Here is a 52127-nt window from a genome sequence, read left to right on the forward strand (position 1 = left end):
CGCAGCGTCCGCGAACTGCAACGTGCGATTGCGGAGTTTCTCGACACCCACAATCAAAAGCCGCGCCCGTTCGTGTGGACCAAAACCGCCGCCGACATCCTCGCCAGCTTCGCTCATCGAACAGTCCAAACTCATGGCCCGTCACTTATTAAATGAACCATTGGGACAAGACTAGAGAGGGGCTGAGAATATCAAAGGCGCGGCGCCAGGATCGGTGAGCAAGGATCGGTGAACGAGGATCGGTGAAGCAATGGAGTCGTTGCGATGGAGTCGTTGAAGGACAAGGCATGCATCGTCGGCGTGGGCGAGAGCGCATTCACGCGCGGCTCGGGCAAGACCGAGCTGCAGTTGATGCTCGAAGCGTCGGCGCGGGCGCTCGAAGACGCCGGGCTCAAGCCGCACGACATCGACGGCGTCGTCGGGCCGCCGCTCGGCGCCTCGGCCGAGCATTTCGCAGCCAACCTGGGAATCGAGGACCTGCGCTACTCGACGTACGTGCAGATGGGCGGCGCAAGCCCGGTGGTCGCGCTGCAAAGCGCCGCGATGGCGGTGGCGTTCGGCGTCGCCAATTGCGTGCTGGTGCCGTGCGGATGGAACGGCTACTCGGTGATGCGCGTGAGCTCGGGCGGGCAGGGCGGCAGAGGCTCGGCGCCGCCGGGTCCGCTCGCCGCAACGATCGGCGCATACTATCTGCCCTACGGCGCAATCGCGCCCGTGCAATGGTACGCGTGGCTTGCGACCCGCCACATGAAACTCTACGGCACGCCGTTCGAGACGATGGGCACGATTGCGGTGACTTCGCGCAAGCACGCCCAGCTCAATCCGAATGCCTACATGCGCGGCCGTCCGCTCACGATGGACGAGTACCTGAAGTCGCGATGGGTCTCCTATCCCTTCCGGCTCTACGATTGCTGCCTCGAGACCGACGCCGCCGGCGCAGTGATTGTCACTTCGCCCGAGCGCGCGCGCGATCTCCGCCGCCCGCCGGTTTATATTTCCGGCGTCGCCGAAGGCCATCCCTATCCGGCCGACGATATTCCGGCGCGTCCCGATCCGTTCGTGATCGGACTGACCTTCGCCGCGCCCAAGGCGTTTCGGATGGCGGGCGTCACGCCCAAGGACCTCGACTTTGCCGAAATCTACGACTGCTTCACCTACGTCGTGATGCTGCAGATGGAGGCGCTGGGGCTCTGCAAGCGTGGCGAGATCAAGGACTTCGTCACGCCCGAGCGGATAAGCCTCGGCGGCGAATTGCCGATCAACACGCACGGCGGGCTCCATTCCGAGGCCCACGTCTGGGGTATCAATCATATCGTCGAGGCGGCGCGCCAGTTGCGCCACGAATGCGGCGAGCGTCAGGTCAAGGACGCCGAGGTCGGGTTGGTGACGGGATGGGGCGACTTCGGCGACGGCGGACTGGCGATCCTGAGGAGGTAGCGATGGCGGCCGGGACCGAGAGCGAATACAAACTGCCGCTGCCGAAGATGCGCGGGACGGCGGCCGAGTTCTACAAATTCTGCCAGGCGCACGAATTGCGCTTTCAGCGATGCGTCGATTGCGGCGCGTGGCGTCATATTCCGCGCGACATGTGCGCGAAGTGCGGGTCGTTCAACTTCGAGTGGGCGCGTTCTTCAGGCAAGGGCACGGTGTTTTCGTGGACCGTGGCGGCGCAGCCCTTCGTGCCGCAATTCGCCCCGCTGGTGCCCTATGCGCCGGCCGTGATCGAACTGGAAGAGGGCGTGCGGATGGTTTCGTGGATCATCGACGTCAAGCCCGACGAAATGGCGCTCGGGATGCCGGTGGAAGTCGCGTTCGACGATGTGACGCCCGAGGTGACGCTGCCCAAATTCCGCCGCCGGCGCTGACCTCGTCGGCGCTCGCGTTGATAACCCAGCACGCCGCGTTTCCACGATGCGGCCGCGGTGGAGTATGCTCCGCTGGCCGTGCTCGCCGGAGCCGAAAGACTCGCGGCGCGGCGGTCAAAACCGATTCGGAGGGGCCTCGCATGGCTGGCAAGGGATCGATCGTCTGTGGCTTTATCGCACCGCATCCGCCGCACCTCGTGTACGGCGAAAATCCGCCGCAGAACATCCCGCGCTCGAGCGGCGGATGGGAGGTTCTGCGCTGGGCCTACGACAATTGCCGCGAGAAGATCAAACAGCTCAAGCCTGATGTGATCATCGTCCATACGCCGCATTGGATGACGCTGGTCGGCCATCACGTGACCCGCGTGCCGCGGCTCAAGGGTCTTTCGGTCGATCCGATCTTTCCGCATCTCTTCCGCTACAACTTCGACACCGCGATCGATGTCGAACTGGCCGACGCCGTTTACGACGAGGCGCGCGCCGAGGGCCTCATCGCGCGCAAGATGACGAATCCGAACTTTCGCCTCGACTACGGGACGATCGTCACCTCGCACATGCTCAATCCCGGCTGGGATATTCCGATCTTGAGCCTGTCGGCGAACAATTCGCCCTACTATTTCTCGCTCGGCGTCGGAATCGAGGAGATGTACAAGCTCGGACGGGCGACGCGGCGCGCGATCGAGAAGACCGGCCGGCGCGCCGTGCTGGCCGCGAGCAATACGCTCTCGCATTTTCATTTCGACCGCGAGCCCGACCCCAATCTGCCCGAGGACATGAGCAAGGAGCACGTCTTCAGCCACGCCAACTACCTGTGGGACATGCGGGTGCTGCGTCTGATGCGCGAGGGCAGGATGGACGAGCTGCTGCAGGTGCTGCCCGAGTTCATCGAAAAAACCGGCGCCGAGGTGAAGTCGGGTGGGCTCTTCTGGATGCTCGCGGCGATGGGTTTTCCGAAGGTTCCTGCGCGCGTGCACGGCTACTGGAGCGTGATCGCGACCGGCAACGCGGTGGTCGAATGGGACCTCTCCGCGGAGGCGAACGGCGCCGGAGCGAACCTCCATGCCTGAGCCACGGCCCCAGGGGCGGATCGTCAAAGGCTACATCATGCCGGGCATGCCGCACGTGATGCTGCCGCGGGAGTCGGCGAGCCGCGCCGAATTGCGCAACGCCTGCCACGCCGCGGGCGCGGGTGTGCGCGAGGCGCGGCCCGACGTGCTGGTGATCTTCAGCACGCAGTGGGTTTCCGTGCTCGGCCACCTGGTGCAGGCGCGCGCGAATCCGACGGGATTGCACGTCGATGAGAACTGGTACGATATCGGCAATCTGCCCTATGACTTTCGCACCGACCTCGAACTCGCGCATCGCACGATCGAGCTGGGGACGGCCGCTGGCCTGCAGGTGCGTCCGGTGGATTACGAGGGATTTCCGGTCGACACCGGCACGCTGGTGGCGCTGAGCTTCCTCAATCCGAAAAATGAAATTCCGGTCGTGTGCATCTCATGCAACATCTATTCGGGGCGTGACGAGGAAATGAAACTGGGCAAGGCTGCGGCCGACGCGGTGCGCGCGCTTGGCCGCCGCGCCGTCGCGATCGCCTCGAGCGGGCTCTCCGGCCACTACTTCACCCGCGAGATTACCGACGACGAGGATAGGATCGTGAGCGAGACGGACGACGCGCTAAACCGCAGGCTGCTCGATCTCATCGCCGCCGGCAAATCCGCCGAGGCGATGGATCTGGTTCCCGAGTATGCGGCGAAAACCGGCGCCGACATGCAATTCAAAAGCTACTACTGGCTGATGGGTGCGCTCGGCTCCGACGGGGCAAAGGGCAAGGTGCTGGGTTACGGATCGATCTGGGGCAGCGGCGCCGCGGTGATCGAGTTTTCCGCCTGAACGCCGGAAGTGCCAGGTTCGAATCGCGCCGCACGGGCGCTTGGGCGTGGGGAGAAGAGTCGATGACTGCTGACTATTCCATCTGGGTCCTTGGCTACGCGCGCACCAAGGTGTCGGGCGATTTCATGGGCGGCTCGCCGATCGCCAGCAACACCGGAACCTTCGAAATTCCGATGCTCTATACGCTGGTGGTCTCGGCGCCGGGTGCGCGCGAGCGCCGGGTGATCGCGATTGACACCGGCTTCGGCGAGAGCGGCTTCTCCTCCGCCGAAGACAAGCTTTCCGGGATGTTCACCGATATCGAATGGCCCGACGCCGTGTTCGGCAAAATCGGCTTTCGTCCCGAGGACGTGGACACCGTGATCCTGACCCACATGCATGCCGACCACGCGGGTAACGTGGTCGCTTTTCCCAACGCTAAGGTCTATGTCCAGCGCGAAGAGTACGAGGGATGGACGCGGCTTCGCCGCGGCGAGCTGATCAAGACGGCGGGGCCCGGCTCGTGGGCGGTCTCGTCGATCAACTGGGAGAACTTCGACCGCTTCGCCGAGGCGATCGCCGCGGGCCGCGTCACGCTGCTCGACGGCGATCGCGAAGTCGCGCCGGGCGTCACCTGCCGGCTGGCCTCGCAATCGCACACCTTCGGCTCGCAGTGGGTGGAGATCGAAACGGCCTCGGGCCCGCATATCGCGGCGGGCGATTGCGTGTACTGGTACGCGAATCTCGAGAAGATGTGGCCGCCCGGCTATATCCAGGGAAATCCGTGGAACGTGATGCAGGTGTTCGAGAAGATGAGCGGGATTATCGGCGACAAGCTGCCGCGCGTGGTTCCCGGCCATGACATGGAAGTCTTCAAACGCAACGTCAGCTGGACCGCCGGATTGAATCCGATCGCGGAGCTGCATCTGGCGGCGGGCGAGAAATCGCGCCGCCCGAAGTAAACGAATCGAACAGGCTTGGCCGGATCGGTCTCGGACGTTCTCGAACTCAGCACTTCGCGCAGAGCATCGGCGCTCAGCGGACCGTCCAGAAAGTGTCGGCGATCGCCGACGTTTTTGCCGCGAGCCGCTCGAGGCTGAGTCCCCAGCTCGGCGGCAGGAGCAACATCGAGTTCGCCCGCTTCCACAGCGGCTCGACGAGCTCGCGCACCTGGTCGGGACTGCCGCAGAGCGCGAAGGTCTTCGCCATCTCGTCCGGAACCAGGGGAGCGGCCTCGGCGCAGGTCATCGACTTCGACGCTTCCTGGAGCTTGCGCGCCTCCGCGCAGAAGCCGTGGGCTTCGAAGTACGGATGGTACTGGGCAAAGCCCGCATAGAACGCCACGAACGGTTTGGCCTCGTTGACCGCGATTTTGGGATCTCGATCGATCGACACCGTGACCCAGGGCTGAAAGTGGATTTTCGACGGGTCGCGCCCCGCGCGCGCTGCGCCGACGGCAAGCGACTTCTGCGCCTGACCCAACGACCAAGCGACAGACCACACCGGATGTCCGATGAGCCCGTCGCCCACCTCGCCGGCCAGCTCGCACATCCGCTGGCGCAGGGCGGCGATCCACACCGGAATCCGCTCGCGCAGCGGCGGCGCGGTCGGCGCGTAGGCGTGAAAATCAAGCTGATAGCATTCGCCCTGCCACGGTTTCATCGCGCCGGCGCGCGCGCCGTCTTCGACGTGCCGCAGAATCTGCACGACTTCGCGCAATCGCGAAACCGGCCTGTCGTAGGGCATGCCGTAGTAGCCCTTGGTGAAATGCATCGGGCCGGTGCCGAGGCCCAGGACAAAGCGACCGTGCGAAAGGTGGTCCAGGTCGAGGGCGGCCATCGCCGTCTCGAACGGGCTGCGGACGAGCCCGATCGCGATACCGCTCGCCAGCTGAACGCGCCTGGTGACCGTCGCCGCCGCGGCAAGCGGCACGAACGGAGGACCATAGACCTGCGGGACCTCGATTCCGGCAAGCCCGCGCTCTTCGAACGCGCGCGCCGCGGCGAGGAAATCGTCGCCACCGCTGAAGAAGAGACTCGCCCAGTATTCTCGTTCCAAAATTCCGTTCCTCTCATTGCCGGCGGGTATCACCAGCAATCACGCTCATGCAGACGTCGAATTATCGCCGGTTTGACTCGGGCTCCTTCATCATGGGCGATCCTAGTCTATGCGCGAGCAGGCGCAAGTTGACTCGTGCGGCGTCAGCGGTCAGGCGTGCGCGCAAAGTTGGGGTGGATGTGCCGCCCTGAACTCGTTCGCCACGTCACGCATCGTCCTGAACCTAACGCCGTCGTGGCTTCGAATGTGATCGACCAGCCGCTCGAGCATCAGCAGCCGATGACCACGGCCGATGCATTGCGGATGCAGCGTCAGGATGTAGGTGCCCTCGCCAAGGCGGCCGTGGAGATAGTCGAAATCGCCCGCCCAGACCTCGAGGATGCGCGAGGGCGAGGCGATTCCCGGGTTCACGCCATTGCGGGTCCAGATGTGTTCGAAGGCGACGAAGTCGTCGAGTCCCCAGGTAAACGGCAGTTCAACGACATCGGTCGGGCGGCCGAAGATGAACGCGCTGTCCTTGGGGGCCTGGTCGCCGACCCTGCAATAGTAGGGCGTGAAGTCGTCGCCCATCATGCTGCTGTCGTAAAGCATCCCGTGGCCGACGAGCAGTTCGAGCGTGAGCGGCGTAAGCCCGGCGGCGGGCGAGCGGTAACCGACGGGTGTTTGGCCAGTGACCTTTTTCAGCGACGCGATCGCGAGGTCGAAGTCGCGCCGCTCTTCTTCGGGCGAAGCGAGGCGTTCGTGGCGGTAGCCGTGATGGCCAATCTCGTGACCGGCGGCGGCGATCCGCGCGACGGCGTCGGGATAGGTGTCGGCGGTGTGGCCCGGGACGAACCAGGTCGAAGGAATTTTCCAGTCGCGCAGCATGTCGAGCAGCCGTCGTGCGCCGACCAGGCCAAACTCGCCGCGCGAGATCGCGCTTGGCGAGGTAGCATGGAAGTTGCCTATCCAGACCGAGATCGCGTCGAAATCGAAGGTCAGACAGACGTTGATTTTCTTGGTCATCGGCGTTTCCCTGCGCCATCTCTACTGCGGCGGCGTCGGAAGTGTCCAGCAGACGCGCGCCGGCACGCTGGCGTCGAGCCGGCTCTCGCGTGCGGGTGCGTGGGCAGCTTGCCAAGCCGCGGAAGCTTTGGATACGCTCTCGTCACATGTCCGGATGCTCAAGGCGCGGCGAAATTCTTTTTTCCAGGAGGCTGAACCTTCGATGAGCCGAGCGGTTGCCTGGTTGGCAGCTTTCGCGCTGGCGATAGTTTCGCTTGCGGGTTGCAAATCGGCCGATCTCGGATCGGGCACGAATTACTTTCCGCTGACTCCGAATTCGACCTGGACCTACCAGATATTAGCCAAGAGCCAGGGTACGCAGTATCAGATCACCGACCGCGTGGTCGGCGTGAAGTACGTCCCCGCGCTGAAACTTACCGGTTTGGTAGTCGATGAGTCGTACAGCATCGCGCGCGGCGGAACCCGCCCGCTGGTGTATTACGCCAAGAATGGGTATATAGCGCGGCTCTCCGCGCTCGACTACGACGAGAAAACCATCATGGCGCCGTCGTGGGGACGCTCGGAAGAGGCGCAGTTTCTGCCGCTTCAGCTCGCGCCGAATCTGGTGTGGACTAACGTCATTTTTCCCTACGGAAATCTTTCGGGATCGTTCGACATCAACCAGAGCCATCGCACCTTCGCCGAGACCAAACAGATCGAAACCCCCGCCGGCCGCTTCAGCAACTGTATCCGTATCGAGACCGAAGCGAAGTATGAAGGCGGGATGTACGCGCGCAGGAAGCAGAAGCTTCAGCTTACCTATATGGACTGGTACGCACCGAACGTCGGGCTGGTAAAGACGGTCGCGCTCGAAGGCGGACCGGACGGCTCCGAAATGGACAGGGTCGAGCTGGTCAGATTCAACGTCACGCCGGCACAGGCGCAGTAGGACGTCTGCGCTGAAGCGGGTTGGCCCGGGGCACACGCTGGAGCGCGCCGTCCCGATATCTCGAAATATCAAGGGCTGAAGAACCGCAGCGCCGGACGCGTTGCGTGCGAGGAGATCCTTTCCGCGCTACGCGGGCGAGTCGGAGATTCAGTCACACAAGGAATACACCCTGAAAGGGAGGACCCGAAATGCCCAAAATCAAGACCAAAGACAATACAGAAATTTTTTTCAAAGATTGGGGCAGTGGTCCGGTCGTAACCTTCGCCCATGGTTGGCCGCTTTGCGCCGATGCGTGGGACCCGCAAATGCTTTTTCTCGTCCAGCGCGGTTACCGCTGCATCGCACATGATCGCCGCGGACATGGACGATCCTCCCAAAGCGCCACGGGCAACGATATGGATACGTACGCGGACGATTTCGCCGCAATCATGGAGACCCTCGATCTCAAGGACGCAACTCTTGTCGGTCATTCGACCGGAGGCGGCGAAGTCGCTCGTTACATTGGGAGGCACGGCAGCAAACGAGTGGCAAAAGCCGTACTGCTCTCCGCGGTTCCTCCGCTTATGCTGAAGACCGCCGCGAATCCGGAGGGATTGCCGATGGAAGTATTCGATAAACTTCGCGCTGACCTTGCCGCGGACCGCTCTCAGTTTTACAAGGACCTGGCCGTTCCGTTCTATGGCGCCGACCGGCCCGGAGCCAAAGTCTCTCAAGGAGTTTTGGATTCTTTTTGGCTTTGGAGCATGCAATGCGGCCTGTTGAGCGCTTACGAGTGCATCAAACAATTCTCCGAGACCGATTTCACCGCCGACCTTGAGAAATTCGACGTTCCGACGCTGGTCCTGCATGGCGAGGGAGATCAGATAGTGCCCGTAAAGGACTCGGGGCAGAAGACGGCGCGTCTCGTGAAAGACGCAAAGGCTATCTATTATCCGGGAGCGCCGCATGGCATGTTCGCGACGCATCAAGACAAGGTGAACGCGGACCTTTTGGCGTTTCTGAAATCGTAGCTTGTGAAGTGAGACTCTGCAGACTGATCGTCACCTCGGCCGAGGCCCATGCGCACCGGAACGCTCCGCGCGCCGCAAGGGCTTTACGCCCGCGCGTTCCGTCGCAAGGGGGAGCGGGGCGTTATGGCGTGGGTGGCTGGCCTGTAGCCGCGGTGCTGGGACCCGAGGTGTAATCGATCGCTATCCCGTTGATGTAGTAGCCGGTGTGTCCTTCCTCGCCGACCTTCGGCCGGTATTGCATCTTGTTGACGTAATCGCCGGCCTGGTTGGGACTGCGGTTGGCCGCGGTGACCGCGGTTTCGCTCTCGTTAGGAGTGAAGGTGTAGAGATGCAAGTCGGCGTCCTGCTTCTTGTCGCCGAGAATCAGGAGCGCCTGGGCGCCGGTCCCGCATGCCTTGCGCTTCAGCTCCGGCAGCACGGCGGCCGGGTCTTCGTTGATGTCAGCCCAGGCTTCGACGATCGCGATCTGCTGGTAACCGACCGTCGGCTCGGCGGTGAGCACCGGCATATTGCAGTCAGGCGGTTTGGCGGGATGCATCGTGGGTGCGACCTGCGTGACCATCACCTGGGTCGGACGTCTGGAGTCGAAGCATCCGGCCGCCGCGCCGGAAAAAGCTGCAAGCAGGGCAGCGCCGGCGAGCGCCGAGCCCCCGCGTGTGGATTTCCCCGCCACTCTCATCGCGGAACGCATCCTTCGCGTCGAAGGTTAGCACGGTGCGCGCCGGCCGACCAAGTTCGGGCGATTCGACGGGCGAATCCGGGACGGATTTGGGCCCTGTTTGCGAAATCGGCGCGCGGGAATATGATCGATTGCGTGACACGGATCGCCCAGATCGCCGCAGTGATCCTGTGCTGGCTCGGTGCGATATCGATGTCGGCGTGCATGACCGTGCCCGCTTCGAGCAGCTCGTCGATGCGTGGCTTTACATTCGGGTCGGGGACGCCGCCGACGAGTTTCTCCTCCACCAGCGGCTATTCCTCCAACGGCTCCGCCTCGAACGGTTACAGTTCCGCCAGTGCGAGCGCCAGTTCGAATGACCCGTCCGACGCGGGCGCGGTCCCGCCCGGATACTCCAACAACGCCGGCCAGAGCAGTTCGCTCACGACCTACCTGCAAAGCCATCGCCTGCCGCTCGTCGGCGCACAGGTGCTGAAGAACGACAGCGGCGATCAGCAGGTCATTCTTTACGGCTTCGTGGCGAGCGACTTCGGCAAGCAGGACGCGGCCGACAAGGCGCGTCAGTATCTGCACAACCCCAACGTCCCGGTAGTCAACCGGATCGCCGTGCGGCCCGAGCTCGCCTCCGGCGCCAGCGGCTCTTCGTCGTCGGCCCCGTCGAGCGGCGGCTACGGTGCGGCCGGATCTTCGTCCTCGCCATCCGGATCGGCGGGCGCGTCGGCGGGCGGCGATCTCGGCAACATCCAGAGCTATCAGCAACAGCAGCAGCAGGCGCAACAGCAGCAGCAATACATACAGAACGGGATGCCGAGTGCGAGCGGGCTGAGCGCGATCGTCCCGCTTATCGGGATGATGGGATTGCTGAGCATGGGGAGCGGCGGCTTCGGGACGGGCGGTGGCAGCTACGGCTACAGCTACCCGCCCACCTACGGTTCGCCTTACGGCGCGGCGCCATATGGATCGCCGTACGGCTCGCCCTATGGCTCCCCGTATGGCGCGTCGCCGTATGGATACGGCAGCCCCTACGGCGCGTCGCCTTACGGACCGTCCTACGGATATCCCGGCACCCCGCGAAGCTTTCCCTGAGCGCGGCCTTCGGTACCGTCGCCGATTCAGCTCAGCTCGCGAAAAAACGCTCCGATGTCTTCGGCTAGCAGCGCCGGCTCTTCCATCGCGGCGAAATGACCGCCCGACGGCATCTCCGTCCAGCGCACGATGTTGTAGGCGCGCTCCGCCCAGCTGCGCGGCGGGCGCATCAGTTCGGCGGGAAAATTGGCGACCGCGGTCGGCGTCTCGATTCGGGTGTCGGGCTTGAGACGCCAGGCATGATGGCGTGCCTCGTAGTAGAGCCGCGTCGATGAGTTTATCGTTTCCGTCACCCAGTAAATCATCACGTTGGTCAGCAACTGGTCCTTGCTGAAGCGGCGTTCGACGTCGCCGCGGCAGTCGCTCCAGGTGCGGAACTTCTCGACGATCCACGCCGCCAGACCGGCCGGCGAATCGTTGAGCGCGTAGGCGAGCGTCTGCGGCTTGGTGCCCTGGATCCACTGGTAACCGGTCTCGTCGCGGCGAAAGCGCTCGAGGTCGCCGAGAAAGACCTTTTCGGCGTCGTTCAGCTCCGCCGGCCGGCGTCCCTCGGCCGCTCCCACCGCGACCATGTTGATATGGATTCCATAAAGCTGATCGCGATAGACCTCGCCCAGGCGCGAGGTGATGGCCGCGCCCCAGTCGCCGCCCTGCGCGCCGAAGCGATCGTAGCCGAGCACCTCGTGCATCAGCTTGAACATGATGTCAGCCATCGCCTGGATGTTCATCGCGCGCGTGCGCGGATGGGCCGAAAAGCCGTAGCCCGGAAGCGACGGGGCCACCACCGTGAACGAGTCGCGCGCGTCGCCGCCGTGCGCCGCCGGATCGGTCAGCAGCGGAATCAGCTCCATGAATTCGTACACCGACCCCGGCCATCCGTGCAGCAGCAGGAGCGGCTTCGGATTGGGGCCGCGGCCGCGCTCGTGGATGAAGTGCAGGTCCTCGCCGCCGGCAGCGGCGCGGAAGTGCGCGAAACGATTCAGCGCCCGCTCCTGCGCGCGCCAGTCGTAGCGCGTGCGCCAGTAGTCGATAAGCTCGCGCAGGTAGGCGAGGTTGGTGCCGTAGTCCCACGCCGAGCCCGGGATCTCGCCGGGCAGCCGCGTGCGCTCAAGGCGCGCGCGAAGGTCGCCCAGGACTTCGTCGGACACCTCAATCTTGAACGGTTCGATTTTGCCTTGCGCCATGTCCCGCGCATCCTCCCCGAAAACGCAGCCACCTATAAGCCGGCGGACTGGGTTGGCCGCGATCGCTTCGCGGTCTGCTTCGGCGCGATCGCGTTTACTTCGAGGCGATCGCTTCCTTGACCAGCTGGCTCGCCACCCGTCCGTCGAGCTGCGCGCCGAAGCGATCCTTGAGCGCCTTCATCAGCGGTCCCATCTGTTTGACCCCGGCCGCCACCTGCTCCGCGATCGCCGCGCGCAACTCGTTCTCGTCGAGCGCCGCCGGCAGGTAGGAGTCGAGCACGCGCGCCTCTTCCTCGTTCTGCGCCACCAGGTCGGCGCGCCCGCCGCGGCGCGCGAAATCCAGCGCCTCGTCCCGCCGCGCCCGCTCGCGCTTGATGATCTGAACGATCTCAGCCTCGTTGGCTTCGCGCCGCACGTCCTTTTCGACTCGCGTGATCTCGGCGAGCACGCCGCGCAGCGTCATCGTGCGCAGTTTGTCGGCGCTCTTCATCGACGCCTTGAGGTCATCCTGCAGCTTCTGTTTCACCTCGGTCTCTCCGCGCGGCCCTGGCGGCGGGCTCGATCGCCGGCGTAGCGGCGCAATCGGCGCTCTCTTTGAACTATATATATGTTGATTAGCGTCCAGCCGCGTCCCCACTGTATAATCGGCGCAGCGAGCCGGAAAGCCGCGCGGAATCCCGTCCGAGGAGCGCTCCGATGGCCGATATGTCAGATCGCATCGCACAATACGGCAAGCGGATCGATTTCGGCAAAACCGCCGACGACTACGGACGCTATCGCGCGGGCTTTCCGGATGAGATCCACCGCCGGCTCGAAACCTTGGGCGCGGGAGCCGCAGGCCAGCGCATCCTCGACCTCGGCACGGGTACCGGCTATCTCGGCCGCGGCTTCGCGCGGAGCGGATGCCGCGTTACAGGAGTGGACATCTCGTCGGCGTTGATGCACGAGGCGCGCCGTCTCGACGCCGCCGAGAGTCTCGCGATGAGCTACGTGCGGGCGCGCGCCGAAGCGCTCCCGTTCAAAGGCTCGACCTTCGACGTGGTGGGTGCGGGCCAGTGCTGGCACTGGTTCGATCGCCAGCGCGCGGCGGCTGAGGCGCGCCGGGTGCTTCGGCCGGGCGGCCTCCTGGTGATCGCGAACTACGACTGGATCGCGCTACCCGGCAACGTGGCGGAGGCGACCGAGCAGCTCATCCTCAAGCACAACCCGAAGTGGGCGCTGGCGGGCGGTGCGGGAATCCATCCCGGCTACGCGCGCGACGCCGCCCTCGCGGGTTTCAGCGATATCGAATGTTTCAGCTTCGACGTGATGCAGCCCTACAGCCACGAGGCGTGGCGGGGACGAATTCGCGCGAGCGCCGGGATCGCGGCGAGCCTCGGCCCAGAGGTCGCGCGCTTCGACAACGAGTTGCGCGCAATGCTCGCGCGGCGCTTTCCGGAACGGCCGCCGCCGGACGCTCCGATGCGCGTGCATCATCGCGCCTTTGCCGCGGTTTGCCGCGCTCCGCTTTACGCGCGGCGCGATACGGACTAAAGGGATTGAGTTTGCTTGTGTTTGTGGAAGGAGAATCGCCTACGTGACGACAGAACCGAGAATCAACGGCGCCCGCCTGATCGCGGCCGCCTATGCAGCACCCATTGGAAATCGAAATCGCTCGTGCGCCACGCGCGCCTTGACCTTAGCGCTTGCCCTGGTAGCCGGATATGCCGTGGCCGCGGCCGCGCAGGAGGCCACGGTAACCCGTCAGGGCGTGGCGCAATGGCTCGAGCAGAACGCGAACACCAAGCCCGACTTCAAGCCCGGCGACGTGCTCACGGCGAAAGATATGGCGCGTTTTCGCCCGTTCGTCCCTCCGGTGTACGTTGACCAGCTCAATTTTCCGGGGTTCAGGATGGAAATCGCGCCGACGCGGAGCCACATGCCGCGTAAGGACTACGTCGATTGTACCGAGAAATACCAGGGCCAGGTGAAGCTCAAGCCGGACGGCACGATCGAAAACCACATCTGCGGCCAGCCCTTTTCCGATGCTTCGCTCGATCCCGCCGACCCGCAATCGGGACAGAAGGCGGTGTGGAATTTCGAGTACCGATGGCAGAACTACGGGCCGCTCGATCTGAATTTCATGTTTATCTTTGACCGCTTCGGCGGCGGCCATGAAGGTTCCGCGCCCAACGTGATCGAGTCGCCGCCGGTCACCTGGACCGGCGGGCAACACTTCAAAGGCACCATGCCGACCGATGCGGCGAAGTATTTCGGCGGCGGCGGGACTTACGTCAAGACGCTCAGCTCCTTCTACCAGCGCACATACTACAGCCATCTGGCACAGCGCGCGTCCGAGGGCGGCGTATTGCCGGTGCCGGGCGCCAAGGAATTTTTCTGGAAGGAGTTCGAAGGCTTCTTCGAGCCCTTCGACGTGCGCGGCCAGGTCTTCATCACCTATCGCTACAACGATCCTTACCGCAGCGACGATGCCTGGGCCTACGATCCGCAATCGCGGCGCGTCCGGCGCATCTCGGTCGAGGTCAAGTCCGACTCGCTGGTCGGCACCGAACAGACTGAGGAGGATTTCAACACTTTCTCCGCGCGTCCGGTGCGATGGAACTTCAAGTTCCTCGGCTGGCGCAACCTGCTGTGCGTGATGGATTCGAAGTACGATTACCCGCGCTTCTACGGCCCCAACGGTTTGGTGCCCGACGACGCGTGGACGATGCGCAAGTTCGCGGTGGTCGAGCGCACGCCCAAGGAAGAGCATCATCCCTATAGCAGCGTGCTCATGTTCTGGGACGCCGAGGACTGGCATCCGTGGATGGCGCTGATGTTCGACCATCAGCAGAGACTGTTCAAGACCCTGACCTACACGTTCCGCTGGAGCGAGGATTACAAGGAGTGGGCCGCGATCAACCACGGCGTGCAGGTGGCGGGACTGCAATCGGTGGTTGCGGTTGATTATGTCAACAAGCGCGCGACGATTTTCCCGGCCTTCGGCGGCGGCTATCCCGACGTCGATGTCTCCCAGGTGGACAAGCTGTTCGATATCAGCAAGCTCGAGGAATTCCATCGCTGAGCCCGCGCGATGAGCGCGCGCGGGAACAGCGGCGTCAGAGGATACAGGTGACGACCGCGTTTCCCTGCGCGCTCGCGCCGGCGTAAAAATCGCGGAGCTTGCGGAACTCCTCGAATAGCCAGTCGCTTCCCGTGACATCCCATCCGCCGGGATAGATTTTCGCGCCGTTCATCAGCGCCGGATCGAAGCGGGCTTTTATCTCGGCTTCGAGGTTCGCACGTCCAAGCTCGCGCGCGGTCGCCGCGACCTCGGCCGGCGTGAAGTAGCGCGCTTCGCCGTAGCCGCTGAAATCCTCGCCAATCTCCGTGCCGCCCATCACCACCTGGCCGAGGATGGTCGCGTCGGGCACGGATGCGCCGCAGAGCAGGTAGTGCACGCCGTGCCATCCCTTGTCGAGCGAGATACCCTTGCTCTTCGCGCTTCGCGGCGCGCCGCCCGCCGCGGCCGGCGGTTTCATGCCGCCCATGCGCGACATCATGATATTGGCGAGTGCCTCGCCGCCCTTGCCGCTTTCGAGCACCTCTTTAGTCAGGCCAAGCTGTCCGAGCCGTTCCATCATGGTCTCGCGCATCTTCGGATCCATCCCGGGAAGCGCGCCGGAGAGCAGTCCCGGGCCGCGCGCGGCAAAAAGCTTGCACAGGTTTTCCATCGCTCCGGCGGTTGCAGCCGGCGAGATTCCACCGGCGCCGTCGTCCTCGAATACGCTTTCGATCGACTCGGGATCGTCAAGGAGTGCTTTGAGCTCGGATGGTTTGATTTGCACGAAGCGGGCGATCATCGACATGGCGGTTCTATTCCCCCTTTGGAACCGCGCCAGGCTGGGATCTGGCGCGCCATCGCCAGTTTACGGGCGATGCGTAGTCAGTTCTAGTCTCGCGTAAACTGTTCTCCGCCCGTTGTGCCGGCAGCGCAATCGCGTTGCGAAGTGCCAAGTATGCCGCGACAGAAAGAAGGGGCCGCGCGTCTGGCGACGCGCGGCCCGATGTTCCGAACAGTTTCGCCTAGAGACAATCCGCGAAGCTAAGCGTCGGGTTCACCACGGTTGGGGCACCGCCGATGACCACTATCGGGTTCGTCGGATCGGTCTGCAGCATCGAAGGTGAGCAGGTCGTTGTCACCGCGCCCACGCCATAGGCGACCGGGGTTGGTACCGGCGTCGCATAGCCGTTCGCCTGGCTTCCGACCACCGGGTTGCTCGCCGGGACCGCCAACGTAAAGCATTCGCAGTCAGTGTTCGCCGGGCAGCTCACGCTCGCGATATCCGGACAATTGGCCTGGGTCGGCGTGCCCGAAGTCGTGATCTGCGGGGGGATCGGCGTGGGAAGCGTACCGTCGATGCCTACAAACGGCGGAACCAGCGCCTGCACGGTATCTCCGGCGTCGTTGGTGAAGGGCTGCAACGCCCACACCGTGGCCGTGCCGATGGTCCCCGCTGAAGCCGCGTTCTGCGTGCTCACCAGGCCCTCGATCTGCGCCCAATCGAACGCGGGGGAACCGGCCGGCGCCGCCTCGGCGAGCAGCGGCACCGCCAGATTGTTCACTCCGATTCCGCCTGACACCGCAACATCTTTTGTGATCGTCGCATTGGAGGGCAAGTTCGGAGTCGGCAGGCTGGGCGCATCGACGACGACTTCATAATTTCCGTCGCTGGCCGGACAGAACTCGAAGCGGCCGTTGGCGTCGGCCTGAGTCATCGCGAGGAAATTCTCGACCGGTCCCGGCGTCGGCGAGGCGGTCGGGCCCGGATTGCCTACCGTGAAGGTGCTCGATTGCTGTTCGAGCCAGACCTCGGCAAAGGGAACGACGGTCGGATTGGGCGACGGCACGATCACCGCATCGTCGCTCTCCGCGCCTTCGTATACTGTACCCGCGATAAGAGCGCTGGTCCCGATCTCATTCGCATGGAGCACCGGCTTCAGCAGAAATTTGGGACCGGCGCCATGATGCGAGTGCGGGCCGCCGGCTCTGACGATCGACTGGCAAGCGTTGAAGTCAACGTCGATGTCCACCCCCTGGCCGGGTAGGAGCCTGATGCCGCCGCGGACGATCTGGCTCGACGGAATCTTGAGCCCGGTGTGCGCTTCGCTGGTCAACTTCAGAGTATGCGTCCCGTTAGCGTCAACCACGCAGTTCCACGCGTCGGCCGAGGCACAGGCGTTGGCGCCGCCATCGGGCAGCGTGACGCCGGTCGCGTCGTTGGGCTCGAGCATAATTCGAATTTGCGTGTATTTGCCGCGGTAAACCGGTCGTCACGCCGAGGGTCGCGAGGAAACATTCGTTGCTCTGCTCGGACAACAGATCCACCTGGATCGGATTCGAGGGTGAGAGATTCGGCGTCAGACTTACCCAGCCCGTCCCCACCAGATGTGCGCTGACGCCGGTGACCGTCACCCACGTGTTGGTGTAGGAGCCTGCCGGCGCGATACACCTCTTTCCAACATCCCTGACGTGCGTGCGGACGGCGCCGGACTTGCCCGGGGAGGCGTCGGCGACGCCGCGCGAGCCGTAACTCCAGAGCCCGACGAGCATCAGCGAAGCCAGCGCGCCCAGCGCCCCGATTCTCGAGATCGTGCAGGCGACGGTGCGTTCTCGATTTAATCTTTGATAGCCTTGTCTCATCTGAGCACTCCCCGCATATGCTTCGTACTGAAAAAATTATCCCTGACCCGCAATCGTATCCTTTTAGCCTCTGAGAAACTGCTTGAACCAGCACGCGCTTACATATCGTCAGCGTGTTCGCCTTTTGCGCAATGCTCGTTCCAAAACGAGAGCACTGAATCAGGCCGAAACTTTGGGCCTAAGTCTGTTTTTTACCGACCAATGATGCTTTTGCGCACGATGCCGCGTAGTTCTTACCGTTTACACCGAGGAATGCGCGGTGTTTGCAGAAGTCAGCGAAGGGCCGGCAGGCGCTCGGGAGCGACCAGGAATTCGGGGCCCTGAGCCGCGAGAGAAAAAACGATGACATCCCTGGTTCCACGAAAAGCACCCCAGCACGCCCTCGATCTCGCGCGGTTGAAGGCATCAGTTTGCCTTAGTTAACCCTAACCGATGGACCGTTTGACACCTTAATGGTTCGGCGCTAGAAGTCTCATTCAGAAACTGAATGGAGATTCAGTCGCAAGCATGAGCGTGCGCGAACGCAAAGAGCGCGAGCGCCTCGCCCGGCGTGAAACCATCCTCGCCGCTGCCGCCCAGGTCTTCGCCGCCCACGGCGTCGACGGCGCGACGGTCGAGATGGTCGCGCGCGAGGCCGAGGTCGCCGTCGGCACGATTTACCTCTATTTCTCTTCGCGCGACGATCTCTTCGTCAGCCTGATGGCCGAGAGGATCGGGAAGCTCCGCGCGCGCTACCACGAAATCCACGCACGCGGCCTCGAACCGCTCGACGAACTGCGTGCGATCGGCCGGGCCTATTTCGATTACCTGCGCGAGTCGCGCGGATTGTTCCTCGCCCAGCTCTCGGTCACGTTCAGCCAGCTCTCGCTGCGGCTTTCGCGCGCGGATGAGCTGGAACATTTCGAGCAGGTGCGGCGGCTCGGCCGCGAATGCTTCGAGCTTTATCGCGATTCGGTCGGGCGCTGGCTCGGCGCCGCCAACGCGCGGGTCTCCGGCGCCGACGCGACGCGCGCCGCGACCGTTATCTGGGCCGCGCTCAACGGCGCATTCCTGCTTACCGACGACGTCAAGATTTTCCGCGACATCACCGGGCTGGAAGCGTCGCGCCTGCTCGAGGAAACCTTCGAATTCCAGCTTGCCGCTGCCGAGGCCGTGGTCAAGCGGCCGGCGCGCGCGAGCGCGGGCGCATCCGGCGCGCCAAAGACGCCGGTTCGCCGCCGGCGTATTGCCGGGCTCGCGCGGAGTGCGCGCGGGGCCGCAGCGTCGCCCGGTCCGGATGGCGGTTCGCCCGAGCGTACGATAGAAGCACGGCCAAGCGCGCCGCCATCGAATGAGTAATCGAATGATTAGACGAGAAATCGGTTTGCCAAAGGAGATTGGCTGATGAAATTCACGTGGTTCCATTTGATGCCCTACCGCTATCTGCCCAACGACTTCAAGCAGAAGTACCGCAGCGTATGGGTGGACATCCCGCGCGACCTCTACGACCCCAAGGTCGGCCATCGGCTGTACAACGACTACCTCGACCAGCTCGAATTCGCCGACCACATGGGCTTCGACGGCCTCGGCGTCAACGAACATCATCAGAACGCTTACGGCCTGATGCCTTCGCCGAACATCATGGCGGCCGCGCTGACGCGCCGCACGCACAACGCCAACCTGGTGGTGCTGGGAAATTCGATCGCGCTCTACAATCCGCCGGTGCGCGTGGCCGAGGAATTCGCGATGCTCGACGTGCTGAGCGGCGGGCGCCTGGTCGCCGGATTCCCGGTCGGGACCTCGATGGACACCAACTTCTGCTACGGCGAAGTGCCGGCGACGCTGCGCGAGAAGTATTTCGAGGCGCACGACCTGATCGTCCGCGCATGGAAGGAAAAGGAGCAGTTCGCGTTCAACGGCAAGTTCACCAAGCTGCGCTACGTCAACCTTTGGCCCAAGCCGCTCCAGCAGCCCCATCCGCCAATCTGGATTCCGGGCGGCGGCTCGATCGAGACCTGGGGCTTCGTCGCCGACCACGACTACCAGTACTCGTTCCTGTCGTTCTTCGGCTACAAGGCGGGCAAGAAAGTTTCCGACGGCTACTGGAACGTGATGGCGCAGAAGGGCAAGGAGCTCAATCCCTACAGCCTCGGCTTCGCCCAGGTCGTCGCGGTCGCGGAGACCGACGAGCAGGCCGAGCGCGATTACGCCGCGCACATGGACTACTTCTACAATCGATGCCTGCACGTCTATCCCGGTTTCGCCGACGCGCCGGGCTACCGCACGCCCAGCACGATCAAGGCGGGCCTCACCGGCCAGGTGGGCAAGAACGCGTCGATCACCCGCGAAGGGCTCAAGTGGAAGGACTTCATCAACGACGGCTACGTTATCGCGGGTTCGCCGGCTACCGTGCGCGATCGTCTGCGCGAGGCGCTCAAGACGCTCAACTGCGGCCATCTGATGATCCTGCAGCAGATCGGCTCGATGCCGCCCGAGCTGGTGCGCAAGAGCACCGAGCTGTTCGCGCGCGAAGTGATGCCGCATCTGCGCGACCTCTGGACCGGCTTCGAGGACAAATGGTCGCCCAAGCGGCTGCCGGAGAGCGAGATGGCGAAGCCGGCGCCGCTTTGGACCGACGGACCGCAGACCAACGGCAAGACCCGGCGGCCGGGCGAATCCGAAATCAGGAGCTCAGTGAAGTAAAATGAAAACGCATCAGAAACTGCTCGGCGGAAAGTTCTCCGTCGAAATGGAAGTCACCGGCAAGGGCGAGCCGCTCCTGTTCCTGCACGGCGCGGCCGGTCTCACCGGAGCCGACCCGTTTCTCGAGGACCTCGGCCGCAGCTTCACGGTTTACGCGCCGCATCTGCCGGGCTACGGCGAGTCCACCGGCGGCGAACATATCGACGACGTGATCGACGCGGCGCTGTTTTACCACGAGCTGATGGACGAGTTGAAAATTCCGTCCGCCTATATCGTCGGCCATTCGATGGGCGGGATGTTGGCGGCGGAGGTCGCGGCGCTCGACACGCGGCGGGCGAAAAAGCTCGTGCTGGTCGGCGCGGCCGGGTTGTGGGTTGACAGTGATCCGATTCCCGATTTTTTCGCCTCGGATCTCGACGATTTGCCGGCGCTGCTGTTTCATGATCCCAAGTCGCAACTTGCGCAGATGATGCTGGCGATGCCGTGGGACGACCAGGAACTGGTGACCGCGATCTACGTCGAGCGGACCAGGCGCTTCTCGATGGCGAGCAAGTTCCTGTGGCCGCTCCCGGACCGCGGACTGAAGAAGCGGGCCTATCGGATCTCCGCGCCGACGCTGCTGCTGTGGGGCGCGTCGGACAGGGTGATACCGCCCTCGTACGCGCGCGAGTATTCGAAGCTCATCCGCAACAGCCGGGTGCAGATGATAAAGGAAGCCGGGCACATGGTGATGTACGAGCAGCCGGCCGAATTCGAAAAAGCGGTGACGGGGTTCCTCAAGGGCTAGCCGGTCACGCGCAATCGTAACGCAACCGCGCGCGGCGTCCCCAAGGGGGACGCCGCGCGCGTTTTGTTTTGACTTCCCGCGGCCGCGGGGCAGAGGCGCGCAGGCCGGGGGCGCCGCCGCCGCTTGGTTTGTCAGCCTGAGCGGCGCGAGTCCGCGAGCGGAGTCGAAGGATTCCGGCTCAGCGATGCCTAGCGCCGCTACGGTTGTCGTGGTGGCCCGATCTGCGGCGTGCGCACCGGCTTTGCCATGCCGTAAAACACGACGACACCCTGTCCGCCGCATCGGGTCGAAAGCCCCTCTGCGGGCGTGCCGATACAGCTGTCGATGTCCTGCCAGTTGTTGGTGACCCAAACGTTTCCAGCCGGATCTACGTCGATGTCTACTTCCATCTGCAGGCCGCCTCCGACGTAGCCGAGGGGAGGCGAGATCGGATCGCCAGTCTTAAAGCCGGGCGGGCAGTTCTCAGTTCTGACGCCGCACAAGTGTGCGATCTGGCCGGATGTTCCCGCGAAGTTGGAGACCCAGACGTTATCGTCGCCGTCGACGGCAACGGCCCATGGCCCCGGCAGGCTGCGGCCAATAAACGGAGAACCCGGATACGGGGAGCCATCCGGCCGCAGCAGGACCATGCTTCCGCCTGCGCGCCCGCCTTTCTGTTCCGACATGGTCTTGGTCAAGTAGTCGGAGGCGTTCGTCACACCGTGGAGCTTCAGGCGTAAACCCATATCCACCAGATGCATCATGCCCACCAGACTGTTGCCAAAACGCGCGGTGACCCAGACATTGCCTTGGCTATCGATCGCTAGACCGCTGGTGCTGAAGCCGCTTTTGAAGTTCTCGGCCTTACTCGGATCAGATGCAGGGAAGCGGGTGACGTGATTGATCCCGCTGTTGGAGACCCAGATGCGGTCCTGCTTATCAATGGCCAGGTGGAACGGCGCTACGAACGACTTGCAAGGCTCGGCGTTATCGCCTTCGCAGACAATCCGTCCCTTGGTCAAATCGCCCTTTGGGAAGTAGACGAGTTGCCTCTTCTCAACCCCCAGGACCCACACATCGCCGCTTGGCGTGACCATGACGCCCTGCATCAGTCCCAACCGGCCGTTGAAGGTGATGCCGCCGGACGGGGTCAGGGGCTTGCCATTCTTGTCGAACTCCACGATTGCTTTGCTGCCGTAAGTTGAGAACCAGGCATTGTCCTTTGCGTCGACGGCGGCGCCAAAGGTGCCGCCTTCCATCCCACCGCCGCTGAAGCCGCCGGTTATCGGCGAAAGTGCCTGGCCATTGGGGGCGAACTTGGTAGCATGTCCCTCCCACAAGGAGTCCTGGCCCTGCCAGCCAACCGAGAAATTGTCGCCTACCCAGAAGTTACCGTCGCTGTCGAATTCTCCTTTACCGCCCGCGCGGTATCCCCCGCCGTCGAACTTCAGTGGCAGCACCCATGCGCTAGGCTGCCAATTGAGGTACGGCATGTAAGGAACGGGACGCAGGTTCTTGCCCTGCGGAATCGGATAGAAGGCCTTGAGCAGGGCGAAGACGCGTTCAGGGTGGTACCACGGATAGCGCGCGATCGATTGGGCTGCCCTCAGCGTGTCACTCGGGGCGCGGCCCTTCGGCGGGGTGGCCGCAAAGAAGAGCTTGTCGCAAGCATCGGCTGTCACCTTCGTGACGCAACCCGCGAGCGCATCGGCCAGTGTCGCGAAATTCGCCATCGTTGGCGTCTGGGGGCCGTTGAGCGGACCCTGGATCGCGTCGCCCCAGCCGCCGGTTGCGAGATCGACGAAGTTGGGCACGTTGCCAGCAGCGATACGCAGTCCAAGCGCGTTTCCCTTGAGCACGGCGCCGTCAAGAAACTGCGTGTTGGTCCATACCGACGCCACGGTCGTGAACTCATTAATGACTATGTGTGCCGGCGGCCGGCTGCCGACGACCGCGAGGAGCGCAATCGCCGGATTGTTGCCGCCCGCCTGGTTGGCGGCCGGTACGCCACCCGTAGCGACCAGGTACATGCTTCTGTCGGGCGATCCGTCGACGCTCAGAACGAACCGGCCATCGTCGCCGGTTTGAGTTTGAGCCAACTGCTTAGGCGCGTCCGCACTCGCAGACCACAGCGTCACAGTCGACTTGGCGATCGGAGTGCCTCCGCCAAGCACTTGACCTTCGACGCTGTCGGCGGAGGAGGCCGGCGCGGCCAGTAGGAGCATGCTCACGGCGAGTGCGGCAATTCGGGACCAACCTATCGTTGCGGGATTGCGAGGAATCATTTCAAGTCTTGCTTCTTCTCAACTATCTTGGCGACCGAGCTGCGCTCCGGTGGCGCGAGTACAGGGAACCCTGCTCGCAGAGCAAACGCAAACGCGATTGTTATCGGCAACAGACGTTTCGATCATCGTGGCATCAAACGCGCGGAGGACCGCGCAGGATCTTTCGACTCCGCTCGCGGAGTCGCGCCGCTCAGGATGACTGAAGAAGAGGCGGGCGCGGAAGCGGCCAGCCGCGCTGCGGGAGCGGTCAGTGTCGCCGCTTGGGTGACTCGAGCGGGCGGTAGATGCGGGTACAGCTTGTACACCATCAGATAAACCACCACGCCCGTAACCGACACGTACATCCAGATAGGCCATGTCCAGCGTGCGACTTTCCGATGGCGCGCGAAGCGGCCGCTGAGCGCGCGGCCCAGCGTGATGAGGGCGAGCGGCACTATCGCAGCCGCCAGCGCGATATGGGTCGAGAGGATCGTGAAATAAACCGGCCTTACCGGTCCGCGGCCGCCGAAGCGCACGTCGCCCACGTGATAGTGGTAGATGCAATACGAGATAAAGAAGGCGACCGAGACGCCGAACGCGCTCAGCATGCAAGCGCGATGGACGCGCACGTGATGGCGGCGGATAGCGATATAGCCGCCGAGCAGCAGTATCGCAGCGCTCGCATTTAGAACGGCGTCGAGCGGAGCGAGCGCGTCGTAGGAAAACATCGGGAGATTAATCGTTGGATCCAATCGGCGGACCGCGATTGACGGCCCGCCGATTCGATCAGTTTGGTGTTTGCGATAACGACCTTCAGGCCGATGCGCGGCCGTGACGCAGCAGGCGTCCGGGGAGCGGCCCGTCCGGCGCAACCTTGTCGTCGCCGTGCTCGCGGATGAGCGTGCCGTTCACGATCACCGCGTCGATTCCGTAGGCGTCGGCGACCAGGCGGTCGGCGCCGGAGGGAAGGTCGTTGACCCGGCGGAGCCGCGAGCATCCGATCTTGTCCGGGTCGAACACCACTACGTCGCCCGCCAGTCCCGGCGCGAGCCGTCCGCGATCGCTCAGCGCGAAGACCTCGGCCGGCCGCGCCGTCAGCATCCAGACCGCGCGCTCGATTGGGATCGCCTTGCGCTCGCGCACCCAATGGCCCATCAGGTAGGTCGAGAAGCAGGCGTCGCAAAGCTGGCTCGCATGGGCGCCCGCGTCGGAAAGCCCGACCACCGTGCCCTTGCCGTTGAGCAGCGCGATCACTTCGTCTTCCTCGTAATTGAACAGCGCCATCCTGAAGCGCGCTTCAAGCCTGGTTTCGAGTCCGATGTCGAGCATCAGGTCGATCGGATCGACGCCGCGCGCGCGCGCGAGTTCGGCGAGATTGCTTTCCTCGAGTTCCGGATGGCCCGGATAGTACGAAACCCAGCTTCGTTCCCATCGATCGGCGAAGCGGCCCGTCGAGTTGATGCCGGTCTTGGCCTTGAAAATCGCGCGGAACTCGGGGTCGGCGTAAATTCTCATCTTGCCGTCGAAGTCGGCTTCGGAAATCTGCTTGAAGACCGAGAGGCTCTCGAAGATGAAGGGCTCCTTGAGCGTCATCTCGAAGTTGAGCGGGCGGCACGCGACCTGCGGCACGATCTTCATGCCCTGTTCGCTAAGCTCCTGCGATTGGGCGAGCAGGCGGCGATGGCCGTCGTTGGAGCCGGTCATTCCGGCGAGCAGCGCGGTCCAGGTGATGGTCCTGCCGGTCGCCTGAAACAGGTCCGCGAATTCCTTCAAGAACAGTTCGCGGCCCGCCGTGGCCTGGATTACGCCGCTCTTCTCCTCCGCGAGCACGCTCGCAAGCGCGGTTATCTCGCCGATTTCCGCCTTGCGGCTGGGCACCGGTTTGCCGCTGTAGCCGACGTGAGTGGGCGACTTGGAGGTTGCGAAACCGACCGCGCCGGCGCGGATCGCCCGCCGCACGATCTCGCGCATCTGGCCGATCTCGGCTTCGCTGGCCGGCCGTTCCACGGATTCCTCGCCCATCACGTAAAGCCGCGTCGGCGTATGCCCGACGAGCGCGCCGACGTTGATCGCGGAGCCGCGTTTTTCGATCGCGTCGAGGTATTGCTCGAAGGTTTCGAACGGCCATTCGTAGCCGAGCCCGGCTTCCAGCGCGTCGAGGCTCATCCCTTCGACTTTCTCGAGCGTGCGCATGATGAGGCCGCGATGCTCCGGGCGGGTCGGCGCGACGCCGAAGCCGCAGTTGCCCATCACCACCGTGGTCACGCCGTGCCACGGCGAGATCGTCATCATGCGATCCCACAGGATCTGCGCGTCGTAATGGGTGTGGATATCGACGAACCCGGGAGCGACCACGCGGCCGCGCGCCTCGATCGTGGCGGCCGCCTTGCCGGGAGCCTCGCCCACGGCGGCGATCCTGCCGTCCTTGATCGCGACGTCGCCGCCGCGCGCAGGAGATCCGGTGCCGTCGACAATCGTACCGCCCGTTATCTTGAGGTCGTAATCCATATGATTCTCCTGCAGGCTCCTTGCGCCGGTACGCCGCATGTTTGCGTCCGGCATGTGGCTTGGGAAATCCGGAAGGGACCTGAATCCACGTCCAGTTATATCGCAGCCGCAAGCGGCCGATCCAGCTAAAGCTTTTGCCGAGTCTTTGCCGAAACCCGCGCCCTGTGCCTGGTCGCGTGCGAGTCTCGCGCGCTCGCGGGCACAGGCAGCACGGTTCGTTGTAAACGCAGCGGCCGTTTAGTAAAAGTTACGGCAGGAACGGAACAACGTCTGTATCCCAGGCTCCGCCCCGGAGCCTTCGCGAGGAAGGCAAATGCAGAAACCGATCATCTCGGCGGATTCGCATATCACCGAACCGCCAAACACCTACATCGACTTCATCGATCCCCGGTTCAGAGACCGCGCGCCGCACCTGGTGCATGACGAGCGCAAAGGCGACCTGTTCATGATCGAAGGGATGTCGCGGCCGATCCCGATGGGGCTGATTGCCGCCGCCGGTAAGCCCGCCGAAGATCTGACCGTGCTCGGCATCAAGTTCGAAGAGTTGCATCGCGGCGGATGGGACCCCAACGCGCGGCTGGCCGACCAGGACCGCGACGGCGTCTCGGCAGAAATCATCTACCCGACGGTCGGGATGCTGCTTTGCAATCACAAGGACTACGATTACAAGAAGGCCTGCTTCGATGCGTATAACCAGTGGATCGCGAGCTACTGCGCGGCGCATCCCGACCGCCTGATCGGCACCGGGCAGACCGCGATGCGCTCGGTCGAAGAGGGCATCGCCGACCTCCAGCGCATCAAGGACCTCGGCCTCAAGGGCGTGATGATGCCTGGTAATCCGCAGGTCGAGGACTATGACAGCCCGATCTACGATCCGTTCTGGGAGGCCGCGATCGATTCCGGCCTGCCGCTCAGCTTTCACATCCTGACCAGCCGCGACGATGCGGTCGGCCGCGGCCGCGGGCCCAAGCTCAACAGCTTCATGTCGATCATCCGCGGCAACCAAGACATCATTGGGATGCTCATCTTCAGCGGCGTGTTCGAGCGCCATCCCAAGCTGAAGATCGTATGCGTCGAGGCGGACGCGGGATGGGCGCCGCATTACATGTACCGGATGGATCACGCCTACGATCGTCATCGCTACTGGCTCACCGCCGGCACGATCTCGAAACCTCCCAGCGAGTATTTCCGCGAGAACATCTATCTGACGTTCCAGGACGACTGGGTCGCGTTCAAGATGAAGGACCTGTGCAATTTCCGCCGCCTGATGTGGGCGAACGACTTTCCGCACAGCGATTCGACCTGGCCGTGGTCGCAGGAGCTGCTCAAAAAACATACGGCGGGGCTCACCGAGGAGGAGAAGAACCAGATCCTCCACGACAACGTCGCCGAGCTTTACCAGTTGAGCCTGTAACCGTCAGCCTGACGCGCGGCGTTCGCGGCGGCGCCGGCGAAGGAGAGCGCGATGGCGAGTGTGACACAGCTGGGTTGCCTGGGCATCGGCGTGAGCGATCTTCCGCGATGGGAGCGTTTCGCCACCGACGTGCTCGGCCTGGAACTCAACGGCGCCGACGCGGACGGCTCGACGTTTCTCCGCATGGACGAGTATCACCATCGATTCATCCTGCAGCCGGGCGGCAATGACGACGTCAACTTCGTCGGATGGGAGGTGCGCGACCAGGCGGCGCTTGGCGAAATCGCCGCGCGGCTGAAGGCCGGCGGCGTCGAGGTCACCGCAGCGACCGCGGAGCAGGCGCGTGCGCGGCGCGTGGTCGAATACCTGAAGCTCAAGGACCCGAGCGGCATCCCGACCGAGGTCTATTTCGGTCCGCTGATGACCTTCGAGCGGCCGTTCCAGTCGCCGCGGCCGCTCTCCGGCTTCGTCACGGGCGAACTCGGGATGGGCCATATCGTGGTGCGCGTGGACGACCCGGCTAAGAGTCTGCACTTCTATCGCGATCTGCTGGGTCTCAGGATAAGCGACTTCATCGACATGCAATCGCGCCGCGGCGGCGAGGGAATCATCAGCCTGACTTTCATGCACTGCAACCCGCGCCATCATTCGATCGCCTTCGGCGCCATCCCGGCGCCCAGACGGCTGATGCACTTCATGCTGCAGTGCCGTCACGTGGACGACGTGGGTTCGACCTACTATCTCTGCCAGGACCAGGGCGTGGAGATCTCGGGCACGCTAGGGCGCCACACCAACGATCACATGGTGTCGTTCTACATGCGCACGCCCTCGGGCTTCGAGGTCGAGTACGGGTGGGGCGCCCGGATCGTGGACGACGCGACCTGGCAGGTGCAAAAGCATCAGGCGCCGAGCATCTGGGGCCATCGCGGAAGCCTGGTCCCGGCCTCGCGCAAGCCCGCGCCGGTATAGCACGCGGCGCGACTTTTGCCGGAGCGCGGCCAGCGGGCCGCGGCGCCGTGCGATACGCGCGTGGCGCTTAGGCCCGCTGGTTGTACTGGTTCATCGCACGCTCGAGCCCGCTCGCGATAACCGCTTCGACCGCAGTGGCCGCGCGCTCGATCGAAGCCTTGAAGGATTCGAGCTCCGCGCGGCCCATCGCGTGGAGCACGTGCTCCCTGGCTTCCAGCCCCGGGGCGGGGCGTCCGATTCCCACCCGCACGCGCACGAACTCCGGCGTTCCCAGCACGGCGGCGATCGAGCGCACGCCTCGATTGCCGGCGTCGCCGCCGCCGCGCTTGAGCCGGATCTGCCGCGGTTCGAGATCGATATCGTCGTGGACGACGATCAGCCGCTCGGCCGGAATCTTGTAGTAGCCGAGGACCGACGCGACGCATTCGCCGCTCAGGTTGTAGTAGGTCTGCGGCTTCACCAGGATCGCGCTGTCGGCGCCGATCCTGGCCTCGCCGCAAATTCCTTTGAACTTGCGCCGGTCGAGCCTGGCTTTGGATTTCTCGGCCAGCCGATCGATTACGCTGAAACCGATGTTGTGGCCGGAGCGCTGGTACTGCTCGCCCGGATTGCCGATGCCCGCGACGACCCATCTCATCTCGCTCTTCGTCTCGGGCTTTTCGGACTGGCTCTCGGAGCCGGCGCGCGCGGAACGAAAACGCGAGAACATCTGTCCGAGCCGGCTCATCGCCGATGCCACCTCCCGCGCGCGGCGCGACCGCGCGATCAACTCCGCACGCGGCCGTTGCGCGGCGCCGCCGTCAGGGCCGCGGCGAGCGGCGCGAGCGCCTTGAACAGCGCGGCCATCTCGGCCGGCGTGCCGATCGAAATCCGCAGCGCGTCGGGCCATGCGCGAAAGAAGCGCACCAGCACGCCGCGTTTGCGCAATCCTGCGGCTACCGGACCGAGGTCGCGCCCCGGCATCCGCGCCAGCACGAAATTGGCCGAGGACTGCGGCACCGTGAATTCCATTTCGATCAGCCGGCGCGTGGCCGCGCCGCGCGCGCCCTTTACCCGCTCGACGTTGCGCCGCATCCAGGCATCGTCGTCCAGCGCCGCGGCGCCCGCGGCGATCGCGACGCGGCTCAAGTTGTACGAATCCTTGACCTTGCCGAGCTGCTCGATGATCCCGGAATGCGCGAAGCAGAGCCCAAGGCGCATCCCCGCCAACGAATACGATTTCGACAGCGAGCGCAGCACGATGACGTTGGGAAACCGTTTTACGAGGCTAAGCGCGTTGTCCTCGGCGAAGTCGACGTAGGCCTCGTCGATCGCGAGCAGACGGCCGTCGAGCATCCGCGCAAGACGCGCGAGGGTGCGGCGCGGCGTGAGCGTGCCCGAAGGCGAATTCGGATTGCATACGATCGTCAGCCGGGCGCGCGCGCGCACGAGCGCTTCAAGGGGCAGTTCGAAATCCGGCCCCCACGGCGGCGTAATCACGCGCGCCTCCTGCACGGCGGCGAGCGTTTCGTATAGCGAGTACGTCGGCGCGGGCCAGGCCGCGCGGTCGCCGGGCTCGAGTGTCGCCCTAAAGAGCATCGCCAGCAGTTCGTCCGAGCCGTTGCCCGCCATGATCATCCGCGGCGCAAAGCCGTAGCGATGCGCCGCCGCCGCTATGAAGTCGTCGGCTTGCGGCGCGGGATAGCGGCGCAGCGCCTGGCCGAGCACCGCGCGCGCCACGGCCTTGAGCACCCGCGGCGAGGGTGGGTAGGGGTTCTCGTTGGTGTTGAGCTTGACCAGGCGCTCGCCGGGCCGGGGCTGCTCGCCCGGCACATAGGGCGCCATCCGGTGGATTGCCTTGCGAAACATCACGCGTTTCCAATTATTTGCGGTTGCGTCCGCCGCGTCCGCGCGCCGCACGCGTCTCGCCGCGCGCCGGCTTCGATACTGTCGATTCGAGCAACCATCCGAGATAGGCCGCCGAGCCGGCGCCCGGCGCAAACGCGAGCATCTCGGGAACCTCGTAGCTGTGCGACTCGATCAAGCGCCGCTCGAGGCGGCGGAGCAGACTCGCGCGGGTCTTGATGAGCAGGAGAAATTCGGGCTCCTCCTCGACCGCGCCGCGCCATCTGTACACCGAACGGATCGGCCCTACGATATTGACGCATGCCGCAAGTCGCTCGTCGACCAGCCGGCGCGCGATCGACCGCGCCTCCTGTTCGCGGCCGGCGGTGGACAGCACTATTCTCGCCTGCGATGCGGACACAGCGCGTTACTCTAGCGGCCAGCGCGTATCAGTCCAAGCCGCTGCAGCACTCTGGCAGTCGCCGGGCACGGCAGCGGCGACGGCCGCGACGCGCCGTCGTGGCCGCGCGCGCTCGCGGTGCCGTCTTGCGTTTTCATTCGCGCAAGATGCGCGGCCAGCAGCGCGACGTCGCTCATGCGATCGACGTCGTACCACGCTGGGCCAAGCGCGTAGCGCGTCCGGCTGCGGCGAAGCCGCGCAAGCGTCTGGCTGAGCACGCTCGCGCGGCCCCATCGGATCGCGCGAAAAATTTCTGGCATCGGGCCGCGCACCCCGACCAGGTAGTACCCGCCGTCGAGGCTTGGCGCGATGACGACCGGCGCACGCCGCAGCAGCGCAACGCTTCGCGCGAGCAGTTCGAGCGGCAACGACGGCGTGTCGGTGCCGACAAGCGCCGCGCCGCCGGCGCGGTACGGTTCCAGCGCGTGCGCCATCCGCGCGCCGAGACCGCCGCTACCCTGGTCGACGAGCACCGCGCCGAAGCGGCGCGCGATGCGGCGGAGCCAGGGGCTGTTCGCGACGCCGCCGCCGGGTGCGCTCGCGGCGATCACAATCCGCGCGGGAGCGAGCGCGCGGCACTTGCGAAGCGCGTCGTCGATGAAGGCGCGAGCCAGCGCGGCCGCGTTCGCTGCGCCGAGGCGTGGGATGAGCCGGGTTTTGGTCTGGCCGGCGACGGGATCGCGGCAAAAGACGATCAGCGTGATGTCCCGGCTCGATCGATCCGCTGCCGACGAGCGCCGAGCGGGGCGGGGTTTTCTAATGGGCGTCGCCGCGATGCTGCGTGCGCGCGTGCCGCGCGGCTCAGTTTCCATTCCCGCCATTGTGGCCGATCCCTTTCAGGATATTTAACGGGACCTTGAGCACATTGGTCAGGAAATACGCGACCGAGGTGATCGGCTGGGGAACGACGTGCGGATTGCTGAGCGGCCCGGTCACATGGAAATACGCCGCGACGAAATGGTCGGAGGAAAGTCCACCCCCGATTATGGGCACTTTGGCGACCAACCAGTTGACCGTTTTAAACGGCACCATCCCGACCTGCATGTCGACGTTGCCGTCGGCCAGACGCATGTGGCCGAGCGCCGAAATGTTCATCACCGGGCCGCGCAGCAACAGGTTTTGGGTATAGAAATCGCCGTCGCGTCCCTTGAACTCGGCGGTCAGAGTCTGGAAGGGCACGCCGTTGACGCGCGGGTCGGGAACCTTGGCCGAGAGCCAGGTCTTGAGATCGAGGAAACTCAGGATGCGCGAGAGCAGGGCGAACTTGTGCAGCACGCCGTCGGTCACCTCGAAAGATACCGTCCCGGCCATCGTGTTGAAGAAATCGGTGTTGGAGTCGGCCCACAAGTCGCCACTGGCTTTGAGCCGGCCGCTCAGCGGCGACGGCTTGTGCGGATCCGCGAGGCTGAAGAGCGGGCCGACCTGCGCCCCGTTAACGCCGCCTTTGAGGTGAATCCAATCGTCGCGGCCGCGCCCCGAGAACTCCATGTTAGCGCGGCCCTCGAACATGTTCGCACTGAAGTTGTGAACGCTCCAGTCGCCGTTCATCTCGCGGCTGAAATCGCATCGCGCATGCGTCATCGCAAGGCGCTCGAGCGTCGCCCGGGCGGCATCGATATGACCGACCACCGGCACCGGGAAAAAATGGGCGGGCGGACTCGGCGCCCACGGCAGACGGATGAACTTCATCACTTCGAGGTCCAGCCGCCCCGCGTTGGCGACGATTCGAAGCACAGGATGTTCGAGGTCGGCGACGCCCAGCGAGAAATCGAAGGGGGCGTTCTGCAGCTTCGCCCCAATGATCGACAGCAGCATTCCGCGCCCGTCAAGGCTGAGCGTTGCCGACTCGGCCACGATCGGCGCGCGCAAAAAGCCGAGTTGCACCTCGCCTGCGCCCATCGTGAGGCGGCCGTTGGCGCGGATGCCCTGGGGGCGGCTGGGCTCGCGCACGATCGTCAGTGTGCCGCCGAGCGGGCCCCGCGCCGCAACATCCTGCGGATCGACGAGCAGCGGCAGCCACTGCTGCACTTCGATCTGATGCAGCTCGACGGCGATCTGACGCAGGCCGATTCCGCGGCCGTCGAACGTCAGGCTTCCGGTAAGCGTCACCTCTCCCGGGACCGTGGGCTTGGCGACGGTCGCCATCACACGGCGCATCTCGATAATCCTGGGCGTGACCGTCACGCTGCCGCCGACCAGCGCGATCGGCTGCGGCAGCTCCTTGTCGGTTACGCCTATAGCGCTGGTGTCGATTTTCACCATGTATGCCGCGGGCGGCGCCGGCGCCTCGGTATCGAGCGAGCCCGATCCGCTCACCTGCACCGGCGTGTTACCGGACATCCTGCTGATATGCCCCGCAGCCCTTGCCGCCAGCGCCGGAGAAAGCTGCAGCGCGACGGGATAGAGCTCATCAAGATTGAGAGTCCCGGCCGCCTTGACCTGGTAGCGGACCTGCCGATGGCCGGAGCGGAAATCGGCGCTGCCGCTCAGCAGCGGAAACGACGAATTGCCGAGCGCCGCCGATCCCTGCGAAAGCGTCACGCGGCCCTGCGCATAGGCTATCTCGCCGTTGATTCCCGAGAACGCCGGCAGCGCCGGCGGGTTCGGCAGTTTGAGGCCGACGTTTTCGAGCCGCAGCGAAAGCTGCAGCGCGTCGGAGAGCGCCCCCGCGCTCCATCCGACGTTTCTGAGTGCGCTCTGATACGTTGCTCCGATAATCGTCACCCGGCCGGCGACCGACGCCGCCTCAAGCCACGCGGGCGGTTTGGCCATCGCGCGCGCATTGTCGACCTGCGCCTTGAGCATTGCGAGGTCGATCCGTAGGGGGCCGAGATGCGCGAGCACGGCGGCGCTGTCCTTGAACGGATCGCTGAGCGTCAGATCGCCCGACGCAACCGTGGTTGTCCCGATACGCGCTTCCACGCCGGCGAGGAGTATGCGTTCGGTGGAGATCGAGTAGGGTGTCCTGAGCGAGCAATCGCCAAGCTCGATCGGCTTGCTCAGGTGTGCGCCGGAGATGCCCAGTTGGCCGACGGCAAGGTCGCCGCGGCCGTCAAGTTTGCCGGTGTCGTGCAACTGGAAGGTCGCCTCGCCGTGCGCGAGTCCGCTCACGGTCAAGCCGGCGAAAGCCTGGCGATCGAGCCGCCCGTTCCAGAACCATAGCTCTCCGCTGGTCAGGACCTCGGCGGTGGATGGACGGTTGGTGTCGATGCTCAACCGGCCACTCGCCTGAAGGCCGCTTAGCGCCGTGTGAATGCGCGGTGCGAGGAAGCCGATATTCCAGGTCTTCGCGTGCCTGCGCCGAGGCGCCGCCGTCAGCGACAACTCTTCGACCAGCGGCTGCCCGGCGGCGTCGCTGATGCGGGCGTCGGCGATCGTGACGCGCTCGACCAGGCCCGAGAACTCGCGGAACTCCTGCGCCACCGCCCGAATCGCGGGCCCGTTGGGGCGCGGGAGCAGTTGCGGGCCGAGCGCGGCCGAGCTTGCGGGGACGCGCAGCTGCGGACCGATAATTACCAACCCCCGCAGCGGAAGGCCGCCGTTCCAGACGAGCGCATGGTAGCTCAGGTAGACGCGAACCCGCTCGGCGCGTATGAGCTCGCGGCCTTCGTGCACGATGCTCGGATGTTCCAGCACCACGCCGAGATGCGCGCCGAAGTGCAGCCATCCGTCGCTCGCGGCGATCTGATAGCCGCTCTGTTCCTGGATGTGCCGGATGACCAGGCGAATCAGGCGCGCCTGGTTGCGGATCGCGATCGCCGCCGCCGCCGCAAGCAGCACGGCCAGGGAGAGCAGGGTGATCGCGGCGGCGCGCACGAGTCTCATCAGGAACCGGGTTCCCAGTCTAGATCATATGTGGAATTTAAGCGCCGCGGCGTGCAAGCCGAAAACGGCCGGGCGCGCGGTTACTCGCTCTCGGCGGTTGCGGCCGCGCCGGCCCCGGCAGTCTCGAGCCAGCCCGCGCGATGCTTGCCGCGAAGTCCCGTTTTAAGCACGCGGTTGCGCAGCCGGACCGAACGCGGCGTCAACTCGACCAGCTCTTCCTCGTCGATCCACTCGAGCGCAGTGTCGAGCGTCATCACGCGCGGCGGGCTCAGCCGCACGGCCTCATCGTGACCGGCCGCACGGATGTTGGTGAGCTTCTTTTCGCGGCAGACGTTGACCGGCAAGTTGGTCTCGCGCGCGTATTCGCCGACAATCATGCCCTCGTAGACCGGCTCGCCGGCCCCGATGAAAAAGGTTCCGCGCTCCTGAAGATGAAAAATGGCGTACGGCGTCGCGACCCCTTCGCGATCGGAAATCATCGCGCCGTTCTGGCGCGAACGGATCGCTCCGCACCACGGCGCATAACCGTTGAACACCGAGTGCATCACGCCGGTCCCGCGCGTGTCGGCGAGAAAGCGGCCGCGAAAGCCGATAAGCCCGCGCGCCGGAACGTCGTATTCGAGCCGCACGCGGCCGCTCTGATGAGTTGTCATCGTCCGCATGCGGCCCTTGCGCGCCGAGAGCAGCTGGGTGACGAGTCCGATGTTGTCCTCGGGCACATCGATCACCAGGAATTCCATCGGCTCGAGCAGCTCGCCGCCCGAATTGCGCGTCACCACGGTCGGCTTGGAGACCTGCAGTTCGTAGCCCTCGCGGCGCATCGTTTCGATTATCACCGCGAGCGCCAGCTCGCCGCGTCCGAGCACGCGCCACGAATCGGCGCCCGATTGCTCGATCCGCACGCTCACGTTGCGCCGCGACTCGAGCTCGATCCGCGCGCCGAGCTTGCGCGAAGTGACGAACTGTCCCTCGCGCCCTGCCCACGGCGCGTTGTTGACCGAAAACGTCATCGCCACCGTCGGTTCGTCGATTCTTATGCCGGGGAGGGGCCGCGGATTTTCGGGATCGGTGATGGTCTCGCCGATCTCGATGTCCTCGAGGCCCGCGACCATCACGATGTCGCCGGCGTCGGCCGATGAAATCTCGGTCCGCTTGAGCCCGCGCCATCCGTAAAGATGCGCCACCTTGCACGATTCGCTCGAGCCGTCGGCCCGCGCGAGCGCGTAGGCCGCCCCCGCGCTGAGCTTGCCCGCGACCACGCGACCGATCGCAAGGCGGCCGACGTATTCGTCATAGTCGATGTTGTTGGCCTGGAACTGCAGCGGCGCCTCGGGGTCTACTTCGGGACCGGGCAGATGATTGACGATCGCCTCGAACAGCGGTCCAAGGTTCTCGCCGTCGCCGTCGGGCCGGGTGAGCGCGAGGCCCGCGCGCGCGTTGGTATAGAGAATCGGGAAATCGAGCTGGCTGTCGTTGGCGCCGAGGTCGATGAACAGATCGTAAACTTCATCGAGCACCTCGGCCGGACGCGCGTCAGCGCGATCGATCTTGTTGATGCAGAGCACCGCGGGAAGACCGGCCTCGAGCGCCTTGCGCAGCACGAAGCGGGTCTGCGGCAACGGCCCTTCGGAGGCGTCGACCAGCAGCAGAATGCCGTCCACCATCGCGAGCGTGCGTTCGACCTCACCGCCGAAGTCGGAGTGACCGGGCGTGTCGACGATATTGATGCGCACGTCGCCCCAGGCGATCGACGTGTTCTTGGCCATGATGGTGATGCCGCGTTCGCGCTCCAGCGCAAACGAATCCATCACGCGCTCGGCCACGTGCTCGTTGGCGCGAAAGACGCCCGACTGGCGCAGGAGCGCGTCAACCAAGGTGGTTTTACCGTGGTCAACATGGGCCACGATGGCGATGTTGCGGATGTCTTTACGTCGCATTTATAGGAGGCTGATATTAAACGGCGCGGCCGAAGAGGCCGCGCCAACCCCCAGTCTACCTGCCGCCGGTCACGCTGTAAACGCGCCCTCACGGAGCCGAGGCAGAGAATTGTTAACGGGCCATTATCGATCGCGTCGCCGGATATTTACTGCGCGCCGCCGCGTTCTGCTCGCGCATCGCCGCCTCCTTCCAGCGCGCCGCGGTAAAGCCGGCATGCCGCCGATTTTGCCTGCCGCGACATTGCGCCGCGCCCGCGAACCATTGCGGGCGCGGCGGATAGCGGCGGGCGCGCCGCGTCAAGGCGGAGCGCGTCTCGATTCAGGGCGTCGCGTCGCCGGCGAGCGGGACCTGCTGGGCTTCGGCGTCGGTGGTCACGGTTAGGTCGCCCTTGACCACGCCCGCCGCTCCGGTCGGACTGAACGCAACGCCGACCGTGCAGCTTTGCGCCGGGTTGAGCGTCGCGCCGGTGCAATGGTCGTTGATGGTGACGAAGCCGGCGCTCGGCGCGACGCTGATTATCATCGCCTGCGCATTGGTGGCATTGGTCATCGTCAACTTTTTAGCCGGACCGGTCGTGTTGACCTTGACCTTGCCGAAGCCGAGCGAGGTCGGGGTAAAGGTCAGTGCGCCGGGTACGGCGACACCCTTGAGCGCGACGATTTGCGGCGCCTTGGCGGCGTTGTCGCTGATCGTCAGTTGACCGAGGGTTGTGCCGAGATCGGTTGGCCGGAAGCGAACGCCGAACGTACAACTCTGTCCTGATGTCAGCAGGGTGCGGGGCCCTCGGCTTCACCAGAAAATCGCTGCTCGCGGCGATGCCCGCGACGACCATCGGCTGCGGCCCGGGATTGGTAAGCGTCACCGTTTTGCGCCGGGCTGGTTTTTGATTCCAACGCGCCAATCAAGACGCCCGTCTGGAGCAATCTCGTTGCCCGGCGGGTCGCGCAGGCGCTTTCGATGACGCCCGCATCCCTGGTCTTCCGCCATGTGCCCATATTCGGGACCTCGGACGGAACCACCGTCGCCTGATTCGTCACCTTGGTCCCGTTCGGCGCGCGCTTTTTGGGCGTCACCGAGAAAACCACGAAGCCGTCGCCCGCGGGTGGCGCGGTGTCGGGCGGCAGGAAGCCCACCGACGGATCGGCGGGGGGCAGATTGGTTGCGGGATCGAGCGATCGGAAGGTCCACTTGACCACGCCCGTATCAGCGTTGAGGCTGCCCTGGATTTGCACCAGCAGATCCTGCGCGGGCTCCAGGTTGACCGTCGTGCTGTAGTTGTTTACGCCTGCCGGCGTAGTCACAAAGGTCGTGTTGAAGCCCACCGGCCCCAGGCTAAGCGTGGTGAGATCGACCTTGGCCGGATCGAGCTTGTCGGTAGCCACGACCTGCTGCGCGGGCAGCGTCGCCGTGGGTTCGTTCTCGAAGGAAACGGTGTAGATCAAGGGCTGACTGTTGAGCACCCAGCGCGCCTTCGTAACGCCGGCCGGACCAGTCTTGTCATTGGGGTCAACCGAACCGCCGCCCGTCGTATCGCTGTCGCTGTCGTCGTCGGCGTCGCTGTCGTCCGCGTCCTCGTCGATCTCAACTTGGACTTTGCAATCGTTCTTCGTGATCGTGTTTTCCACAAGGCCCACGATGTCCTGGATAGTCGAGTCCAGGATGGGGCTCCAGTCGGACTGCCCGACCCCATTGCTTGTCAGACACTGATTGACGGCCAATCCCTGCTGATCAAGGTACTGCGTAAGCGACATCAGGAAGTTGTTCAGCGAGAAGTTGCCGTTGAGGGCCGCGGTAACCGCGTTGGCGGGGCGGCGTTCTGCGAATTCGGCGGGAATACGCTCCAGCACACCGGTGGTGATGAGAATGCAAACGCCTCGAGGGCATACTGTGTCATGTCGGCGTAGCACTGCGGCGCAGTGTAATGTGCCGATCGTGGGGCTCCCGTTTGGCGGCTCCGGCGAAGCGTTGAGCACCGGCGCGATCGAGGCCTAGGCTGCCGGGTTGATCCAGGTTTTGAGCGGTATGTCTGTCCCGAGGATCGGCGCGGTGAAAACGATCGGAATCGATCCGCTGCCGCCGGCCGGCACCACCGGGACGATCAGAGGCACGATCGTCTGGCTGCCGACCTTGACGTCGGGCGGCACCGCCGAGACATCGATCGGGTTGCCCGTGATCTGCGGTTGAGTCAGAGTCGTGCCGATCTGGTAGCTCAGGTTGGCAGTTGGAAATGTCAGCCAGAGGCGGGCGAAGTAAGCGTCGTTGAGCCCGGTATTTCCGTACGCCAGGTTGAATGTCGAAGGCGTGCCGACCCGAATCAACGAGCGTCCGACCAGATTCGCCCACAGCTTGGCGCCGCCGCCCGCCACGACCGTGAACGAGTGCGCGGCAAGGAACGACGTTGTGTCCGGGTTCACGACCTCAACGTCGTACGTTCCGGGCGCTACCGAGGTCAGGTCAAAGGTTGCGCGCAGCGTCGCGCCGTCGGCCGAGGCCTTGACGAACTGGCCGCTCGCAACCGAGCTGCCCCCCGATTTGAGCGTTGCCGTGGCGCCGCTCTCGAAGCCTGCACCGTTCAAGACAATCGTCGTCGAGCCGAAATTGCCGCCGCTCGCGGGCGTGACCTGCCCTATCAGCCCGGCGCCAAACTCCGCGACGAAAGCGTCATTATGATCGGGCGAGGCGATGCCGTCGGCGAACTCGGTCTGCAGCGCGTTGACCACCGGGAAGTCGGTCGAGTCGGTCGCGCCACTTAGGTGGATATTGTCCTGGCTGTCGAGTGCAAAGCCCTGGCCGACGTCGTCGGCGCTGCCGCCGAGAAAAGTCGAGAATATGAGCGAGGTGCTGCCTGCGCCAGGAAGGATCTCGCTCACGACGGCGTCATTACTGCCGCCGAAGGCCTGCACCGAGTCCTTGAGCGGATAGTCCCCGCCCGATGCGCTGACGCCTCCGAAATAGATGTCACCCGACGAATCCATCGCCATTCCAAAAGTCGGAAAGTCGTTCCCGCTGCCGCCGAAGTAGGTGCCGTAGAGAAGCGTGCTTCCGTCAGCGCTGATCGCGTGGACGTAGATGTCGGCGGCGCCCGAGTGCGTCTGGCTCTAAGCGTTCGCGGTCGTGGGAAACGAGTCGGCGCCCGTCGCGCCGAGCGTCCAGATGTTGCCGCTGCCGTCGAGCGCGATTGTGGTGGCGTACTGATCGCACAGGTTGCCGCTGCCCACCTTGGTGCCGCCGACGAAGATCGAATACAGGAGCTTGGTCCCGACCGAACTCAGCTTACTGACGAACGCCGCCGAGTATGGATCGTTCCCGGCGCCCTGGCAGCCGCCGGCGAAAGTGAAGGTCGGCTGCAAAGCCGTCGCGGCCGTTACCGGGTAATCCTGGGAATGGGTTTGACCAGTGACGAAGACGTGGCCTGACGCATCGACCGTCAATCCCAGGACCCCGCCGTAGGGAGCGCTGCTGGTCCCGCCCAGCAGCGTGGACCACATCAGCGACGCCGCGCCTGTCTTCGTCAGGTCGAATTCCGCTACGAAACCGTTGTCCGCGCCCTTGATGGTCCTTTGAAACGTGCCGGCCGTGGTTGGGAAGGTGCCATTGGCGCGCACTTCGCCGCCGACCCATACGTGTCCGCTGCCGTCGGTCGCGATTCCCGCTCCGCCTTCGTTGGCGCTGCCGCCGAGGAAGGTGGAGTAGACCAGGTGAGAGCCGTCGGGGCTGAGCTCGTAAAGAAAGGCGTCTGAACTGCCGCCGCCGAACGTGGGCTGGAAGGCCGTTGCGGTGACCGGGAAGTCGCCCGAGGAAGTCGTGCCGGTGACGTATGCGTTCCCGGCGCCGTCAACCACGATACGCTGTGCGCAATCGCCAAAGAATCCCACGCCGCAGGTTCCGCCCTTGTCCGGGGTTCCGCCGACAAAGGTCGAATACAGAAGCACGCCCGCCGGACTGAGCTTGGTGACGAACGTGTTGTAAATCTCGGAGCCGAGGTCCGCACGCATCGTTTGGAAGGCATTGGCGCTCACCGGAAAAGCGGTCGAGGCAGAGTAGCCGGGCCACGTAGGTATTGCCGGCCCCGTCAACCGCGATCGCTTCACCCCGATCGTCGTGGATACCGCCGAGATAGGTCGCGTACAGGACCGGCGGGTCGATCACCAGCGGGCGGCGATGATCGTACGCCGCCACCGCCAACCCGACGCGATTGGCGCTTTCAAGCGTGAAACGGGCGCCGACCGCGATCCGTTTGCCGCCGGCGTGCTGATATGCAAACGGCGGTATCTCGCGCATCGGACCCGCCGCAGTATCGATCAGAAGCGCGCCGTCGCTCGCGATCCGCAGCCCCCGCGCGCCGCTTAAGCCCATCCGGATCGCGCCCGGGTCCGCTCCCGGCGCGATCACGAACTCCTGCTCGAGGTCGCGGCCCACTCCGTAAAGCCTCAGATCGACCCCCTGCCAGATGCCGCGATACGTGATCAGCCGGTAGCTCTTGACCCCGGCGAGCCATCGCGAGGAATCCGAACCGTGGATGTAGCCATAGCTCGTCGGCAGTTCCATCTGCGGCTCGAGCTTCACCGCGGGATTGGCGTCAAGAAAGTTTTCCGTTACGACCGCTCGCTCAAACTGGCTGTGCGACATCGCGGCCAGATCTCCACCGTCGGCCGCGACCGGACGCACCTCGGGAGCAGCGGCGCCAGAGGTCTTGTGCGCGAGGTCAAACACCACGCCTTTGCGCGTGAGCCAGAACGTCGCGTTGCCGCGCCGCGCATAGAAGGCGGCGCGCGCGTCAACCTGACCGCGGTTATCGATGAAGCCGGGAGGCGCCTTCTTCATCGCGTCGATCGCGCGCGAGCGCGCCGCCGGGTCGGCATTCGCCGAACCGGCGGGGCTGCCGCCGTCGGCCGACGACGCGCGCCCAAAGTCCGCGGCGGGCGCCGGATAGTTAGCGACAACGGTGATTCGCTTCTCCGAAGTCGGCCCACGGTCGGCAGCGCCGACGGATGCCGGAGAAAGGACCATGCCCGCCGTCATTGCCGTCAGAAAAATCGCGAATCCGGCAAGATGCTTGCAGATGCTCAAAACCCGATGCGAAGGCGTGGCCTGTGTCATCTGAACCTGCTCCAGAGTGCAGTGGATTGAAAGCTGTAAGTAAGATTAACCGTTCAAAGGAGAAAATATCAATCAAAAGCAGATTTTACGGTTAGTTTGCTTAACAGGGCGCGGATGCGCCTCAGAACTGAGCTTCGGCACTCTTTTCGTTGGCAGGATTGCTTTGGGTGGGGATTCGCGCCCACTCTCGGCCGAGAAATCAGGGCGACGTTGAGGGACCGCCGGGAACCGCGTTATCGGGAGCGTTGTCAGATGGTGGCGGCGTGCCGCCCCGCATCCTTTGCTGCTCGAAGTGCTGCAGCAGTTGCTGGACGTTCTTGACCTCGTTGATGCGCCAGCGGCCGTTCTCGCGCGCCATGCGGATGTTCCATTCCACGCCCTTGTTGTCGCGGAAGTCGGTCCACGCCGTATCGCCCGAACGATGTAGCATCACGATCGATCCGAGCACGGCCGCGCCCGGCATCTGGAGTTGTCTCGCGCCGCTGTTCACCTGTTGCGTCGCCCATTGCTGAATCGTGGCGGCCAACGGCGCGCTCAGGAAGTCCACCGCGCCCTTGCCGACCAGCGCCGCGATGACGTCGTTGCCCTTGGCGTTCTGCTGCAGCATCTCGTAGCCGGCGTTTTTGACCACGCTTGGAAAGTCAACGAAGCTCGCGGCGGTCGCGCCGTCGCGCTGGTCGATCGCCAGCTTCAGCTGATAGATGGCGTAGGACGGTGTGGCCGGAACGTAGAACACGGCCCACAGGGCGACGGCGATTGCCGCCAGGACTCCGATCGCGTGGCGCGAGACGAAACCCATACTGGTTATTGTGCGTCAGCCGTCGGGCACTGTCGAGGCGGACAGCACTTGCGCGCCGCTGTGGGACGGGCGTTACCGCGGACTTCCGGAGCGTGCCTCCGGCCGCCTCAGGTATGCGAGAGCAGCGAGGCGGCCGCGCGATCGAGCAGCCAGACGACCTCGCCATTGGGCGGGTCGATAATCTGCGCGGGAAAGCGGTCGGGGTCGTGCGGTCCCTCGAGAGCGTTCTTGACCGCCTCCGCCTTGCCCTTGCCCTCGACCAGGAACATGACGCGCGCCGAGTTGTTGAGCACGGGCGGAGTGATCGTGACGCGATGGCGTTGAGGGGCGTCGACCTCGACCGCGACCACGAGCCGCTCGCGCTCGTGCAGCGCAGGATTTCCCGGAAACAGCGATTCGACGTGGACATTTTCGCCGAGACCGACAAGGATCAGGTCGAACCGGGGAAATTCACCCTTGCCGATCCCGAAGGAGGCCCGCAGCTCTTCGGCATAGGCGCCCGCGGCCTGCTCGGGCGGATCTTCCCCGCGGATGCGATGAATCTGCTCGGGACGCAGATCCAGCCGGCTGAGCATCGTGCGGTTTGCCATCCCGAAATTGCTCGCCGGATCGTCCGGCGGGACGCATCGTTCGTCGCCCCAGAAGAACTGCACCTCCTTCCAATCGACGCTGAGGCGGAAGCGCTCGGCGAGCAGCGCGTAAGTCGCCGCGGGCGTCGATCCGCCGGTGAGACAGAGGGTGAACTCGGCATGCATGCAGATCGCCTCGCCGGCGAAATGCGCGATCTCCTCTGCTGCGTGCACATACAGCGACTGCGCGTCGTCCAGGATGATGAGTTTCGGTTCGGCCATGAGAATCCGCTCGGATGGTGTTTATCGGAAAATTAACCTAAAGCGCGCGGGGCGCGCCAGCGGCGGCGAAATCACCGGAACGCAAGAGCGCGGCCGATCGCCGGCGGCGGTGGCTTCGCTCCGCTTCGCGTGCGGCCGCGATACTTCAATTCATCGCGCGAGCAGCCTGAGCGCGCGCTCGACCGCGTTCTCCACCGTGAAGCCGAAGTGCTTGAATACGTCCTGGTACGGCGCCGACGCGCCGAAGCTCGTCATCCCGAGCACGTCGCCCTCAAGCCCGACCCATCGATACCACGGCATCGTCGCCGCCGCTTCGATGGCGAGGCGCCGGCGAATCGCGGGCGGGAGGACCGAATCGCGATAGGCCGCGTCCTGCTTCTGGAACACTTCCATGCTCGGCATGCTGACGACGCGCACCGCATGGCCGCGCTTTTCGAGTTCGTCTTTCGCGCCGAGCGCGAGATGCACTTCCGAGCCGCTGGCGATCAGGATTAGCTCCGCGGTGCGGCCCCGGGTCTCGCTGAGCACATAGGCGCCGCGCATCAATTCGCGCGCCGGCGCCATCGCGGTGCGGTCGAGCGTCGGCAGCTTCTGCCGGGTGAGCGCCAGCAGCACCGGACCACCCCGATGCGTCATCGCGGCGCGCCAGGCCTCGGCCGCCTCGTTGGCGTCGCACGGGCGAATCACGGTGAAATTCGGAATCGCGCGCAATCCCGCGAGCTGCTCGACCGCCTGATGCGTAGGGCCGTCTTCGCCGAGCCCGATCGAATCGTGAGTGAAGACGTAAATCACGTGGACACCCATCAGCGCCGCCAGCCTGAGCGAGGGCCGGCAATAGTCGGTGAAGATGAGAAAGCTCGAACCGTAGGGGATGAAGCAGCCGTGCAGCGCGATCCCATTCAGGATCGCGGCCATCCCATGCTCGCGTATGCCGAAGTGCAGGTTGCGGCCGGTATGGTCGTGGCGCTCGAAGTCGCCGCCGTCGACGACGTCGACGAAGGTCGATTCGTTGAGGTCGGCCGCGCCGCCGAACAGGTTCCAGACCTTCTTCGCGATCGCCTGCTCGGCACGCGAGCCCGACTCGCGCGTGGCCAGTGTGTCCTTCGGCGTGAACTGCGGTAGCTCGGCGTCCCATCCCTTGGGCAGCTCGCCGGCGAGCATCGACTTGAATTCCGCGGCTTCGCTCGCATGCGCCCTGGCGTAGCGATCGAAGCGGGCGTTCCAGTCCGCCTCGAGTTCGCGGCCGCGCGCGCCGCAATCGCGAAAATGCTTTAGCGCTTCGTCGGGAACGTAGAATGGCGGCTCCTCGGGCCATCCGTAGAAGCGTTTGGTGAGCTTGACCTCCTCCGCGCCTAGCGCCTGCCCGTGCGCCTTCGAGGTGTCCTGCCGATTGGGGCTCCCGTAGCCGATATGCGAGCGCACGCGGATGAGCGACGGGCGGTTCTCCTCGGCGATCGCGTTTTCGATCGCGCGCCCAACCGCCGCCAGGTCGTTGGCGTCGTCCACCCCCTGCGTGTGCCATCCATAGGCGTTGAAGCGCTCGGTCACGTTTTCGTCGAAAGACAGGTCTGTGCCGCCGTCGATCGTGATGTGGTTGTCGTCGTAGATGAGGAGCAGGTTGCCGAGGCCCAGATGTCCGGCGATCGACGCCGCTTCGCTTGCCACGCCTTCCATCAGGTCGCCGTCGCCGCAGAAGCCGAAGATACGATGGTCGAACAGTCCGGAGTGGTCGCGTTCGAAGCGCGCGCGCAGATGCGCGGCCGCGATCGCCATTCCTACGGCATTGCCAACGCCCTGGCCGAGCGGCCCGGTCGTGGTTTCGACGCCCGGCGTGAGGCCGTACTCGGGATGGCCGGGCGTAATGCTCTCGAGCTGGCGAAACCGTTTGATCTGCTCGAGCGGCAGGTCATGGCCGGTCAGATGGAGCATCGCGTAGAGCAGCATCGATCCGTGCCCGTTGGAGAGCACGAAGCGGTCGCGTCCGAACCATTTCGGGTTGGCCGGGTTGTAGCGCATGAAGCGCGTCCACAGGAGATAGGCGATCGGCGCCATCCCCATCGGCATTCCGGGATGGCCCGAGTTGGCCTTTTGCACCGCATCGATCGCGAGCACCCGGATCGAGTTGATGCACAGTTGATCGAGATTCCCCTCCGGGCTCTTGATTTGTGTTGCGCGAACCACGATGACTCCGATTGTTGTCGGGGACGGCCGCTGCGGGCCGCCGCGGTTTCATCTTAAACTTTAACTTGAACTCCGCGCGGGACGCCCCCCTCGCCGCGGCGAACTACCACTTGGAACCGTCCTCGTCGCCGGGGTCGCCCGACTTGTGCCGCATCAGCTTGACGGTTTCTTTTGCGGCGCCCTTGTCGCCCTGCTTGAGCGCCTCCGTGAACTTCTGCGCGACCATCCGCATCAACGCGCCCTCTGCGGGATCAAGTTCGCCGGCGATCGCGGCCAGGCGCTCCATCGCGCTCCTCAGCTGTTCCAAGGAATCCGCCAGGTCGCCGCGCTCGCGGCTGGCCACGGCGGCGCGCAGGCGCTGGCGGAGTTCCGCGACGGCCGGCCGCGCCCGCTCTCCGATGGTGACTTCGAGTTCGCCCAGGTTGTCCGCGAGTCTGATGAAGGCGTTGAGCGATGTGTCGTCGGAGAGCGCCACCACTCAATTTTTCACCTCATTACGCTCGCGTTGCAAGGAAAGCGAAAGCCTGCGCCGCGGCGGCTCGCGAAAATCGGCGGAATCGAGTTCCGTGGACCAGCCGCGCAGCCTGTCTATTGATTGTCGATAGAGCTGTCGATGGCGCCGCGCGCCGGTGATATAGAACTGGCGCTGCTTTTGATACAAGATTGAACGTTACAACGACCTCCTTAGGAGCATCGCGCTTAGATGAGACGCATCGGCGATCGCCGCGTGGTGATAACCGGCCTGGGCCTGGTCACGCCGCTGGGCACGGGAATCGAAAAGAACTGGGAAGCATTGATGGCCGGTCGCTCGGGCATCGGTCCGGTAACCCGCTTCGACGTTTCCGACTTCGCCGCCCGCATCGCGGGCGAAGTGCGCGACTTCGATCCCCACGACTGGATCGAGAAGAAGGACGTCAAGAAGATGGACCTCTTCATCCAGTACGCGGTGGGCGCGGCGGAGCAGGCGATGCGCCAGTCGGCGCTCAAGATCGACGACAGCAACGCAGACCGCATCGGCGTGCTGGTGGGAGTGGGCATCGGCGGGCTGCTGACGATCGAAGAAAACCATCTGCTGTTTCTCGACACCCGGCTAAAGCGGATCACGCCGTTTTTTATCCCCAAGCTCATCAGCAACCTGGCGCCCGGACAGATCGCGATCCGCTACGGCGCGCGCGGCATCAACCTCGCCACCACCAGCGCCTGCGCCTCGGGCAGCCACGCCGTGGGCGAGGCCTACCGCATGATCCGCGACGGCTATATCGACGCCGCGATCACCGGCGGGGCCGAAGCCGCGCTGACCTCGCTCGGCATCGGCGGCTTCATCGCGATGCGCGCGCTGTCCACGCGTAACGATGCGCCCGAGGCCGCCAGCCGTCCCTTCGACGCGGAACGCGACGGCTTCGTGATGTCCGAGGGCGCAGCGGCGCTGATCCTCGAGGAGCGCGAGGCCGCGCTCGCGCGCGGCGCCAATATCCTGGCCGAGATCGCCGGCTACGCCGCCAACGGCGACGCCTATCACATGACCTCACCTTCGCCCGAGGGACAGGGCGCCGCGCGCTGCATGATGCTGTGTCTGCAGGACGGTGAGCTTGACCTCAATCAGGTCGATTACATCAACGCGCACGGCACCTCCACGCCGCAGGGCGACACCGCCGAGACCCAGGCGATCAAACGCGTCTTCGGCGAACGCGCGGCCAAGATCGCGGTGAGTTCGACCAAGTCGATGACCGGCCATACGCTCGGTGCAGCCGGCGCGATCGAGTCGGTTTACACGGTGCTGGCGATCGGGCGCGGGATGGTGCCGCCGACGATCAACTACGAACATCCCGACCCCGAATGCGATCTCGACTACGTGCCCAATCGGCCGCGGCCCGCTAAGATTCGCATCGCGCTGAACAATTCATTCGGCTTCGGCGGTACCAACACGACGCTGGCTTTCAAGCCGGCGGTCGAGCTTAGCGGGAAGTAACACGATGGGATCGCGAATCGTCGCGACCGGACGCGCGTTGCCGCGCACCGCGGTCAGCAATCATGATCTTGCGCGGATCGTCGACACCTCCGACGAGTGGGTGCGCACCCGCACCGGGATCGCCCGGCGCTACGTGATGTCGAGCGGCGAGTCACTGGTCGATATCGCCGCCGCTGCGAGCACCACCGCCCTCCAGCGTGCCGGCATCCGGCCCGCCGAGCTCGACGCGATCATCGTCGGCACGGTCTCCTCCGAATACGGCTTTCCCTCGTTCGCGTGCCAGCTCCAGCATCGCCTCGGGCTCGATACGATTCCGGCCTACGACGTCGCCGCGGCGTGCTCGGGTTTCGTCTATGCGCTGAGCGTGGCCGACAACGCAATGCGCGCGGGCGATTACTCGCGCGTTCTGCTGGTCGGCACCGACGCGCTCTCGACGATGGTCGACTGGAACGATCGCGCGGTCTCCGTGCTGTTCGGCGACGGCGCCGGGGCGGCGGTGATGGTTTCCGAGCCGGGGCCGCGCGGCGTCCTTGCGAGCCTGCTGCGCTCCTCGGGCGAGTACTGGCACCTGCTCTCCGTGCGATCGACGGGGGTGCGCGCGACGCTCGACTCCGAGGTGCGGCGCTCGCCTGACGATGCGATCAAGATGAAAGGACCGGAGTTGTTCAAGCTCGCGGTGCGCTCGATGGCTGACGTTACGCAGAAAGTGGCCGAGCGCGCCGGCATCAGCATCGCCGACGTCTCGCTGATCGTTCCTCACCAGGCCAACATCCGCATCCTTAACGCGGTTGCCGAACGCCTGGGCGTCCCGCATGAAAAGGTCTTTACCAATATCGATCGCTACGGCAACACCTCGGCGGCGTCGGTGCCAATCGCGCTCGACGAAGCGCTCGAAGCCAACCGCATCCACGACAACGACCTGGTGATGCTCAACGCGTGCGGCGGCGGGCTTACCTGGGGCGCCAACCTGTTGCGGTGGTAGGCCGCGCGCCCGTGCTCGCGGCGGTGTCCGCGGCGCTCTGACGCTCATTCGTCCAAGGCTTTCGCGTGGACTCGCTGGTGAGCTAGAAAGAGTGCGCGAGAGGGCCACGGCGGCAGCCGGAATAGGTATCTGAAAGCGATACTTTAAGTTGAAGATGACCGGGATTGCCGCGCCTGCAGCTCCCCGCGAAAGGCGGCAGGACTCTTGATGCTCGAAGGCGTGGTGCCGTGGCCGGAGCCGGCCGCGGAGCTCTATCGAAAGCTGGGCTACTGGCGCGGCGAGCCGATCGGCGATCGCTTCGACCGCTCGGTCGCCGAGAACGCGGCGCGCCTGGCCGTGGTGGACGGCGAACGGCGCGTCACCTATCGAGAGCTGGGCGCGGCGGTCGAGCGGCTGGCGCTTCATTTCGCGGAGCGCGGCGTCGCCTACGGCCGGCGCGTGATCTTTCAGTTGCCCAACAGTTTCGAATGCGTCGCCGCGTATTTCGCCTGTCTGAAGACCGGCGCGATTCCGGTCGCGACGCTACCGGCCCATCGCCACACCGAGATCGGCCATCTTGCGCGCTTCACCGACGCCTGCGCATGGCTCATCCCGGCCGAGTACCGGCGCTTCGACTACGTCGGGATGGCGGCCGAGTTGCGCCCCTCCCTGCCGTCGATGCGCGAGGTGTTCGTGAGGGGTGCGCGCGCGGAGGCCCGGATGACGCTGCTCGGGGACCTGCTCGACGATCCGATCGAAGAACGGATCGCGCCCTCGGCGCTCACGCAGCTTCGCCCTCGCGCCGGCGAAATCGCAGTGTTCCAGCTTTCGGGCGGCAGCACGGGGCTGCCGAAGGTGATCCCGCGCACGCACGACGACTATCTCTACAATTCGCTACGCCTGGCCGAATGTCTGGGCTTCGAACGCGACGGTGTCGCGCTGATCGCGATCCCGATGATGCACAACTTTCCGCTGCTCGCCGCGGTGCAATCGGGAATCCTGATGGGCGCCAAAATCGTGCTTGCACCGTCGCCCGAAGCCGAGACGGTCTTCCCGCTGATCGAGCGCGAGCGCGTGACCTGGATTTGCGCGGTGCCCGCGATGGCGGTGAGCTGGCTCAACGATCCGCGCTTTAAGCGGACGGATTTCTCCTCGCTGCGATCGATGGCGGTCGGCGGCCAGCGGCTCAATCCCGAGCCCGCGCGGCGTATCCTCAGCGAAATCGGCCCGGTGGTGACGCAGGTTTACGGGATGGCCGAGGGGCTGTGTTGTTCGACTCGGCGCGGCGATCCGGAAGAAGTGATCGTCAACACCCAGGGCCGCCCGATTTGCGAGCACGACGAGCTGCGCATCGTCGGCGACGACGGCCGCGAGGTCGCGCCGGGCGAAGTCGGCGAGCTGCTGTGCCGCGGGCCCTACACGCCGCGCGGCTACTACCGCGCCGAAGAGCACAACCGCGGCGCGTTCACCCCCGACGGCTTCTACCGCACCGGCGATCTCGTGATGATGCATCCGAGCGGCAACCTGGTCATCGAAGGACGGCGCAAAGACGTGATCAATCGGGGGGGCGAGAAAATCAGCGCCGAGGAAATGGAAGACCTCGTGCTGTCGCATCCTGCGGTCGCCAATGCGGCGATCGTCGCGATGCCCGACGAGGTGATGGGCGAGCGCGCCTGCGCGTACGTGGTGCTGCGCGCGGGGCAGAGCCTGACCTTCGCGGAGCTCGCGCGCCATCTCGAGGCGCGCCGCATCGCCCGCTTCAAGATTCCCGAGCGGCTCGAAATCGTCGAGCGGTTTCCGATAACCGCGGTCGGCAAGATCTCCAAGAAGGATTTGCGCGCGGACATCGTGGCCAGGCTCGCGCGCGCGGCCGGCGAAAAGAAAGCGGGAGGCGGCTTCTAAGCCGCAGAACTTCGATGAGCGCAATCCTGGATGAAATCCGCGCCGCCTACGAACCGCTGGGTATGGCGGTCGAGGGCGTTGCCACTTACGGCACCTACTACCGGCTCCGATGCGCGCGATGCGGCGCGGCGCTCGGATGCGTCGGCGACAAGCTGTTGCCCGGGATGGCGCGCGAACTGGCCGACGGCGAAATGGATCTTTACGCAGCCGGGCTCGCCGGATGCGTTTGCGGCTTTCAGGCCGAACGCGCCGGCGCGATCGATCCCGCGCGCGCCGCTGCGGCCAGAGCCCGTTTTGCGTAAGACGAGCGCGCCGGGCTAGATTCAAGCGAGCAGCCGCGGGAGAGGTATCGGAATATGGCACCTGGCGATTTGACCTCGCACGGTTCGGAAGACATCGCTCTGGAAGATATTACGCATGACGAAAGCGGCGGCCGCGCCGAACGCGGCGAACGGGTCCGTGGCGGCGGGCTCTGGCCGTTCTGGACGGATATTTACGCGCAGGGCGATCCGCTGCCCGACCTCTCCTGCAAGGTCGATCGTCCCGAGCATAACTTCGACGAGGGCGACGAACTGCCCGAGGATTGTCGCGCGCTGCTGATGAAGATGCTGCGTCACGAAGGCGAGCGCGCGGGCAACAAGAGCTTTTTGGGCCTGATGGGCACGTGTATCGAGGCGGCGGAGACGTTCGCGCCCGATCCAGCGGCGCGGCTCATCAAGTCGGAATATCTGGCCGAAGAACTCAAGCACGCGATCATGTTCCATCGGATCGCCGTCGGCCTCGATTCGGACTTCGCGCTCCGCGACGTGCCCTACGCGCACTACGCGTTCCATCTGCCCAAGGACACCTGGGCCGACGACGCATTCTTCCACTTCCTGATCGATCTCAACGGCGCTTTCCATGCCCGCGACTGGCGCGAGTCGAGCTATGTGCCGCTGCGCAAAATTTCGCGCACGGTCGAGCGCGACGAGTTCGGTCACTCCGAGATGGGCTACTATTTTCTGAGCGCGATCTGCGCCGAGCGCCGCGGCCGGGCGCTCGCCCAGGCGTTACTGCCGAAATGGTACTCGGCGGCGCTCGATATGTTCGGGCGCTCCGATTCGCCCAACACGCCGCGGTTTATCCAGTGGGGCCTGAAGAGCGTGGGCAATTCGGAAATCCGCGCGGCGTACAAGGAATATGTCGATCGCAAACTCCTCGCGCTCGGCCTAGATCTTCCCGACGAGCGCCAGGGCCGCCGCTTCCTCTGATCGGGTTGCGCGGATTGCGCCGGCGAATCCTCGGTGCGAAGCCATAGCGGCGAGTCCGCGAATGCAAACCGGTAGATACAGATCTGTGGATGCAAGCGCGTACATGATCGACGAGTTGTTTAGACGCCGCGCGCTCATTGTGGTCGGCAAGGGCGGCGTCGGGCGCACGAGCGTGAGCGGCGCGCTTGCGATGATGCGCGCGGGCGCGTCGTCCCGCGTGCTCGCGATGGAATACGACCGGCTAGGCGCGCTCGCAACCGCGATCGGCAGCAAGCCCGCTCTCGACCCGGTGGAAGCCGGGCCCGGCCTCTGGACCGTAATTCTCGACGGGGCCCATCAACTCGAGGAATATCTCACGACCGTGGTGCCCGGCCGCGCGATGCTCAAAGCGGTCGTCAACAGCGGCGCATACCGCTACTTCGTCGAAGCCGCGCCGGGTTTGCGCGAGCTGATCATGGCCGGGAAGATCTACCACGAACTCGAGTACCGGCCGCCCTCGCCGCCGTGGGACATGATCGTGCTCGATGCTCCGGCGTCGGGCCAGGCGATGAGCGTGCTGCGGATGCCGTTAGTCGCGCGTGAGATGTTCGGCGCCGGGATTGTCGGAGGCCTCGCCGATCGGGTCGCCCGCTTGCTCCGCGATCCCGCGCGATGCGGCGTGGTGCTTGTGACCTCGTCTGAGCCGCTCGCGATCGGCGAAACGCTGGAGACGCACGCCGCGCTCAAAAGCCTCGGCCTCGATGTTGCCGCGTTGATCTTCAACCGCACGCGCCGGCCGCGTTTCGACGCGGCGGCCGTCGCGCGGCTGACGCGCCGTCCGGCACTGCGCGCCGCGCCGGCACTTCGCGACGGCCTTGCCGCGCTTGCCCAGGATGAACTCAAGCGCGCCGTGGGAGAGCGGCGCGCGCTCGAGCTCGTGCGCCGGCGCGTCGGAGCGCCGGTAATCGAGCTTGCCGAATGCCCGGGGGCGGCCGGGCTCGCGCTGATACGCGAGCTGGCGTGCCAGCTCGCGGCGCTGCGCGCGGCCGAAGTCCGCGCGCAGGCGCCGGCAGGTTCGGCACTCCCCCAATCGCCCGGCGCGGCGGATGCCGGCG

Annotated in this window: 45 protein-coding genes and 1 pseudogene; 21 read left to right on the forward strand and 25 right to left on the reverse strand. The window is 64.9% G+C overall.

Going from position 1 to position 52127, the window contains the following annotated elements; all coding sequences use genetic code 11:
• Positions 1-264: 264 nt before the first annotated feature.
• The 5 genes from VMI09_12000 to VMI09_12020 all read left to right on the forward strand — a co-directional run bounded on the left by VMI09_12000 (position 265) and on the right by VMI09_12020 (position 4699).
• Positions 265-1437 (forward strand): hypothetical protein, encoded by a 1173-nt coding sequence (locus VMI09_12000; GenBank protein ID HTQ25412.1) that lies wholly within the window; start codon positions 265-267, stop codon positions 1435-1437.
• 2 nt (positions 1438-1439) lie between these two features.
• Positions 1440-1865: a Zn-ribbon domain-containing OB-fold protein gene (locus VMI09_12005; protein ID HTQ25413.1), complete on the forward strand. Its 426-nt coding sequence runs from the start codon at positions 1440-1442 to the stop codon at positions 1863-1865.
• Positions 1866-2005: 140 nt separating this feature from the next.
• A complete protein-coding gene (locus tag VMI09_12010) occupies positions 2006-2932 on the forward strand; it encodes a hypothetical protein (GenBank protein HTQ25414.1) in 927 nt (308 codons plus the stop codon).
• Positions 2925-3758, forward strand: coding sequence for a hypothetical protein (locus VMI09_12015; GenBank protein HTQ25415.1), 834 nt, complete (start codon positions 2925-2927; stop codon positions 3756-3758). Before VMI09_12010 ends, VMI09_12015 begins: the two co-directional genes overlap by 8 nt.
• Positions 3759-3820: 62 nt before the next feature.
• Complete coding sequence (locus tag VMI09_12020; GenBank protein HTQ25416.1) at positions 3821-4699, forward strand: N-acyl homoserine lactonase family protein; 879 nt, start codon at positions 3821-3823, stop codon at positions 4697-4699.
• A 73-nt stretch (positions 4700-4772) separates the two neighbouring features.
• On the opposite strand, the gene VMI09_12025 is transcribed toward VMI09_12020, so the two are convergent.
• Complete coding sequence (locus VMI09_12025) at positions 4773-5795, reverse strand: LLM class flavin-dependent oxidoreductase (GenBank protein HTQ25417.1); 1023 nt, start codon at positions 5793-5795, stop codon at positions 4773-4775.
• A 150-nt stretch (positions 5796-5945) separates the two neighbouring features.
• Positions 5946-6800 carry a polysaccharide deacetylase gene (locus VMI09_12030; protein HTQ25418.1) on the reverse strand — a complete coding sequence of 285 codons (855 nt, stop codon included), beginning with the start codon at positions 6798-6800 and terminating at the stop codon, positions 5946-5948.
• 202 nt (positions 6801-7002) lie between these two features.
• On the opposite strand from VMI09_12030, the gene VMI09_12035 reads away from it, so the two are divergent.
• Both VMI09_12035 and VMI09_12040 read left to right on the forward strand, forming a co-directional pair.
• Complete coding sequence (locus tag VMI09_12035) at positions 7003-7728, forward strand: hypothetical protein (protein HTQ25419.1); 726 nt, start codon at positions 7003-7005, stop codon at positions 7726-7728.
• Positions 7729-7916: 188 nt separating this feature from the next.
• Positions 7917-8738, forward strand: coding sequence for an alpha/beta hydrolase (locus tag VMI09_12040; GenBank protein ID HTQ25420.1), 822 nt, complete (start codon positions 7917-7919; stop codon positions 8736-8738).
• Between the two features lie 121 nt (positions 8739-8859).
• Here the strand turns inward: VMI09_12040 and VMI09_12045 are convergent, their stop codons facing one another.
• Complete coding sequence (locus VMI09_12045) at positions 8860-9417, reverse strand: hypothetical protein (GenBank protein ID HTQ25421.1); 558 nt, start codon at positions 9415-9417, stop codon at positions 8860-8862.
• 135 nt (positions 9418-9552) lie between these two features.
• Between VMI09_12045 and VMI09_12050 the strand changes: the two genes are divergently transcribed.
• The gene (locus VMI09_12050; GenBank protein ID HTQ25422.1) at positions 9553-10503 is read left to right on the forward strand and encodes a hypothetical protein; all 951 of its coding nucleotides are present in this window, start codon (positions 9553-9555) and stop codon (positions 10501-10503) included.
• Between the two features lie 26 nt (positions 10504-10529).
• Here VMI09_12050 and VMI09_12055 read toward each other — a convergent pair whose 3' ends face one another.
• Both VMI09_12055 and VMI09_12060 read right to left on the reverse strand, forming a co-directional pair.
• Positions 10530-11687 carry an epoxide hydrolase gene (locus tag VMI09_12055; protein ID HTQ25423.1) on the reverse strand — a complete coding sequence of 386 codons (1158 nt, stop codon included), beginning with the start codon at positions 11685-11687 and terminating at the stop codon, positions 10530-10532.
• 94 nt (positions 11688-11781) lie between these two features.
• The gene (locus VMI09_12060; protein HTQ25424.1) at positions 11782-12213 is read right to left on the reverse strand and encodes a GatB/YqeY domain-containing protein; all 432 of its coding nucleotides are present in this window, start codon (positions 12211-12213) and stop codon (positions 11782-11784) included.
• Positions 12214-12383: 170 nt separating this feature from the next.
• On the opposite strand from VMI09_12060, the gene VMI09_12065 reads away from it, so the two are divergent.
• Both VMI09_12065 and VMI09_12070 read left to right on the forward strand, forming a co-directional pair.
• The gene (locus VMI09_12065; GenBank protein HTQ25425.1) at positions 12384-13220 is read left to right on the forward strand and encodes a class I SAM-dependent methyltransferase; all 837 of its coding nucleotides are present in this window, start codon (positions 12384-12386) and stop codon (positions 13218-13220) included.
• Positions 13221-13395: 175 nt separating this feature from the next.
• Positions 13396-14751 carry a DUF1329 domain-containing protein gene (locus VMI09_12070; protein HTQ25426.1) on the forward strand — a complete coding sequence of 452 codons (1356 nt, stop codon included), beginning with the start codon at positions 13396-13398 and terminating at the stop codon, positions 14749-14751.
• 34 nt (positions 14752-14785) lie between these two features.
• Here the strand turns inward: VMI09_12070 and VMI09_12075 are convergent, their stop codons facing one another.
• Both VMI09_12075 and VMI09_12080 read right to left on the reverse strand, forming a co-directional pair.
• Complete coding sequence (locus tag VMI09_12075) at positions 14786-15535, reverse strand: YfbM family protein (protein HTQ25427.1); 750 nt, start codon at positions 15533-15535, stop codon at positions 14786-14788.
• A gap of 217 nt (positions 15536-15752) precedes the next feature.
• A pseudogene (locus tag VMI09_12080) lies at positions 15753-16976 on the reverse strand (hypothetical protein).
• A gap of 901 nt (positions 16977-17877) precedes the next feature.
• On the opposite strand from VMI09_12080, the gene VMI09_12085 reads away from it, so the two are divergent.
• From VMI09_12085 to VMI09_12095, 3 genes are read left to right on the forward strand one after another with little or no spacing between them, the layout of a single operon-like run.
• The gene (locus tag VMI09_12085) at positions 17878-18708 is read left to right on the forward strand and encodes a TetR/AcrR family transcriptional regulator (protein ID HTQ25428.1); all 831 of its coding nucleotides are present in this window, start codon (positions 17878-17880) and stop codon (positions 18706-18708) included.
• 45 nt (positions 18709-18753) lie between these two features.
• Positions 18754-20052 carry an LLM class flavin-dependent oxidoreductase gene (locus tag VMI09_12090; GenBank protein ID HTQ25429.1) on the forward strand — a complete coding sequence of 433 codons (1299 nt, stop codon included), beginning with the start codon at positions 18754-18756 and terminating at the stop codon, positions 20050-20052.
• Between the two features lies 1 nt (position 20053).
• A complete protein-coding gene (locus VMI09_12095; protein HTQ25430.1) occupies positions 20054-20839 on the forward strand; it encodes an alpha/beta fold hydrolase in 786 nt (261 codons plus the stop codon).
• Positions 20840-21036: 197 nt separating this feature from the next.
• Here the strand turns inward: VMI09_12095 and VMI09_12100 are convergent, their stop codons facing one another.
• From VMI09_12100 to VMI09_12110, 3 genes are all read right to left on the reverse strand, one after another.
• Positions 21037-23103: a hypothetical protein gene (locus tag VMI09_12100; GenBank protein ID HTQ25431.1), complete on the reverse strand. Its 2067-nt coding sequence runs from the start codon at positions 23101-23103 to the stop codon at positions 21037-21039.
• Positions 23104-23225: 122 nt separating this feature from the next.
• Positions 23226-23810: a DUF420 domain-containing protein gene (locus VMI09_12105; GenBank protein ID HTQ25432.1), complete on the reverse strand. Its 585-nt coding sequence runs from the start codon at positions 23808-23810 to the stop codon at positions 23226-23228.
• 85 nt (positions 23811-23895) lie between these two features.
• On the reverse strand, positions 23896-25590 hold the full coding sequence (locus VMI09_12110; protein ID HTQ25433.1) for an amidohydrolase family protein: 1695 nt from the start codon (positions 25588-25590) through the stop codon (positions 23896-23898).
• Positions 25591-25903: 313 nt separating this feature from the next.
• On the opposite strand from VMI09_12110, the gene VMI09_12115 reads away from it, so the two are divergent.
• Both VMI09_12115 and VMI09_12120 read left to right on the forward strand, forming a co-directional pair.
• Positions 25904-27004, forward strand: coding sequence for an amidohydrolase family protein (locus tag VMI09_12115; protein ID HTQ25434.1), 1101 nt, complete (start codon positions 25904-25906; stop codon positions 27002-27004).
• A 51-nt stretch (positions 27005-27055) separates the two neighbouring features.
• On the forward strand, positions 27056-27973 hold the full coding sequence (locus VMI09_12120; protein ID HTQ25435.1) for a VOC family protein: 918 nt from the start codon (positions 27056-27058) through the stop codon (positions 27971-27973).
• A 67-nt stretch (positions 27974-28040) separates the two neighbouring features.
• On the opposite strand, the gene pth is transcribed toward VMI09_12120, so the two are convergent.
• The 15 genes from pth to VMI09_12195 form a co-directional block, all read right to left on the reverse strand.
• A complete protein-coding gene (gene pth / locus VMI09_12125; GenBank protein HTQ25436.1) occupies positions 28041-28700 on the reverse strand; it encodes an aminoacyl-tRNA hydrolase in 660 nt (219 codons plus the stop codon).
• Between the two features lie 38 nt (positions 28701-28738).
• Positions 28739-29821 (reverse strand): histidinol-phosphate transaminase, encoded by a 1083-nt coding sequence (gene hisC, locus VMI09_12130; protein ID HTQ25437.1) that lies wholly within the window; start codon positions 29819-29821, stop codon positions 28739-28741.
• A gap of 13 nt (positions 29822-29834) precedes the next feature.
• A complete protein-coding gene (cutA, locus tag VMI09_12135) occupies positions 29835-30218 on the reverse strand; it encodes a divalent-cation tolerance protein CutA (GenBank protein ID HTQ25438.1) in 384 nt (127 codons plus the stop codon).
• An 11-nt stretch (positions 30219-30229) separates the two neighbouring features.
• Positions 30230-31069 carry a TIGR04282 family arsenosugar biosynthesis glycosyltransferase gene (locus VMI09_12140; protein ID HTQ25439.1) on the reverse strand — a complete coding sequence of 280 codons (840 nt, stop codon included), beginning with the start codon at positions 31067-31069 and terminating at the stop codon, positions 30230-30232.
• Entirely contained in the window at positions 31059-34082 is a 3024-nt protein-coding gene (locus VMI09_12145; protein ID HTQ25440.1) for an AsmA-like C-terminal domain-containing protein, read from the reverse strand. Before VMI09_12145 ends, VMI09_12140 begins: the two co-directional genes overlap by 11 nt.
• An 80-nt stretch (positions 34083-34162) precedes the next feature.
• Positions 34163-36019 carry a translational GTPase TypA gene (gene typA, locus VMI09_12150; protein ID HTQ25441.1) on the reverse strand — a complete coding sequence of 619 codons (1857 nt, stop codon included), beginning with the start codon at positions 36017-36019 and terminating at the stop codon, positions 34163-34165.
• Between the two features lie 319 nt (positions 36020-36338).
• On the reverse strand, positions 36339-36791 hold the full coding sequence (locus VMI09_12155) for a choice-of-anchor D domain-containing protein (GenBank protein ID HTQ25442.1): 453 nt from the start codon (positions 36789-36791) through the stop codon (positions 36339-36341).
• Positions 36785-37867 carry a hypothetical protein gene (locus tag VMI09_12160; GenBank protein ID HTQ25443.1) on the reverse strand — a complete coding sequence of 361 codons (1083 nt, stop codon included), beginning with the start codon at positions 37865-37867 and terminating at the stop codon, positions 36785-36787. The genes VMI09_12155 and VMI09_12160 overlap by 7 nt, the downstream gene beginning before the upstream one ends.
• 141 nt (positions 37868-38008) lie before the next feature.
• Positions 38009-38995, reverse strand: coding sequence for an SBBP repeat-containing protein (locus VMI09_12165; protein HTQ25444.1), 987 nt, complete (start codon positions 38993-38995; stop codon positions 38009-38011).
• Between the two features lie 123 nt (positions 38996-39118).
• Entirely contained in the window at positions 39119-39895 is a 777-nt protein-coding gene (locus VMI09_12170; protein ID HTQ25445.1) for an SBBP repeat-containing protein, read from the reverse strand.
• Positions 39855-41120, reverse strand: coding sequence for a hypothetical protein (locus tag VMI09_12175; GenBank protein ID HTQ25446.1), 1266 nt, complete (start codon positions 41118-41120; stop codon positions 39855-39857). Before VMI09_12175 ends, VMI09_12170 begins: the two co-directional genes overlap by 41 nt.
• Positions 41121-41319: 199 nt before the next feature.
• The gene (locus VMI09_12180; protein ID HTQ25447.1) at positions 41320-41919 is read right to left on the reverse strand and encodes a DUF2939 domain-containing protein; all 600 of its coding nucleotides are present in this window, start codon (positions 41917-41919) and stop codon (positions 41320-41322) included.
• A gap of 107 nt (positions 41920-42026) precedes the next feature.
• The gene (gene pgl / locus VMI09_12185; GenBank protein HTQ25448.1) at positions 42027-42770 is read right to left on the reverse strand and encodes a 6-phosphogluconolactonase; all 744 of its coding nucleotides are present in this window, start codon (positions 42768-42770) and stop codon (positions 42027-42029) included.
• A gap of 150 nt (positions 42771-42920) precedes the next feature.
• Positions 42921-44951: a transketolase gene (gene tkt, locus VMI09_12190; protein ID HTQ25449.1), complete on the reverse strand. Its 2031-nt coding sequence runs from the start codon at positions 44949-44951 to the stop codon at positions 42921-42923.
• Positions 44952-45054: 103 nt separating this feature from the next.
• Positions 45055-45426 carry a hypothetical protein gene (locus VMI09_12195; protein HTQ25450.1) on the reverse strand — a complete coding sequence of 124 codons (372 nt, stop codon included), beginning with the start codon at positions 45424-45426 and terminating at the stop codon, positions 45055-45057.
• A gap of 228 nt (positions 45427-45654) precedes the next feature.
• On the opposite strand from VMI09_12195, the gene fabF reads away from it, so the two are divergent.
• The 6 genes from fabF to VMI09_12225 all read left to right on the forward strand — a co-directional run.
• Positions 45655-46920, forward strand: a complete 1266-nt coding sequence (gene fabF / locus VMI09_12200; GenBank protein ID HTQ25451.1) for a beta-ketoacyl-ACP synthase II — start codon at positions 45655-45657, stop codon at positions 46918-46920.
• 4 nt (positions 46921-46924) lie between these two features.
• A complete protein-coding gene (locus tag VMI09_12205) occupies positions 46925-47902 on the forward strand; it encodes a beta-ketoacyl-ACP synthase III (GenBank protein ID HTQ25452.1) in 978 nt (325 codons plus the stop codon).
• A 207-nt stretch (positions 47903-48109) separates the two neighbouring features.
• Complete coding sequence (locus tag VMI09_12210; protein HTQ25453.1) at positions 48110-49783, forward strand: AMP-binding protein; 1674 nt, start codon at positions 48110-48112, stop codon at positions 49781-49783.
• A gap of 14 nt (positions 49784-49797) precedes the next feature.
• Positions 49798-50085: a hypothetical protein gene (locus tag VMI09_12215; protein HTQ25454.1), complete on the forward strand. Its 288-nt coding sequence runs from the start codon at positions 49798-49800 to the stop codon at positions 50083-50085.
• A gap of 54 nt (positions 50086-50139) precedes the next feature.
• Positions 50140-51033: a Phenylacetic acid catabolic protein gene (locus VMI09_12220; GenBank protein HTQ25455.1), complete on the forward strand. Its 894-nt coding sequence runs from the start codon at positions 50140-50142 to the stop codon at positions 51031-51033.
• 85 nt (positions 51034-51118) lie between these two features.
• Positions 51119-52127, forward strand: a 1009-nt coding sequence (locus VMI09_12225; GenBank protein ID HTQ25456.1) for an ArsA-related P-loop ATPase, incomplete at its 3' end; no start/stop codon positions are given.

This window comes from Candidatus Binataceae bacterium (genome assembly GCA_035500095.1).
Taxonomy (GTDB): Bacteria; Desulfobacterota; Binatia; order Binatales; family Binataceae; genus JAKAVN01.

Coding starts and splice junctions, on each gene's coding strand:
- VMI09_12000 (HTQ25412.1), top strand. CDS start 265: ATGGAGTCGTTGAAGGACAAGGCATGCATCGTCGGCGTGGGCGAGAGC.
- VMI09_12005 (HTQ25413.1), top strand. CDS start 1,440: ATGGCGGCCGGGACCGAGAGCGAATACAAACTGCCGCTGCCGAAGATG.
- VMI09_12010 (HTQ25414.1), top strand. CDS start 2,006: ATGGCTGGCAAGGGATCGATCGTCTGTGGCTTTATCGCACCGCATCCG.
- VMI09_12015 (HTQ25415.1), top strand. CDS start 2,925: ATGCCTGAGCCACGGCCCCAGGGGCGGATCGTCAAAGGCTACATCATG.
- VMI09_12020 (HTQ25416.1), top strand. CDS start 3,821: ATGACTGCTGACTATTCCATCTGGGTCCTTGGCTACGCGCGCACCAAG.
- VMI09_12030 (HTQ25418.1), bottom strand. CDS start 6,800: ATGACCAAGAAAATCAACGTCTGTCTGACCTTCGATTTCGACGCGATC.
- VMI09_12035 (HTQ25419.1), top strand. CDS start 7,003: ATGAGCCGAGCGGTTGCCTGGTTGGCAGCTTTCGCGCTGGCGATAGTT.
- VMI09_12040 (HTQ25420.1), top strand. CDS start 7,917: ATGCCCAAAATCAAGACCAAAGACAATACAGAAATTTTTTTCAAAGAT.
- VMI09_12045 (HTQ25421.1), bottom strand. CDS start 9,417: ATGAGAGTGGCGGGGAAATCCACACGCGGGGGCTCGGCGCTCGCCGGC.
- VMI09_12055 (HTQ25423.1), bottom strand. CDS start 11,687: ATGGCGCAAGGCAAAATCGAACCGTTCAAGATTGAGGTGTCCGACGAA.
- VMI09_12065 (HTQ25425.1), top strand. CDS start 12,384: ATGGCCGATATGTCAGATCGCATCGCACAATACGGCAAGCGGATCGAT.
- VMI09_12075 (HTQ25427.1), bottom strand. CDS start 15,535: ATGTCGATGATCGCCCGCTTCGTGCAAATCAAACCATCCGAGCTCAAA.
- VMI09_12085 (HTQ25428.1), top strand. CDS start 17,878: ATGAGCGTGCGCGAACGCAAAGAGCGCGAGCGCCTCGCCCGGCGTGAA.
- VMI09_12090 (HTQ25429.1), top strand. CDS start 18,754: ATGAAATTCACGTGGTTCCATTTGATGCCCTACCGCTATCTGCCCAAC.
- VMI09_12095 (HTQ25430.1), top strand. CDS start 20,054: ATGAAAACGCATCAGAAACTGCTCGGCGGAAAGTTCTCCGTCGAAATG.
- VMI09_12100 (HTQ25431.1), bottom strand. CDS start 23,103: ATGATTCCTCGCAATCCCGCAACGATAGGTTGGTCCCGAATTGCCGCA.
- VMI09_12105 (HTQ25432.1), bottom strand. CDS start 23,810: ATGTTTTCCTACGACGCGCTCGCTCCGCTCGACGCCGTTCTAAATGCG.
- VMI09_12110 (HTQ25433.1), bottom strand. CDS start 25,590: ATGGATTACGACCTCAAGATAACGGGCGGTACGATTGTCGACGGCACC.
- VMI09_12115 (HTQ25434.1), top strand. CDS start 25,904: ATGCAGAAACCGATCATCTCGGCGGATTCGCATATCACCGAACCGCCA.
- VMI09_12120 (HTQ25435.1), top strand. CDS start 27,056: ATGGCGAGTGTGACACAGCTGGGTTGCCTGGGCATCGGCGTGAGCGAT.
- pth (HTQ25436.1), bottom strand. CDS start 28,700: ATGAGCCGGCTCGGACAGATGTTCTCGCGTTTTCGTTCCGCGCGCGCC.
- hisC (HTQ25437.1), bottom strand. CDS start 29,821: ATGTTTCGCAAGGCAATCCACCGGATGGCGCCCTATGTGCCGGGCGAG.
- VMI09_12140 (HTQ25439.1), bottom strand. CDS start 31,069: ATGGAAACTGAGCCGCGCGGCACGCGCGCACGCAGCATCGCGGCGACG.
- VMI09_12145 (HTQ25440.1), bottom strand. CDS start 34,082: ATGAGACTCGTGCGCGCCGCCGCGATCACCCTGCTCTCCCTGGCCGTG.
- typA (HTQ25441.1), bottom strand. CDS start 36,019: ATGCGACGTAAAGACATCCGCAACATCGCCATCGTGGCCCATGTTGAC.
- VMI09_12165 (HTQ25444.1), bottom strand. CDS start 38,995: ATGGATTCGTCGGGTGACATCTATTTCGGAGGCGTCAGCGCATCGGGC.
- VMI09_12175 (HTQ25446.1), bottom strand. CDS start 41,120: ATGACACAGGCCACGCCTTCGCATCGGGTTTTGAGCATCTGCAAGCAT.
- VMI09_12180 (HTQ25447.1), bottom strand. CDS start 41,919: ATGGGTTTCGTCTCGCGCCACGCGATCGGAGTCCTGGCGGCAATCGCC.
- pgl (HTQ25448.1), bottom strand. CDS start 42,770: ATGGCCGAACCGAAACTCATCATCCTGGACGACGCGCAGTCGCTGTAT.
- fabF (HTQ25451.1), top strand. CDS start 45,655: ATGAGACGCATCGGCGATCGCCGCGTGGTGATAACCGGCCTGGGCCTG.
- VMI09_12205 (HTQ25452.1), top strand. CDS start 46,925: ATGGGATCGCGAATCGTCGCGACCGGACGCGCGTTGCCGCGCACCGCG.
- VMI09_12210 (HTQ25453.1), top strand. CDS start 48,110: ATGCTCGAAGGCGTGGTGCCGTGGCCGGAGCCGGCCGCGGAGCTCTAT.
- VMI09_12215 (HTQ25454.1), top strand. CDS start 49,798: ATGAGCGCAATCCTGGATGAAATCCGCGCCGCCTACGAACCGCTGGGT.
- VMI09_12220 (HTQ25455.1), top strand. CDS start 50,140: ATGGCACCTGGCGATTTGACCTCGCACGGTTCGGAAGACATCGCTCTG.